The organism is Fibrella arboris, assembly GCF_041321095.1.
GTDB classification, from domain to species: domain Bacteria; phylum Bacteroidota; class Bacteroidia; order Cytophagales; family Spirosomataceae; genus Fibrella; species Fibrella arboris.
Map to the genome: position 1 here is coordinate 115,344 of NZ_JBGGWE010000014.1, position 42,867 is coordinate 158,210.

30 protein-coding genes are annotated in these 42,867 nt (G+C 53.9%); 17 read left to right on the forward strand and 13 right to left on the reverse strand.

Annotated elements, in window-relative coordinates; genetic code table 11:
- Positions 1-173: 173 nt before the first annotated feature.
- From ACAW75_RS21430 to gcvP, 5 genes are all read right to left on the reverse strand, one after another.
- A complete protein-coding gene (locus ACAW75_RS21430) occupies positions 174-740 on the reverse strand; it encodes an RNA polymerase sigma factor (protein WP_370730801.1) in 567 nt (188 codons plus the stop codon).
- 229 nt (positions 741-969) lie between these two features.
- Entirely contained in the window at positions 970-2,904 is a 1,935-nt protein-coding gene (dxs, locus tag ACAW75_RS21435) for a 1-deoxy-D-xylulose-5-phosphate synthase (protein WP_370730831.1), read from the reverse strand.
- Positions 2,905-3,177: 273 nt separating this feature from the next.
- The gene (locus ACAW75_RS21440; protein WP_370730802.1) at positions 3,178-3,651 is read right to left on the reverse strand and encodes a hypothetical protein; all 474 of its coding nucleotides are present in this window, start codon (positions 3,649-3,651) and stop codon (positions 3,178-3,180) included.
- Between the two features lie 118 nt (positions 3,652-3,769).
- Entirely contained in the window at positions 3,770-4,336 is a 567-nt protein-coding gene (locus ACAW75_RS21445; RefSeq protein WP_370730803.1) for a hypothetical protein, read from the reverse strand.
- 127 nt (positions 4,337-4,463) lie between these two features.
- A complete protein-coding gene (gcvP, locus tag ACAW75_RS21450; protein ID WP_370730804.1) occupies positions 4,464-7,361 on the reverse strand; it encodes an aminomethyl-transferring glycine dehydrogenase in 2,898 nt (965 codons plus the stop codon).
- Positions 7,362-7,834: 473 nt separating this feature from the next.
- On the opposite strand from gcvP, the gene ACAW75_RS21455 reads away from it, so the two are divergent.
- From ACAW75_RS21455 to ACAW75_RS21465, 3 genes are all read left to right on the forward strand, one after another.
- The gene (locus ACAW75_RS21455) at positions 7,835-9,184 is read left to right on the forward strand and encodes an FAD-binding protein (protein WP_370730805.1); all 1,350 of its coding nucleotides are present in this window, start codon (positions 7,835-7,837) and stop codon (positions 9,182-9,184) included.
- Between the two features lie 369 nt (positions 9,185-9,553).
- Entirely contained in the window at positions 9,554-10,546 is a 993-nt protein-coding gene (locus ACAW75_RS21460) for a class I SAM-dependent methyltransferase (RefSeq protein WP_370730806.1), read from the forward strand.
- Between the two features lie 155 nt (positions 10,547-10,701).
- The gene (locus tag ACAW75_RS21465) at positions 10,702-11,730 is read left to right on the forward strand and encodes a glycosyltransferase family 2 protein (RefSeq protein WP_370730807.1); all 1,029 of its coding nucleotides are present in this window, start codon (positions 10,702-10,704) and stop codon (positions 11,728-11,730) included.
- 209 nt (positions 11,731-11,939) lie between these two features.
- On the opposite strand, the gene ACAW75_RS21470 is transcribed toward ACAW75_RS21465, so the two are convergent.
- The 5 genes from ACAW75_RS21470 to ACAW75_RS21490 form a co-directional block, all read right to left on the reverse strand.
- Positions 11,940-13,151: a glycosyltransferase family 9 protein gene (locus ACAW75_RS21470; protein ID WP_370730808.1), complete on the reverse strand. Its 1,212-nt coding sequence runs from the start codon at positions 13,149-13,151 to the stop codon at positions 11,940-11,942.
- Positions 13,151-13,918 carry a glycosyltransferase family 2 protein gene (locus tag ACAW75_RS21475; protein ID WP_370730809.1) on the reverse strand — a complete coding sequence of 256 codons (768 nt, stop codon included), beginning with the start codon at positions 13,916-13,918 and terminating at the stop codon, positions 13,151-13,153. Before ACAW75_RS21475 ends, ACAW75_RS21470 begins: the two co-directional genes overlap by 1 nt.
- Position 13,919: 1 nt before the next feature.
- Positions 13,920-14,333, reverse strand: coding sequence for a DUF2304 domain-containing protein (locus ACAW75_RS21480; protein ID WP_370730810.1), 414 nt, complete (start codon positions 14,331-14,333; stop codon positions 13,920-13,922).
- 124 nt (positions 14,334-14,457) lie between these two features.
- Entirely contained in the window at positions 14,458-15,183 is a 726-nt protein-coding gene (locus tag ACAW75_RS21485; protein WP_370730811.1) for a glycosyltransferase family 2 protein, read from the reverse strand.
- A gap of 94 nt (positions 15,184-15,277) precedes the next feature.
- Positions 15,278-17,395: a DUF7657 domain-containing protein gene (locus ACAW75_RS21490; protein WP_370730812.1), complete on the reverse strand. Its 2,118-nt coding sequence runs from the start codon at positions 17,393-17,395 to the stop codon at positions 15,278-15,280.
- A 252-nt stretch (positions 17,396-17,647) separates the two neighbouring features.
- Here ACAW75_RS21490 and ACAW75_RS21495 point away from each other — a divergent pair, with 252 nt between their 5' ends.
- Entirely contained in the window at positions 17,648-18,670 is a 1,023-nt protein-coding gene (locus ACAW75_RS21495; RefSeq protein WP_370730813.1) for a lysylphosphatidylglycerol synthase transmembrane domain-containing protein, read from the forward strand.
- A gap of 22 nt (positions 18,671-18,692) precedes the next feature.
- Positions 18,693-19,454: a hypothetical protein gene (locus ACAW75_RS21500; RefSeq protein ID WP_370730814.1), complete on the forward strand. Its 762-nt coding sequence runs from the start codon at positions 18,693-18,695 to the stop codon at positions 19,452-19,454.
- A 19-nt stretch (positions 19,455-19,473) separates the two neighbouring features.
- Here the strand turns inward: ACAW75_RS21500 and ACAW75_RS21505 are convergent, their stop codons facing one another.
- Both ACAW75_RS21505 and ACAW75_RS21510 read right to left on the reverse strand, forming a co-directional pair.
- Positions 19,474-20,001, reverse strand: coding sequence for a hypothetical protein (locus ACAW75_RS21505; RefSeq protein WP_370730815.1), 528 nt, complete (start codon positions 19,999-20,001; stop codon positions 19,474-19,476).
- A gap of 193 nt (positions 20,002-20,194) precedes the next feature.
- Entirely contained in the window at positions 20,195-21,313 is a 1,119-nt protein-coding gene (locus ACAW75_RS21510; protein WP_370730816.1) for a glycoside hydrolase family 18 protein, read from the reverse strand.
- Between the two features lie 938 nt (positions 21,314-22,251).
- Between ACAW75_RS21510 and ACAW75_RS21515 the strand changes: the two genes are divergently transcribed.
- The 6 genes from ACAW75_RS21515 (at position 22,252) to ACAW75_RS21540 (ending at position 34,713) form a co-directional block, all read left to right on the forward strand.
- A complete protein-coding gene (locus ACAW75_RS21515) occupies positions 22,252-25,308 on the forward strand; it encodes a SusC/RagA family TonB-linked outer membrane protein (protein WP_370730817.1) in 3,057 nt (1,018 codons plus the stop codon).
- A gap of 25 nt (positions 25,309-25,333) precedes the next feature.
- A complete protein-coding gene (locus tag ACAW75_RS21520; RefSeq protein ID WP_370730818.1) occupies positions 25,334-26,917 on the forward strand; it encodes a SusD/RagB family nutrient-binding outer membrane lipoprotein in 1,584 nt (527 codons plus the stop codon).
- Between the two features lie 138 nt (positions 26,918-27,055).
- Entirely contained in the window at positions 27,056-30,370 is a 3,315-nt protein-coding gene (locus tag ACAW75_RS21525) for a CRTAC1 family protein (RefSeq protein ID WP_370730819.1), read from the forward strand.
- 96 nt (positions 30,371-30,466) lie between these two features.
- A complete protein-coding gene (locus ACAW75_RS21530) occupies positions 30,467-31,792 on the forward strand; it encodes a vanadium-dependent haloperoxidase (protein WP_370730820.1) in 1,326 nt (441 codons plus the stop codon).
- 254 nt (positions 31,793-32,046) lie between these two features.
- Complete coding sequence (locus tag ACAW75_RS21535) at positions 32,047-33,258, forward strand: ROK family transcriptional regulator (protein WP_370730821.1); 1,212 nt, start codon at positions 32,047-32,049, stop codon at positions 33,256-33,258.
- A gap of 24 nt (positions 33,259-33,282) precedes the next feature.
- The gene (locus ACAW75_RS21540; RefSeq protein WP_370730822.1) at positions 33,283-34,713 is read left to right on the forward strand and encodes an alpha-L-fucosidase; all 1,431 of its coding nucleotides are present in this window, start codon (positions 33,283-33,285) and stop codon (positions 34,711-34,713) included.
- Positions 34,714-34,811: 98 nt separating this feature from the next.
- Here the strand turns inward: ACAW75_RS21540 and ACAW75_RS21545 are convergent, their stop codons facing one another.
- On the reverse strand, positions 34,812-35,453 hold the full coding sequence (locus ACAW75_RS21545) for an AlbA family DNA-binding domain-containing protein (RefSeq protein WP_370730823.1): 642 nt from the start codon (positions 35,451-35,453) through the stop codon (positions 34,812-34,814).
- 193 nt (positions 35,454-35,646) lie between these two features.
- On the opposite strand from ACAW75_RS21545, the gene ACAW75_RS21550 reads away from it, so the two are divergent.
- The 6 genes from ACAW75_RS21550 to rnr all read left to right on the forward strand — a co-directional run bounded on the left by ACAW75_RS21550 (position 35,647) and on the right by rnr (position 42,793).
- Complete coding sequence (locus ACAW75_RS21550; protein WP_370730824.1) at positions 35,647-36,090, forward strand: sterol desaturase family protein; 444 nt, start codon at positions 35,647-35,649, stop codon at positions 36,088-36,090.
- Complete coding sequence (locus ACAW75_RS21555; protein WP_370730825.1) at positions 36,087-37,760, forward strand: glycerol-3-phosphate dehydrogenase/oxidase; 1,674 nt, start codon at positions 36,087-36,089, stop codon at positions 37,758-37,760. Before ACAW75_RS21550 ends, ACAW75_RS21555 begins: the two co-directional genes overlap by 4 nt.
- Before the next feature lie 114 nt (positions 37,761-37,874).
- Positions 37,875-38,852 carry a CPBP family glutamic-type intramembrane protease gene (locus ACAW75_RS21560; protein ID WP_370730826.1) on the forward strand — a complete coding sequence of 326 codons (978 nt, stop codon included), beginning with the start codon at positions 37,875-37,877 and terminating at the stop codon, positions 38,850-38,852.
- Between the two features lie 38 nt (positions 38,853-38,890).
- Complete coding sequence (gene lipB / locus ACAW75_RS21565) at positions 38,891-39,604, forward strand: lipoyl(octanoyl) transferase LipB (RefSeq protein WP_370730827.1); 714 nt, start codon at positions 38,891-38,893, stop codon at positions 39,602-39,604.
- 154 nt (positions 39,605-39,758) lie between these two features.
- Positions 39,759-40,163 (forward strand): hypothetical protein, encoded by a 405-nt coding sequence (locus ACAW75_RS21570; RefSeq protein WP_370730829.1) that lies wholly within the window; start codon positions 39,759-39,761, stop codon positions 40,161-40,163.
- 107 nt (positions 40,164-40,270) lie between these two features.
- A complete protein-coding gene (rnr, locus tag ACAW75_RS21575) occupies positions 40,271-42,793 on the forward strand; it encodes a ribonuclease R (protein WP_370730830.1) in 2,523 nt (840 codons plus the stop codon).
- Positions 42,794-42,867 lie beyond the last annotated feature (74 nt).

Genomic DNA, 42,867 nt, shown 5'->3' on the forward strand with positions numbered 1-42,867 from the left:
ACTAGACAAAAAATGACCCACATTGTTTAGAAGTCAAGAGGGTATGCCCCCGGATTTACGTAAAGGGTTGGTTGCCAGTAGGCTGCTGAGCAGGAAATATAGGATTGCTCAGCGAGCGCAGCCTGTACGATGTTCCTGTCTGGAACAGAAATGTAGAGAAAAAGCGACAGTGCTCAGCGATTGAACAACTGCTTCAGCTCCTGCAAGGCGGATCGAATGCGTGTTTTAACGGTGCCGAGCGGCAAATCAAGTTCTTCTGCGGCTTCTTCGTGGGTGTACCCGTTGAAGTAAACCAGGTCAATGAGCTGCTTGCGCTCAGGACGTAATTTGTCGACCACTTCTTTCAGGCCAATAAAATCAGTATTCTCCGGTGCTACTGCGTACTGACGGTCCACGGTGTAGGTGCCCTCGTCATCCGTCGAGATGGTTTGTGCCGAAGCGGGCCGGCTCATGGCCTTACCCGAACGAATGCTGTCAATAGCCGTGTTTCGGGCAATATTCAGCATCCAGGTGAACAGGCGCCCTTTTTGGGTGTCGTAACTACTTAGATTATTCCAGATCTTCACAAACACATCCTGCATTAAATCCTGCGCTTGTTCTTCTTCCTTAACGATCTTCAGTAGCACACCATACAGCGCCGCTGAATAGTGTTCATACAGCCACTGGAACGCTTTATCATCGCGTTTAAGTAGCTGGTCGACAAGGACGGTTTCGTCAGAAAGAGGCGAGCTGCGTTTCAAGTCAGGCGTTTGTTTTGAAATCAAATATACAGGCTTAGTTGAGGAAAAGTGCAACGAGTTCATCGGATGTTGAGTCGGCACAACCTCTTGTGCGTGTGGTATATGTCTTAACTCGCAATCTACCTACTATTGTTTAGCCTGTGAACGGTAAATGTATCTGTCGGTAACAAATGAAAAAAGGATAGACTGTTCTATCTATCCTTTTCAGGAAAAAGGTATACAATCTGATCTAAACACGTACCTGAGCGCTTGTGAAGCTCAATTCACGCACGGCGTCGGCAATACCATCGGGGTCGAAACCACATTCGTGGTGTAGTTCGAGCTGCTCGCCATGTTCCACAATAGCGTCGGGAATGCCCAGGCGTTTTACGCGGGCCATATAGCCGTGGTTGGCCATAAATTCGAGTACGGCTGAACCAAAACCACCCATCAAACAGCCATCTTCGACCGTCAATACCTTATCGAACCGGCGAAAGATCTGGTGTAGCATGGCTTCGTCGAGGGGTTTGGCGTAGCGCATATCGACATGAGCGGGGCGGATACCCTCTTTCGCCAGTTGCTTCATGGCCGTTATGGCGTAGTTGCCAATATGACCCAGCGTTAGGATCGCTACCTCTTCGCCGTCCTGTACCAGCCGTGCCTTGCCAATGGGTAATTCCTCCAGTGGCGTTTTCCAGTTGGGCATCACGCCTTCACCACGCGGGTAACGAATGGTATACGCCTGTTTGCCTTTTTGCACGGTGTCAGATGCAGCCGTAAACATCATGTTGCGCAGTTCCTGTTCGTTCATGGGCGCGGCCACGATCATGTTGGGAATGCAGCGCATGAAGGCAATATCATAGGCGCCGTGGTGCGTGGGGCCATCAGCACCGGCGAAACCGGCCCGGTCGAGGCAGAAGATCACGGGGAGCTCCTGAATGCAGACATCGTGGATGACCTGGTCATAGGCCCGCTGCATGAACGTGGAGTAGATGTTGCAGAACACCACCTCGCCCCGCGTAGCCATACCGGCCGAGAAGGTCACGGCATGCTGTTCGGCAATGCCCACATCGAACGCCCGTGTTGGCATGGCTTTCATCATGATGTTCATCGATGAGCCCGACGGCATGGCAGGCGTAACGCCCACGATGCGCGGATTCTGCTCGGCCAGTTCAACCAGCGTATTGCCAAACACGTCCTGGTACTTGGGGGCCTGTGGCGTGGTAAACGTCTTTTTCTTGATCTCGCCGGTCAGCTTGTCGAACAGGCCGGGCGCGTGCCATTTGGTCTGGTCTTTCTCGGCCGGCCCGTAGCCTTTGCCTTTAACCGTCAGTACATGAAGGATTTTCGGACCGGGAATGGTTTTCAGGTCGGCCAATACATCGGCCAAACGGTCAACATCGTGACCGTCGATAGGCCCGAAATAACGCAGGTTCAGCGACTCGAACAGGTTGCTCTGCGACAGCACCGACGATTTGATGGCCGTTTCTACCTTCGAGACAATCTCCTGCGCCGACTTACCAAAATTGCTGAACTTACCCAGCAGGTTCCAGACTTCGTCTTTGACCTTGTTGTAGGTGGGCGAGGTCGTAATGTCGGTCAGGTATTCGCGCAGGGCACCCACATTGGGGTCAATGCTCATGCAGTTATCGTTCAGCACAATGAGCAGGTTGGCATCGGTGGCACCGGCGTGGTTCATGCCTTCAAAAGCCAGCCCGGCGGTCATGGAACCATCGCCAATAACGGCAATATGATTGCGCGTGAGGTTACCCTGCAACTGCGAGGCGATGGCCATACCGAGCGCTGCCGAAATAGAAGTTGATGAGTGGCCAACGCCGAAGGCATCATACGCACTTTCTTTCCGTTTCGGAAAACCCGACAGACCGCCGTAGAACCGGTTTGTATGGAAATTTTCACGCCGCCCGGTCAGAATTTTATGGCCATATGCCTGATGCCCCACGTCCCAGATGAGTTGATCGTCGGGCGTATTAAACACGTAATGCAACGCTGTTGTCAGCTCAACTACACCCAGGCTTGATCCGAAATGGCCTCCGTAGATCGACACCACGTCAATGATATATTGGCGTAGTTCGTCGCAGAGTTGGGGTAAGCTTGATTTAGGTAGTTTACGCAGGTCTTCGGGAGTGCGAATGGTCGCTAACAGGTTGCCGGGGGTGATCAGCATGATATACTGCGTGAAGTGATAAATGTCGGTTGTAAACAAATCAGCAGAAGGTAATGTTTCTGCCAATCCCCGCGCTTGACAGACAACGGGTTACACAAGCCTGCAAAAATACACCAATACTAGGACAAAACGAATATGGTAACTCCTGGACTGCCGGCGTAATTGTACTAAAGGAACACGTACGTACTATCGGTTCGATTAGTTCTGGCCCAATACGCCCGAGCTACCAATTTGGCAACCGGCACTTCGAGCGTATTGGTTGAACAAAACAGGCTATTCGCCAAACAGTTGACCCCAGACAGCTTTGGCCTTTTCTTTAGCCGCTTCAACCTGATGCGCCGCTTCGGCTTTCAGTTCATCCAGTTTAGCCTGTGCCGCTTCTAACTGCACGGCGGCTTCGGCCCGAACATCATCGAATTTATCTTCGGCAATGTCAGACAGCTCGTCGGCTTTGGCGGCCGCCGTTGCGTACGCCGATTCGGCCTGCGCCTGCAGGTTGGTGAGTGTTTCGGCCGTGGTTGCTTTCACGGTCTCGACGTGTTGAGCCGCCTTTGCCTTCAGGTCATCAAAGTCTACCTGTTTTCCCAGTTCCTGCGCTTTGGCAACCAGCTGGTCTTTCAGTTCGTCCAGCTGGGTGGCAGCGGCGTTCAACTGCTCGCCAGCCTCTGTTTTGAATGCATCTAATTTTTCGGCAGCAGCGACTTTAGTAGCCTGAATCTGCTCGGTAGCGGTGGTTTTATTCTCCATTGTTTCTGGATTACAGTTTACAGTTTTCTGTTTGCAGTTTTCTGCTGCGCTGCCAAGTTACAGCCTTCAATGTCAGCAACGCAACTGCAAACAGAAAACAGCACACTGTACACTCGTTTCATCCCAGCCTTCTGGTAATCAACGTACCTACGGCTTCGATCAGGTTCATCGGTTTCAGCGTGCGCCAGTTGGGCAGGTGCAACGTGCCGCCGAAATTGATATAATAATCGAGGTGATATCGTTTCCATTCCTGCTCGACGAACTCAGGGAAGTTGATGGCCACAATCCAGCCGTCTTCTACATCCTCGAACCACTCTTCGTAGTAACTATCGTCGGAGCCGTGGAAATTGAGCACATTTTCGCCAATGAGCAGGAAGTATCTGACGCCTTCTTTCACCAGCGGGTCAATGACCTGCCGTTTCAGGTGCATGATATCATTGTGCAGCGTGTCGTTCCATTCGCCAAACAATTCAATGACTACGGCCCGACGGTCGTAGTTGGCGTACAGAATCTTACAGTATAGGGTTTCGGAGCCGATTTCGTCCCAAAACGGGTGGATGTAATAGCCGTAAATGTCGTTCTCGTACTGGGTCGTATTATAGGTCCGCTCGTAGAAAGGCGACTGCGGGTCGTCGGATGCGGCATAGTACTTCTCCCAGCCATAGAAAGGCTCAATGTCTTGCATAACGTGGGGTTAAAATAGTTTCAGGTTTCAAGTGTCATGTTTCAAGTGCGTTGCTGATTGTTCATTTAGTTGAATCAGCAACGCACTTGAAACATGACACTTGAAACCTGAAACGTCAAACTTAGTTTTACGCCGGTGAAACCACGTCGGAGGGGACCATGTGGGTTTCAGCCGTCACGTCGGCGTAGGCGTCGGTAGGTACGCATGAGCAAACCAGATTCCGGTCGCCGTAGGCCGAATCGATCCGGCTTACGCTTGGCCAGAATTTGCGGGCGCGCACGTAGGGCAACGGGAAAACGGCTTTCTCGCGGGTGTATGGCCGGTGCCAGTCGTCGGCCAGCGCAACAATGGCGGTGTGCGGCGCATATTTGAGCACGTTCTCCGCCTTGTCGGCCTGGCCGCTTTCGATCTCGCGAATCTCGTTCCGGATGGCGATCATGGCATCGCAGAACCGGTCCAGCTCCGCTTTCGACTCTGATTCCGTAGGCTCGATCATCATCGTACCCGCTACCGGAAATGACACGGTTGGCGCGTGGAACCCGTAATCCATCAGGCGTTTGGCGATGTCTTCTACTTCGATGCCGGAAGCCTGTTTCAAGGGCCGGCAGTCGATGATCATCTCGTGGGCCGCACGGCCGTTAATGCCCGCATAAAGCGTTTCGAAATGCCCGTCCAGCCGCGACTTGATATAATTGGCGTTCAGAATGGCCCGCTTGGTGGCATTGGTCAGCCCTTCGCCACCCATCATGGCAATGTAGGCATAGGAAATGGTCAGGATACTGGCCGATCCGTAAGGCGCTGCCGATACGGCACCTGAGCCTTTGCCCGGCAGGAAAGGCACCAGTTGTTTGGCTACGCCGATTGGCCCCATGCCAGGACCGCCCCCGCCATGCGGAATGCAGAAGGTCTTATGCAGGTTCAGGTGGCAAACGTCGGCACCAATCGTGGCGGGGGAGGTCAGCCCTACCTGCGCGTTCATGTTGGCCCCGTCCATGTACACCTGTCCGCCAAACTGGTGGATCGTATCGCAGATGTCGATGATGCTTTCTTCAAACACACCGTGGGTACTTGGGTACGTTACCATCAGGCACGACAGGTTGGCGGCGTACTGTTCGGCTTTGGCTTTCAGGTCAGGTACGTCGATGTTGCCGCGCTCATCGCATTTCACGATCACCACTTTCATGCCAGCCATAACGGCGCTGGCCGGGTTGGTGCCGTGCGCCGATTGCGGGATCAACGACACGTTGCGGTGCGTGTCGCCCCGGCTTTCGTGGTACGCCCGAATCACCATCAGGCCTGCATATTCACCCTGGGCACCCGAGTTGGGTTGCAGCGACATGGCCGCGAAGCCCGTAATCTCACACAGCCAGGCGTTCAGGTCGTTGAAAAGCTGCTGATACCCGGCTGTCTGCTCTTTCGGGGCAAAGGGGTGCATCTTGCCAAACTCAGGCCAGGTCACCGGAATCATCTCGGCGGTGGCGTTGAGTTTCATGGTGCAGCTGCCCAGTGAAATCATCGAATGCACCAGCGAGAGGTCTTTTTCTTCCAGCGACTTCAGGTACCGAAGCATTTCGTGCTCGGTGTGGTGCGTGTTGAAGACAGGATGCGTCAGGTAATCTGACTGACGGACCAGCCGCTCGGGCCAGGTCAGCTCCAGGCTGTCGATCATACCGGTGAGATCGTCTTCGCTCACCTGAATGCCAAACACGTCGAGCAGGATCTTCAGGTCGTCGAGCGTCTTGGCTTCGTCGAATGAGATGGTCACCAACTCATCATTGGCCTGGTACCGGAGATTGACCTGTGCTGCACGCGCCGATTTTTTCAACGACTCGATATCATCGACCCGAAGCGTGATGGTATCAAAATAAGTTTCGGAAAGCACCTCATAGCCGCTCCGGCGAGCCGCTTTGGCAAACAAACGAGCGAGGCCATGGGTACGTTCGGCAATTTCGCGGAGGCGCTGCGGACCGTGATAAACGGCGTAACTACCCGCCATGACCGCCAGCAGAACCTGCGCGGTGCAAATGTTCGACGTAGCTTTTTCGCGGCGGATGTGCTGCTCGCGGGTTTGCAGGGCCATCCGTAGCGCGGGGTTGCCCTGCGCATCAACCGACATGCCGATGATACGCCCCGGAATATGCCGTTTAAAGGCGTCTTTTGTGGCGAAGTAGGCGGCATGTGGCCCACCAAAGCCCATTGGCACGCCAAAGCGTTGCGCGGACCCAACCACCACGTCGGCTCCCATTTCGCCGGGAGGCGTCAGCATTGTCAGGGCCATCAGATCGGCGGCAGCAGCGATGTGGATGCCTAGTTCGTGGGCAGCGGAGATCAGATCTGTATAGTCGAACACCTCCCCATCGGTGGCGGGGTATTGAAGCAGCATGGCGAAGATGGCGCCCGACGTCAGGTCGGCCATCCGGTGGTCACCCACCACAACGCGAATGTTCAGCGGCGTAGCACGGGTACGTACTACCTCAATCGTTTGCGGGTGGCAACGGTCTGATACAAAGAACGTTTCGGCGTTTTTCCGGGCGGCCGGACGCAGGCTGTGCAGCATGGTCATAGCTTCGGCGGCGGCCGTGGCTTCATCGAGCAGCGAGGCGTTGGCGATGGGCATGCCGGTCAGATCGCAAACCACCGTCTGAAAATTCAACAGGGCTTCAAGACGGCCCTGCGCAATTTCGGCCTGGTAGGGCGTATAGGCGGTATACCAGGCTGGGTTCTCCAGAATGTTGCGGAGAATCACGTTCGGCGTCAGTGTATCGTAGTACCCCTGACCGATGTATGATGTGAAAACTTTGTTCTGTTGCGCCAGTTTCCTGAAATCGCTCAAAAACTCATGTTCGCCTTTCGGCGCTGGCAAATCAAGTGGGCGCGGGAGCCGGATAGTGGCCGGAACCGTCTGGTCAATGAGTTCGTCGATGGTATCAACACCCACGGCCTCGAGCATCTGGTTGAACTCCTGATCAAGTTGACCGTTATGACGGTCTTCAAAACGGTCTGTTTGGTGAAGCGTTACTTTCATAAAGTGGTTGACTCGTACGGCTTTATTTCGGAACCCAAAGTTACGCCAAATCGTGCCGAGTCACACTTTGAGAAAAAAGTCTGAAAAATTTAAATCCGAACGGTGAGGCATTGACGTACATATGTCGTCTAGGTCATATCGTAAGGAGATCATTTAATAAAGACTACGTTTGAAATGAGTCTCTAAGCCGTATCCAGCCTATCCACTTTGGTGCCGAAACACGTGAGTGGACTGTCATTACAACTTATCCAACTATGATTTGTAAAAGCGCTCTGATCGGCTGATCAGGGCGCTTTTTTTAATAGCTTGTTGTAGTAGGTACGTCTCCTGTATGTTGATCGCCTGAAGCTGGCCGTGTCGCTGAGGTCACTGCTCCATTTTCGGCCGTAATTAAGTTCTGTCATCGTCGCGCTTTCCTGGGTTAGGTGGTATCTTTCCACCTCCTTCCCTTACCGTACCTATACGTTTGACCGATGAAGCGCAACGAATTCCTGAAAACGTCATCTATGCTGATGGCTGGCAGCATGTTATCTCCTTTACTCTCCTGCGATGGGCAGGCAAAAAACGTCCGCCGGAACTGGGCGGGTAACTACCAGTATCAGGCCCCCGAATACTATGAGCCGAAGACGGTCGACGAACTCCTAACGGTAATGAAGCGGGCGGGCAAGCGAAAAGCGCTCGGTTCGTGCCATTGCTTCAACGACATCGCCGACAGCCCGTTGAGCCAGATCTCGACGAAACACTTCAACAAACTGCTGTCTATTGATGAGCAGGCCATGACGGTAACTGTCGAGGCAGGAGCCCGCTACGGCCAGTTTGCCCCCGAACTCGACAAAAAAGGGTATGCGCTGCACAATCTGGCCTCATTGCCGCACATTTCGGTGGCGGGAGCCTGCGCCACGGCTACCCACGGTTCGGGTGTGAAAAATGGAAACCTGTCGTCGGCAGTGGCGGGAATGGAACTGATTACGGCTAAGGGCGAGGTGATCAACTTAACGCGCAACAACGATGCACAACTGTTCAACGGGGCGGTGGTTGGTCTGGGCGCGTTGGGGATCATTACGAAAATGACCCTCGATATTCAGAAGACTTACCAGGTACGTCAGGATCTGTTTCAGGATTTACCCTTACAGTCGTTGCTCGATCATTTCGACGCGATTCTGGCGAGCGGCTACAGTGTAAGCCTGTTTACCGACTGGCAGGATAAGAAGATCAGCCAGGTTTGGGTAAAACGTCGGGTCGAAGCCGATACGAAGTCGATGGGGCCAGACCTTTTCGGGGCGAAAGCAGCCACAAAGAACCTGCACCCGATCACGAAACTGTCGGCCGAGAACTGTACCGAGCAGATGGGCGTGCCTGGCCCCTGGTATGAGCGGTTGCCGCATTTCAAGATGGGTTTCACACCCAGCAGCGGCGAAGAGCTCCAGTCGGAATATTTCGTACCGAAGATGCATGCCGTTGAAGCGTTTCAGGCGCTGGAGAAAATGGGGAATATCATTTATCCACAGCTGATGATCTCCGAGATCCGCACCATTGCTGCCGATAGCTTCTGGATGAGCCCCTGCCGAAATCAGGATTCAGTGGCGTTTCACTTCACCTGGAAACAGAACTGGGAGGAGGTTCAAAAGATACTGCCGCAGATTGAGGCCGAACTGGCTCCGTTCAATGCCCGGCCGCACTGGGGTAAACTGTTCAAAGTAGATCCGAAAGTACTAAAAGAGCGGTACGAGATGCTGCCTGAGTTTCTGCAACTGGCGCGTATGTATGATCCGCAAGGCAACTTCCGCAACAAATTTCTGGACCTGAACGTCTACGTCCGGTAGCCAGATAGCCTGAAAGGCGTTCAACAAGCTCCTTTCAGGCTATCTGGTGTGACCTAATGGCCACTCAGTGCAAAACCTCAGGTGGGCACTCACAAAGCATGGCAAGAAAATACACGGATGAGGAGTGGTATCTTTTTGACAGGAATCATGGGGCTTATTTAAAAGCCTGGAAGTGAGGCTTGATGGCAAGTATATGTGTGAAAGATGTATTTGGTGAGTAGGGACACATATGTGGTTAATGGCACGAAAATTGGGGAGGGCCTATCAATCGCCAGCTACAGCTTGTCGTGCTTCAGCGAGATTGTCTTAACTTGCCTGATCTAACCCATAGCGTTATCGCCATCGTGTTCATTGAACACGTTCGTTTGTATGCCCGCCACTATTTGTCCAATCTGTGAAAATTCGCAGCCCAAAGCTTCAAAACGACTCGAGGGGTATCAACAGGGCGTTTTTTTCGATGTATTATTCTGTCCGGGCTGCGATACCGCTTATGTTGCCGACCGCACCAGCCACGACAAAATTTACGATCTCATCTATGCGAACGCTGATGTAGTTGGGGGGTACTGCCGCTATCAGCAGTTTCACGATCAGATAAAAAAGCAGGCCCGGCCGTTACAGTACCTGGCTGAACAGGAAGGTATCTACTGGACAATTCTGAAGAGTATTCAGGATCAGCTTATTGTACAGACAGATCGAATTCTGGAAGTAGGCTGTGGACTGGGCTATTTAACGTACGCACTCCGTCAGGAAGGGTATCTGGCTACTGGCATCGATATTTCGCCCGAAGCCATTAGCAATGCAACAGCCTGCTATGGTCCCTATTACCGGGCCGAAAATATTATTGGTTTGAGTGGCCGCAGTCAGGAACGCTACGACGTTATCATTATGACCGAGCTTATTGAACACCTGGAAGATCCACTGCTGTTTCTAAGCGAGGTTCGGCAGTTACTGGCACCTAACGGCAAATTGCTGATAACGACCCCGAATAAGTCTTTTTTACATAAAAACCGGGAGACCTGGCAGTCAGACCTGCCGCCCGTTCATTTCTGGTGGTTTTCAGAACAGTCGGTTCAGCCCATTGCCCGGCGATTAAACATGCAGTATCAGCTACTGGATTTCTCTGATTACAATCGCAAAACCGGTAATTACGCGCTAGTGATTAATGACGCGCTTCAGCCACGGGTTCCCACCTTCGACCCAACGGGTAATGTGCTTAATCCGGTTGAAAAGCCCGGGGTGCTTATGCGCTTTATGCTACAGGCGTTGCGTGTGGTAAAGCGAGGTCTGCTACCGTTTCTGAACCGGGATACGCGTCAAAGTCAGACGCTGGCTTTCATTCTCACAAACGACGCCGTCAGGTAAGGGTTTACACTAAAGCAATCGCTCGGGAAGGTCTACACCACTGTGTTGAATGGCAATACCCGGCAACTTACGCAGGATTGTATCAGGAGGTTGCTCGCAGTGGCTACCCAACACATCGTTGGTGCAGGCAAGTGGCGAGCGTGAGTTACGAACGAATGAGTAGCGAAGAGTCCGCCTTAGTTAGCCACGTTGCACCGTCGGCACCATTGGTATGTGCCGTTGTGCTCAATTACGGTACCTGGCAGTATAGTCAGGATTGTATCGCCAGTTTGGTGGCCATGAATTATCCGGCCCTTGTCATTGCCCTGGTCGATAACTGCTCACCCAACGAATCGGTGAAACACCTGGCCGATTACCTGAACTCACACCAGGGGAACCAACCGCTCGTGTATATACTGGATACAGCTGTACGTACCTATACGTTGGGTAATGCGGAGGTAGCACTTATCGAGTCAGCGACAAACGACGGCTACGCCGCTGGTATAAACGTTGGACTACGCTGGGGTCTGGAACAAACAGAGGCTGCTTACTTCTGGGTGCTCAATAATGACACAACTTTCCATGTCGATGCTCTTGGGGCGCTGATCCGTCAGTACAGCCAGACCACAGCTACACAGCAGGGAATTATGGGCTCTGTGCTGATGCACTACGATAAACCGACGGTGGTACAGGCTATTGGTGGCCGGCATATTCCCTGGCTAGGCATTTCGGCGCCGGTGGGCGAAGGGTTACCCGCTGCTACGGCTGCGTTGAGTAAGCTATTGCCCGATGTGAATTATATAATCGGTGCCGCCTGTTTGTTAAGTCGGCAGACGCTGCTTCGGGTTGGGTTCATGCCCGACGATTATTTTCTGTACTATGAAGATACCGCCTGGTCACTGGAGGCCGAGCGGCGTGGATTTGCGAACACGTGCTGCCTTGGTAGCCTGGTTTATCACCGCGAAGGAGGGAGTACACGGGCCACTGCCGGCCGCTTATCGGTGAGGGGTGAGTATTATTTTGCGCGTAATAAAATCCGCTTCACGAGGCGCTACTTCCCACACTACGTACCATTCATGATCCTAAGTGCCATAACGGCTATAGTGATGAGAGCCTGGGCTGGTAATTTTACGGCGGTAAAAACGATTGGCTCGGCTACCTGGAATGAATTGATACACCGAAAAAAGCAGGCTGCTGTAGACTAGCAGCCTGCTTTTTGCATGTCGGTCAGTCATTGCTGCAAAGGTCTCTCCATTGCCCACAGCCAGCGGATTTGTTAACGTCTTGTCAGACTGGCTTCAGGATGGATGGCGTCACCGAGCCACCCCTGAGCGGCCTTTACAATTTTTTTGCCAGTCAGGAAGGTAGCAAGGCGGCCGTTTCAACTAGATCTAAGTCGCTCCTGCTTCATTCGTTAACCCGCCTTTTGAGCCAATAGCAGGTCTAGCTGCTCAATGACTCGTTCGGCAGAAACGTCGGTGATGGCAAAGGGTGATTCAGGGTTGAACTGGGCGGCAATGGCGGTGAGATCGGCGCGGTGCTGCTCAATATAAGGCGGATAGATGTGCCGGATTGGTGCCTTGAGCGTAGCCGGGTAAGGATGCCAGCGCACCAGCGATTTCCCCTGCGAAATAACGATGGTAGGCGTATGCAGTGCGGCGGCCAGGTGCACAGTGCCCGTTTCGTTGGAAATGAGCAGATCGGCACGGCGCAGAATGGCCAGTAACTCCAGCAGAGAGAGCTTGGCCGTCAGGTTTTGTACCCAGTCGGGTTGGGGCAACTGTTCCAGCAAGGCATCAGCATACACGTCTTCGCCAGGGGCGCCCGTGAGCAGAATTGTGTGGCCGGGATAATGCGTGTGCAGGTGCTGCACCACTGCCGCAAATCGGTTGGCAGGCCAAACCCGAAACGCCTGCCCAGCCCCCAATGACAGCACTACGCTCGGAACGGGGGTTGCCACCGCCGGTAGCCGGCGAGGGTCGATGTGAGGCGGCAGAATGGGTACGTCGATTTGCAGGAAGGCGCTGATAATCTGCTGGTTACGGATTAGTTCAAACACATAGCCAGCTTGCGTGGGCAACAGGCGCGTGTACTGCCGGTTTCCCCAGCCCACTTCCCAGCGCGTCAGGTTGATGCCGTCGCCAATGCACCCGATGCGTTCGGGTGCATTGGTGGCCCGGGCCAGGAAATCGTCGAGAACCAGCACCCGGCTATAGGTGGGGCAGAAGACGGTTTCGGCCCCTAACTGCCGTAGTTGCTGCACCACGTTGAACCGATAGGCCAGGTTGGTACTCAGTTTATAGATGTCTACCCAGATAAATTCGTCAACAATATCGGCGTCTAACTGATGTGCCAACCCGCGAAATGTCTGATTGCCCACCAGCGTCAGGCGATGGGTGCGGTAGGCCGACTGCGTTTTGAGGTAGCGGAGGTAGCCCCGGAAAGCCAGGTAATCACCCAGCACATCGAAGCGGAGAACGACCAGCGATCTGGATTGACCGGCTGTCCGTTTTGCCAGCAGCATAGCCAGCCGGTCGGTTAGCCAAAGCAGTGCATCAATGCCAGCCAGCACCGGAGCCAGCCAGGGCGACGTTTTCAGGAGCCGGATAACGGTTTTAAGATCCATTATTCTTTCATTACCCGGTATGCGCCCGTAATAAGTTGGTTGTGCAGGGTATGCAGGCTACGCACGAGTGGCGAGGTCATATGCCGACGCAGCGTCGCGTTGTCTTCCTGAAACTGAGCTACATATTGGCTACCTCCTTTTGAGGCCTGATGAATGCGGAAGGCAGAAAAGAGTTGGCCGCTAACGACCGGTGCCTGCTGCTGTGCCAGCCGGAGCCACCAGTCATAATCCATCGTGTAACGAAGGTCTTCGCGCAGGTAACCAAGTTGCGCATGAGCCGTTCGTCGCCAGAAGGTGGAGGGTTGGCAAACGGCGTTGGTGAGGCCCAGAAAAGCAGCGGGCGACAGCGACCGAAGCAGCCGTTTATATTGCCGAATCGGCTCCTGAATGACCTGACCCGTTTGATCCACAATCTGGCAATCGCCTGTAAGCCAGAGGCTATTGGCGTTGGCTGCGAAGAACGTACCCACAGCCTGCAACGTACCTGGCAGAAAATAATCGTCGGAATTAAGCCAGCAAACAATATCGCCTGTTGCCATGCGCAGCCCTTTGTTGATGGCATCTGTCTGGCCCCGGTCACGCTCGGAAATGAACGTCAGCCGGTCACGGTAGGGGGCCACTACGCCGGCGGTATCGTCGGTCGATGCCCCGTCGAGAACCAGGTATTGCAGGTTCGGATAACCTTGCCCCAACACTGAATCAATGGTTTGACGGATGAACTGTCCCTGATTGTAGGAGGGCGTAATGACGGTAATTGCAGGGAGCATCTTATACAGCTGATTCAGCCGGCTCTACTTCAGACTTCGTCGGCTTGGTGGGCGAAATAAGTTGCTGCTGCCGGTCCAGTTCAAGTTTCATATAAGCCATCTCGTGCGTCAGCATTTTTATCTGGTTTTGTAGCTTGGAGTTCACCACCGAGAGATGTACCAGAAACACGATAATGGCAAAAATGGCCGCCAGAAAGATCAGCGAGGGCGGATAGTACACGCCCAGCCAGAGCGAGATCTGCTCAAGCCCTTTCCGCCAGATCGAAAACACGATCAGAATCAGCGTGCAGAGAATCCAGACGATGGAATACTCTTCCCGCAGCCGCCCCTGAATGATGAGCCGGAAGATCATGATCATGAAGATCGACGCCCCCACGATGCTAACAAGCTGAATGATAAACGATAGGCCTTCCATTTCTAAAAAGTTTACTGTTTACTGTTTACTGTCTTCTGTTGCGCTGCCTGGGTACGTATTGCTAACGAGCAGCGCAACAGAAAACAGTAAACAGAAGGCTAAGGACGGAAGACAGAGGACTTTTTCAAACTGGTTTTAGTCCCTTTCCCCGTAGCCGCAGGTAGATGAACAGAATACCGAGCGATACTTTAGCCATGTAATAAACCGCCCGGCTACTGTTGATGCTCGATACGCCGCCCTGCCGTTCCTGCATCAGAACGGGTACTTCCATCATCCGTAGACCGTATAGGCCAAACTGTACAATGGCTTCTGGCTCAGGGTACTCGTCGGGGTAATAACGCTCAACAACGGCCAGTGTTTTGCGGTTGAACGCCCGAAAGCCCGACGTACTGTCGTGCACCGTTTGCCCGATAAGCAGCTGATTGAGCCAGCGGAAATACTTGATGCCCAGCCTCCGGGTTAGCGACGACTGAAACCCTTCTTTGGTCAGGAACCGCGACCCAATGACCACGTCGGCCTTGTCTTGCAAGAGGGGCGTCAGAATTTTCGATAGTTCATTGGCCGGGTGTTGCCCGTCGCCGTCCATCTGCACCGCCGCATCGTAGCCATGCCGGTAAGCGTACTTGTAACCGGCATGCATGGCCCCGCCGATCCCCAGGTTCACCGGCAAGTCGAGGTACAGACAGCCCAGCGACCGGATGATCTCAATCGAGCTATCCGTCGAGCAGTCGTTCACCACCAGCACATCGGCATCGAATCCCTGCTGCCGGGTTGTCCGTTGAATCGTGCGCACCACCTCAGCAATAGCGGCCTGCTCGTTGAAACACGGTATGACGATGAGGATCTTCAAAATTAGTTTACTGTTTACAGTTTGCTGTTGCTCCGCTTCTCCAGAACCGCTGATTTAAGCAGCATAACAGAAGACAGAAAACAGTAAACTATTTTTAATCGATTCGTTCGTAGATGGTCATTGATCCCAGCTCTACGGCTTTCTTCATGCAACGTACCTCATACGGAATCTGGGGCGCGTGGTCGTAAAGCATGTACTTGACATTCAGTTTTTTGAACTTCGGCGAGCAGGGGTCGCCCGCAATCACATACCCATCTTCAAACTGCTGGGCCAGAATGGTGGTATCGCCCTGTGCGCCGTTAATGTACGTCTGGAAGGTCACATGCGCGTAGCGGTTATAGGCCGAGTCGCGCTTCATGGTGGGGTCGAGCACGCTGAAGATCTGCTTCCGGTTGGGAATGTATTTCACCCCCGTAATCTGTTTCGCACCGGTGGCCGTCACCATATACGTAACGAACTGACTGCCATTGACTATCCAGCGGGCATCGGGGTCTTTGTCGACCAGCGTTTTCACGTTCTGGTACACCAGGTTCTCGGTCAGTGGGGTTAGCCCTTTCGAAAGCGGATTGGCTTTCAGGTTCGGCAGCAGGAACAGAAGGATTCCCCCGCAGAAGAGGGCTACTCGGTAGCGGACATTCAGCGAAAACAGCAACAGCCCATTCATCAGGATAAAAAACAGCACCGGCAAAAATGTCTGGTCGGACCGGAGCATCCCTTCCGAATCGTTCACGTTTACGTAGGCGGTATAGACCACAAACGCGATGATTCCAACGATGGCGACGGGCGTAAACCAGGCCGGAATGGCTTGTTTGATGTCGGCAAGGCTTAGATTACGGAGCGAAGCGAGGTACAGGAACAGTAACACAATGCCACCCACGCCCATCGGAATCTGTCCGCGACGGGTAGGAACCATGCTCATCAGCGACGCTTTGGCAATGGCTTCCGGGTAGCCTACTTCGATCCAGAGCCACATCAGGCAGACAAATACCATAGCCCCAGCCAGCATCCAGTCAATTCGGCGCGTGAAGGCGAACAGGGCAATGGCCAGCGGCATCACCACCGGGGCAAAATTCAGATAGTGCGACAGTTCACAGATATTCAGCCACCCCTTCGGGAACTGCTGATCGTTGAAAAACCAACTGTAATATTCAGAATACCAGTTGGCAATGAAGCCCGTGCCGCCTGTTTCGCTGCGTTTACCGGGATACACGGTGCTGGTAACTGCCTTAATCGTTTCATCAATATCGTTCTTGAAGATATAAGTCACAATACCCGCCAGCGCAACCGCACTCACCAGGCTAACCAGCTTAAGCGGTAAGGCTTTGAGCGGAAAAATCGCCTTGCGTTCGTTGAGAACGTACCCAATCAACAGGGAAATGAACAGGTAGGCCATAGGCACCTGATAGGGCGGATAGAGGAGCGTGGCGTAGGAAATGGCGATCCAGATGAGGGCAAAGGCAACGGGAATGTAAACGCGGGGGTTGGTGCTTCTGAGGAGATAGACCGCCGCCACAAACGCTGCCGCGCAATACCCGATCATCGACGATGGAATGAACGACCACCAGACCGTGCCTGAAGAAAGAAACAGGGTGAAGGCCCCCGTCAGTGAAAGCCAGTATTGATTTCGGGAAACCAGCAGGAAAAACAGAAACGTACCCAGCAATAGCACCAGCGGGCTACTATTGTACATCCATGAATAGCCCCGTTCCACGTCGAGAAACATGAACCCCCAGTAGCCTAATTTAAAAATTGTGATTGGGTGCTTTACCGGCAACGTGAGCAACGGTGTTTTCAGGCCGCCGACTGCTTCATTCTCTGCTTTAAAGCCTGTGTTGGCATTCGATAAAATCCAGGGCGCCCCAACGGCGTAATCATCCATCCGAATTCGTTTTGGCGTGCCAGCCACCAACCCGCGTTTGGCGGGGCCACCGTCGGGCAGAATCTCGTTCCAGGCGGGTATAGAAATATAATGCCATTTGAACAGCACGAACAGCAGAAATACGCCCACAAATACCCCCAGCGTGATTTTTACGCGTTTGTCAAACCAGATTAACGTACCTGGCGGCGCAGTAGGTATTGGTGTTGGCGGTGCCGGAGGCGGAACTGAAGCCACAGGAGCAGGCCGCACTTGAGGCGGTGCCACAGTAGACACAACAGGACGCGGACGATCAGTAGCCGGCGAATCGGCTGGTTTTTTGCCTTTTTTACTCATTAGTTCAGTATGGGTCGGGTACTAAAATGGCACGCTACTACGCTGTTAAGTGCTCATCAAGCCCCGGCTATACTAAATGCCAGCGTGGTGCGCTGATCACTTAATGAGAACAAGGCCTGTTAACAGTGTAGCCTAATCAGACAAATTTACCAATTTTGCCGGTAGGGGATTCCTGTCGACCTGTTATTTTCGACCCCTTAAGCCGGTTATAATGTCCCCATATCAAAGGCTGTGCCAACTCGATCTGTCTCCATGAAAAAGACACTTAAACAGCTTTTGCCCCTTGTGCTGGCAGTTGGTCTACTGGCATACGCGCTACGGGGAATGTCTATGGATAGCCTGCTTGATCAACTATACCAGGCGTCGCCTCTCTGGATTACCGTTACTACGCTGGTTGTAGGTATACAAACGCTGTTACGCGCGATTCGCTGGCGAATGTTGCTCCAGGGTCTTGGCTACACACCCTCGAACGGACGAGCCCTATCGGCCATGCTCGCCGGCAGCGCGTCGGGCCTGATTATTCCGGGCTCGGGCGAATTTCTGCGCTGTACGCTGCTGCAACGGAGCGACAACATACCGATCACCGAAAGTGTAGGCTCGATCATCACCGAACGGCTGGTCGATCTGCTGGCCACGGTGGTGTTCCTGACCCTAACCATCCTGCTCGAATCGGGCCGATTGCTGGCCTACGTGCGCCAGTATATGCAACCACCCGCCTGGCTAAAGACCATGACAACGGCACAGTGGATTGGGGTGGCGGCAGCTATTGGATTGGCCATTTTACTGGCCGTTTGGGGGCTGAAAAGGCTGGTCAGGCAGGCATCTATGCAACGAATAGCCGGCCGATTGAAGCTGCGTGACCGGATCGACGGTTTTCGGCGAGGTTTGTTAAGTATCCGGCTCGTGGGCAATCCATTCTTATACTGGCTCACCACATTTTTTATTCACAGCCTATCGCTGGTTACGCTGGTTGCCCTTTTCCGGGCTTTACCTGTTACCGAAGCGCTGCCTGACTCGGCGTCACTGACCATTTTTGCCCTCACGTCGCTTGGTAGCCTAACCATTCCTACCCAGGCAAGTATCGGGTCATATCATTTTCTGGCCAGTCGGGGGTTGGTTGCCTATGGCCTTCCAATTTTGGCGGGTACAGTCTGGGCTACGTTTTCGCACGCTGTTTTTACCCTGATAAACCTGCTGTTCAGTGTGTTTGGCTTCCTGGCCGCGTTGCGTTTTCTGCGCCGAAAGCAAACCTATAAGGTTTCCGAGACCTTATAGGTTTAGGGAACGACTATCAATCATGCCTAGAATCGCCTTACTCTCACTACTCCTCCTGCTAACCGCCTGTTCCGACAAGAAGGAACGTACCCAGGCACCGGCCGACGAGCCGAGCTATACACTATTTTTTATCGATAAGAGCCTGAGCAACAACAGCCTGTCAGAGGCCCGGGCTGTCTACGAGCGTGTCATCCGCGAAGCCATTACTGAGAATGTGCACCAGAAAGGCGACAAGGTGGTGGTGTATTACGTGCACGACAACACCGCCAAAGCCCGCGCACTCGCACTGACGGCACGTACCCAGCTACCCGAAACAGAGGGAGCCAGCCCTACCGACCGGGAGGCTGCCCAGTCTGATTACGAGCTGCAACTGACCCGCGAGCAGGCCACCATGCAGCGGCAGGTGCTGACCAGGCTCGATCAACCCAACACCGACTTATCGAATCAGCATACCGATCTGTGGGGAAGTCTCGACGTACTGGCCCGCGCCGATGAATCAGGTAAGCAGGTACGTGCCTACTACCTGAGCGACATGGTCGAGAGCATGAACGGCCCTGGTCGCCGCGACTTTCATAAAACACCCCCCGCCACTAACCAGCAAGCCGACGAATGGGCTAAGGCCGACGCTAAAAAGCTGTCTGCCCAGTACGTGATCGGCTCGCCAGCCATCCGGCTCGTGCTGCCCTTCGCTGCTACTGCGTCGGCCAAGGAAAACAACCCCACCGTTACCCGCTACTGGCACACCCTATTCGATACGATGGGCGCTGCCGAGGTGGCGGAATAGCAAAAGCCGCTTCAGGTTATTACTGTCCTGCCTCTGATAAGAGGCCTAAAATGACCAGCAAGAAAAAGAGTATCCCAAATAAGAGCAACACAATGGCTTTGGTACTCATCGTGCGCGACAGGGCAACGTTCTCTTCAGTTTCCCAATAATAGTTTAGCTGCTTTACGCTCGGGATCAGGAAGGCATAAAACGGAATGGCAATCGTAACGAACCAGTATGGGTCTGGCAGTCGGCTAAGTATATTGGAGATAATGGCCAGAATGACATAAGCAGTGGCATAGGCACCCGTGGCTATACCCTGATGGCCTTTTTCCCGCGCGTCGTAGTCGATCCTGTCTAAAAGGCCATGTACGAAAAAGACCGCAAAGAAGGCGCGGGCAACCGGACTCACTGATAGATTGTCTTTCTGCTTGATAAACCGCCATGCCTTGTATTGCCACCAAATAGAGTAGATGCCAAACGTGAAAAAGCACAAAAAGAAGAACGCTAAAGGCGTCGTAATCTGGGCATGTCGCTTGGCAATGTAAGTTTGTAGTTCTGGGTTCATCGCGCGAAATAAGGCGTAGTTCAGGCGTTATTAGTAGCTCCTTATGCTTTTGGGCCTAATTATAAGTAGCTAAAATGTGATTGACAACCAGTAGACGCTAAAAGACCATAACCTGTTGGGTGCGCTGCCTAGCGTCACCGGTCTACCACGTATCCCAGTCATAGTAAATGGGTTACCTCCCCGGATGGCTGATCTACTTTAAATCGCGTATCAGGGCGTTGAGTAGCTTTTTCTGATGGAGATCGTAGATATACTCCCAGAACATGACGCCGGCCAGACCTTGCTGCTTTACGTAGGCCACTTTAGGGGCAAAAGAAGCCTCATCGGCGTAGGTGATGAAGGTGCGCGTTGTGGGGTTCCACAGGTACGGTGCTTTGGCATCATTGTCCCAGTAGCGGGTGAAACCATTTTTGCCGATGTAGTTGTCGGCCAGTTCATCATAGCTAATAAACAGGTGTTTACCGGTAGCAGGCTGATACAGCCCATGATCCACAGGCGCTACATCGGTCCAGCCACGCCCATAGAACGGGATCCCCAGAACAATTTTATTCGCTGGCACACCCGCCCGGATATGGCCTTCTACGGCAGAAATAGAGCTATTCCGCGACTGATCGCCCTTTTTCGACTGGGCTAATGGGCTATGGTGACCGGTCACTTTATCATTACCGTGATACAGGTCATAGGTCATGATGTTTACGTAATCCAGGTACGTTTGCGCCTGGCCTAGTTCGGTATGACGGACAAACGCTGTGTCGCCGCCAGTGGCCGCTGTAAGCAAATAATGAGCTGATGAGGGCCGCTTGTCCAGTTTGCCCTGCTCGTCAAGCCGGTCTCGGAGGGCTTTCAGAAAGAGGGTGAAAGTCTGCTTGTCCTCCGGGCGAAAGATGTTGCCGGCACCAATCTGAGCTGGATATTCCCAGTCAATATCCAGCCCATCCAACTTATACTTCGCTAACAGCGCCACGGCATCGTCGGCAAATTTCTTCCGCGAAGCAGCAGTTAGAGCGGCATCCGAAAAATACTGGCAACCGCCCCAGCCACCAATCGAAATCAGAATTTTAAGGTCCTTATTGATCGCCCGCAGCGCCGTTAACGCTACCAGATTGACGGAATCGCGTGCGTTGAGCGGGGCTAGCTTGCCGTCTGCCGCGGGTACGGCAAAGGCGTAATTGATATGAGTCAGCTTACGGGCCTCGATCTGGTCTTTCGTCCAGCCTTTATCGGAGACATACCCGATAACAACCGGTTTCGGATTGATTGTCTGCCCAGGGGTCTCTGTGAATAAGCCAGCGATCAGTAGGCTTGTGGCCACACAAAAACGCTGGATGCAACGAAGCGTACAGGGTATAGTCATAGCGGAGCTGATGGATCAGTAACAGGAAGGAACGCTAATGGCCAACGTACCCAGCAGTTGGGTAGAGCCAAAGGTCGGCCAAAAATAAGACTGGCAGAGTCAATTGATGATACTTATTAAATTAATTTATAAATAGTTCTGACCCTTAAACAAATTGACCATCAGGATAACATTTACTTGAGTAGTAACTGTGAAAAAAATTCAGAAAAGTACTCAGTATACTCACCGCAATTATATACAGGCTGAATAGTATGCAAGTAGTCTGATGACCAGCAACACACTGAATTTACGAGCAGTTCCGCTCAAAAATACGCCGACGTCTGTCAAGTTACGGCCATAAATAATGAGTAATGTCTGTAGAATTTACCAGCACCTATTTACCCTCTCAACGATGTGTACCGATTGTATTTAATAGTTTGATAATAGGAAATTATAGCAAATTGTAAATAATATCGCTAGAAGGTCAACGGATCTTAAAATATTTTAAAAACTAAGAATATATTTGCTGCCAGGCTGATTAAGCCAAATAATATCTTGAAGCGAACGTGCATTTAGCTGTCGCGAGCCGATTGAGGGCCTACCAATGCGATGCCTTAAATAATCGAAAATGTAGTGTAACGTATACTTATTGATTGTCAGCTATGTAGGGTAGCTGTTTGATCAGGCGCCAGAAGCACAGCGTATTTCCCTATTCGTATGAGTGTATGCGGTTTGATACTTATGTAGTTAATAGCTAGGAAAAGAGCAATACAAAAAATAAGATCGACTACAGCTATAGTATAAAAGCCTAAGGGAATAAAAATCTCAGTTAAATGAGAATAAATAATTGCAATGCGTGCCAATTCTTAACTATAAACTAAAAAACGATGAAGCAATGTAGAAACAGATTTACCTTGTTGATTACTTTCATTTTATTGAGTTGTTATGCGGCAGTTGCTCAACAGGTGACTATCCAGGGGAAGGTGTCTGAAAATGCAACAGACGTCATTCCGGGTGCTAACATTTTGATAAAAGGGTCAAATAGAGGTACCGTGACCGACGCCGAGGGGCGTTTCACGATCAGCGCACCCAAAGGCAGTGTGCTGGTTATTCAGTCGTTGGGCTTCGTGGCCCAGGAGGTTACCGTTGGCGATCAGACTACGCTGAACATCACGCTGGCCGTGAGCGACAAAACGCTGGACGAAGTGGTTGTTACGGCCCTTGGTATCTCGAAAGACAAGAAAGCCCTGGGCTATGCCGTATCCGAAGTGAAGGGCAGCGACCTGACGCAGGCCCGGGAAATTAACCTGGGCAATGCCCTGTCGGGTCGGGTAGCGGGGTTGAACGCCAGCAGCACGGCAACGGGCCCCGGTGGGTCGAGCCGCGTTATCATTCGGGGTAACGGCTCGCTGAGCGGCAACAACCAGCCCTTGTACGTGATCAACGGGGTACCTATTGATAACACGAACGTCAACTCGGCGGGTATGTGGGGGGGCACCGATTCGGGCGATGGCCTGAACAGTATCAACCCGGACGATATCGAAACGATGTCTGTCCTGAAAGGGGGAACGGCCGCGGCCCTGTATGGCTCACGCGCGTCGAACGGGGTTATCCTGATCACGACGAAAACGGGCAAATCGCAGCGCGGTATCGGCGTTGAATACAATGGTACCTACACGATGGACAAGCCGTTCTCGCTGAACGACTGGCAATATGTGTACGGCCAGGGAACGCGGGGCGCCAAGCCACTGACGCAGGATGAAGCCATCCAGACGGGTACGTCGTCGTGGGGGGCCAAGCTAGATGGCACCAATGTCATCCAGTTCGATGGGGTGTCTCGTCCGTACGTTGCTCAGAAAGACAACGTCAAGAATTTCTATAATTCAGGCAGCACGTTCTCGAACACGGTTGCGGTATCGGGCGGAACCGATGCGGCCAGCTTCCGGTTTTCGGCGTCTGACATGAACTCGAACAGCGTAGTGCCTAATGCGGGTTTCAACCGTAAGTCGTTCAACCTCAGTGCCAACGCCAATCTCTCGAAGAAAATCGTGTTTGAAGGCGTTGCCCAGTACAACATCGAAACGGGTACCAACCGGACGTTCCTGTCGGATACGCCGAAGAACCCGAACTATGGTGTGCAGCTGATCGCCAACTCGGTCTACATCCGCACGCTGAATCCGGGCTACGACAGCCGCGGGTACGAAGCGCTCTGGAACAGCAACGTGTATTCGACCAACCCGTATTTCGCGGTAAACAAAGTGCCGAACAGCGACGTCCGGAACCGGTTTATCGGCCAGTTCTCGCTGCGGTACAATATCACCGACTTCCTGTATCTGCGTGGCCGGGTGGGAACAGACTACAACCAGACCAAATTTGTCAGCGTTGAACCAACTGGTCTTGCCTACTCAACGCGGGGTAGCATGAGCCGCACCAACACGCAGATTGGTGAGACAAACGCCGAACTGCTGCTGGGCTTCAACAAGGAGTTTGGCAGCATCTCGGTGAACGCCCTGGTTGGTGGTAACCAGATGCGCCGCTCTACGGAAAACCTGCGCTACAACGGCCAGTATTTCGTAGTGCCGTTCAATTACTACCTCGACAACACGGTGACGAAAACGCCGGGTTACGACTACAGCGCGCTGGGCATCAACTCGGTGTTCGGCTCGGCCGATATTGGCTACAAGAACATCCTGTTCCTGACCTTGACGGGCCGCCAGGATTGGTTCTCGACCTTATCGAAACAGAACAACAGCCTGTTCTATCCATCGGCGGGCTTGAGCTTCGTAGCGTCTGACGTGATGAACAACCGGCCAAACTGGTTCAACTACGGTAAAATCCGGGCATCGGTGGCGCAGGTAGGTGGTGGTTACCCCAACCCATACGCCCTGAACCTGACGTATAACCTTCAGACCAACAACTACATCGGCGATATCCCGCTGATGTCGGTCAACGGCGGTACCATCCCGAACGCACTGCTGCAGCCCAACACCTCGACCACGACGGAATTCGGTATAGAAAGCAAGCTGTTCAACAACAAACTGGGTGTCGACCTAACGTTCTATAACCGCACGACGACGAACGATGCCGTTACGGCCTCTACCTCATCGGCCACCAGCTACGGCAGCGTACTGTTGAACGTGGGTAAAGTGGTGAACAAAGGTATTGAGGTGTTACTGACCGGCACGCCGATCAAAAAAGCGAGCGGCTTTACCTGGAATGTGTCGTACAACTTTGCGTACAACGACAACAAAGTGGTGAAGATCACCGACGACCTGACCACCTTCCAGGTCGATCAGTCACGTACCCAGAGCGCCTATATTTATCACTACGCTGGCCAGCCCTACGGCATGATCACGGGCTATCAGGCACTGCGGAATGCCAGCGGCCAGGTCGTCTACAACTCGGCAACGGGTTTACCGCTGCAAAGCGCGCTGATGCCACTGGGTCGTGGTGTTCCGCCCGTGACCATGGGGCTGACCAACACATTCAGTGTGAGCAACTTCTCGTTCAGCTTCCTGCTCGATGGTAAGTTCGGCTCTAAAATCTACAGCGCCACGAACTACTACGCCACGGCCAATGGCCTGACGCAGGAAACGCTGAACGGTCGCGAAGGGGGCATCACCGTGACGGGCGTTACTCAGAACGGCGATGCATTCACCAAAACCCTGTCGGCACAGGATTACTACGGCAGCAGCGCCTACCGGAACATCACCGAGAACTTCGTGTATGATGGCAGCTTCGTGAAACTGCGTCAGCTGACGTTTGGCTATTCACTGCCCCGGTCATTCCTGGCCAAAACGCCGATTCAGGCCGCAAGCCTGTCGCTGGTGGCGCGTAACCTGCTGATCCTGTACAAGAACGTACCTAACGTTGATCCGGAATCGAACTACAACAACGGCAATGCCCAGGGGCTCGAGATGTTTGGTGTACCACCCGCTCGCAGCTACGGTCTAAACCTGAACGTTCGTTTCTAACTCACCGCTTTTAACGCATTTACCCATGTTACGATCTCTTAAGACATACCGATTACCGGCGTTGGCCTCTCTGCTGGCAGCAGGCCTGCTCCTGGCGTCCTGCGATAATGGCTTCGAGCAGCTGAATACCAACCCCAACGCACTGACCACTCCGGTTATTCCTAACCTGCTGTCGTATTCGCAGGTTAAAACGGCGGGTACCGGCTACGAAAACCACCGGGGCAACCTGATCTATGCCGGTGCCATGATCCAGCACTTCTCGTCGTTGACCACCTACTGGTCGGGCGATAAGTACCTGTACAATGCCCCTTATTCAGATGCCTATTTCGAAACGGCCTATGGTGAACACGTGAAGAACGTGGAGCAGATCATTGCCCTTACAAAAGGCGATGCTGCGCAGGTGAACCTGTACAACATTGCGCGGATCTGGCGGGTGTTCGTCTATCACCGCATCACCGATCTGTACGGCGACATTCCGTACTCGCAGGCGGGCCAGGGGTATCTGACGAGCGTGTTCAGTCCGAGATACGACAAGCAGGCCGACATTTATGCCAACATGCTGACCGAGCTGGACCAGGCGGCGGTTGCGCTGGATAATACCAAGACGGGCTACGGCGCGGCAGACCTGATCTACGCGGGTGACCTGACCAAGTGGAAGAAGTTTGCCTATTCGATGATGCTGCGGCTGGGTATGCGCCTGACCAAAGTGGATGCGGCGGCGGCCCAGACCTACGTGAAGAAAGCCATTGCGGGCGGTGTGATGCAGAGCAACGACGATCTGGCGAAGATCAACCACGCGGAAGGCAACGACAACACGAGGAACCTGGACGGCAATACGCTCAGAACGCAGGAATACGATGCCGCCAACCTGAAAGGAAAGGCAAACAGCAAACTGAGCAGCACGTTCATTAACTTCCTGAAGAACAATAACGACCCCCGTCTGCCCTTCATCGCTACGTTATGGCAGGGTAACGCCAACCCAGCCCTGGAAGCAACAGCTACCGACCCAGCCAGGCAGAAAGGCTTGCCAAACGGGTTTGATGCGCAAACGATCAAGTCGCTGATTCCGGGCTGGGGCGTGACCGATTCGCTACCGGCGTACTCAGAAGCAAACCTGAACAAGATTGCCAGCAACAGCGCGCCAACCGTGTTCCAGAGCTACGCCGAAGTAGAATACCTGCTGGCCGAGGCAGCTGTTCGGGGTTGGGGTGATGGGCAGGCTGCTATTCATTACAACAAAGGGGTAACGGCCGCCATGAGCATGATGTCGCTGTATGGAGGCACCGTCAGTGCGGCTGCTATCACCACGTACCTGACGGCGCACCCGTATCTGAGCACCGGCACAACGGCGCAGCAGATGGAGCAGATCGGCACCCAATACTGGGCGGTAAACTTCCTGAACTCCTACGAAGCCTACGCCAACTGGCGCCGTACGGGTTATCCGGTGCTGACGCCAACCAATTACGTAGGTAACGAAACGGCGGGTGTCATTCCCCGTCGCCTGCGGTATCCATCAACCGAGAGCAGCAAGAATGCAGCGCAGTACAACGCGGCGATCGCTGTTCAGGGGCCAGACCTGCTGACGACCCGCATCTGGTGGGATAAGTAAGATCCAGGATTTGGGATAATTGGTAGTTAGCGCGTTGCTTTCGCGCCGTAGAGAATTATCCATCCGTATCTCACGTTAAATTACGGGTTAGTAAATCACCAATCGTCAGCGTGATTTGCTAACCCGTAACCATAAAAGATGCATCACACTCGTCAACTACGTCTTTGCTGGTTACTGCTGCTTTGGGTAACAGGCATGAGCCTGCCGGTTGCCGTGAAGGGGCAATTTACCCGCCTGGGGGCCGATAAAACGGGCGTTCAGTTCACGAACCAACTGACTGAAACGGAAGAGCAGAATGTGCTGGCCTACGAATACTTCTACAATGGCGGTGGCGTGGCCGTGGGTGATCTGAACAATGACGGATTGCCCGATCTGTATTTCACCGGCAACATGACGCCGGATCGCCTGTACCTCAACAAGGGCAATTTAACCTTTACCGATATTACCAAGTCGGCTGGCGTTGGGCAGGGCACCGGCTGGAAAACCGGCGTGACCCTCGTTGACATTAACCGCGACGGCTGGCTCGATATCTATGTCTGTTATTCGGGAAACGGCGAACCTGACACCCGCCGGAACCGACTTTACATCAACAATCACCTCGCTAAAAAAGGGCAGCTAACGTTTACCGAACGCGCTGCTCAGTACGGGCTCGATTCGCCCGCCTACACCACACAGGCCGCTTTCTTCGACTATGATAAAGACGGCGATCTGGATTGCTTCCTCCTGAACCACAACATCAAGGATTTCAAACGATTCGACGCGGCGCTGACCAAAGCCATGCGCGATGAATTGGCCGGCGATAAACTGCTGCGGAACGACAACAACAGGTTTGTCGACGTGAGCGAAGCCGCCGGCATCAAAGGCAACCCCATTGGCTTTGGCCTGGGGGTGGCCGTCGCCGACATTAACCTCGACGGCTGGCCCGACCTCTACGTGTCCAATGATTACATTGAACAGGATTATCTCTACCTGAACGACGGCCACGGCCATTTTATCGACCAGCTCGACGAGGCGGTTGGGCACCTGAGCTACTTCTCGATGGGCAACGAAGTGGTCGATATGAACAACGACGGCTGGCCCGACATCTTCACGCTCGATATGCTGCCCGAAGACAACCGGCGGCAGAAACTGCTCTACGGCCCCGAGAACTACGAAAATTACCAGAACATGCTGCGCAACGGGTTCTCGCACCAGTTGATGCGCAACATGCTCCAGCTCAACAACGGCAACACTGGCCTGAAAACGGCAGGGGTGAACGTACCTACGTTCAGCGAAATTGGCCAGCTGGCGGGCATTTCCAACACCGACTGGAGCTGGACACCCCTCGTCGCCGACTTTGATAACGACGGCTGGAAAGACCTCTTCGTGACCAACGGCTACCTCCGCGACTATACCAACATGGACTTCATGAAGTTCTACGCCGATGCCCAGTTGAAGGCGTCGAAAGGTAACCCGACGGCCATGATGGATATGCTGAAGCAGATGCCGTCTTCGGCCACCAGGAACTACATTTTCCGAAATTCTGGTAAACTCACCTTCGACAACAAAGTCCGCGACTGGGGATTCGATCAGCCCGTTTTGTCGAACGGAGCGGTATATGCTGACCTGGACGGTGACGGTGACCTGGAGATCATCACCAACAACGTCAACGTACCTGCCTCCATTTACCGGAATGATACCCCCAAACAACATTACCTGACCGTCCAATTTGGCAAGAACTCGGCTACCCAGGCCGTGGGCGCCAAGGTTTGGGTGTATTCGGCGGGCATGCAGCAATACCAGGAATTCAATCCGTCGCGGGGTTTTCAGTCGGGTATGTACACGCCGTTGCACTTCGGGCTGGGCAAACAAACCGTAGTTGATAGCCTGCGGATTGTGTGGCCAACCAATAAAACGCAGCTGATCCGGCAGGTGAAGGCTGATCAACGGCTCATCGTGCAGCCCGAATCGGCCTCGGATACGTATTCATGGGCGAAACCGACCCGGCCCTTTTTTGCCGAAGCTCAACAGGATTCGTTGCCCTACCGCCACCGCGAAGACGTCTACAACGATTTCAAACGGCAGCCGCTGATGCCTACCATGCTGTCGAATCAGGGGCCGCACATGGCCAGGGCCGACGTAAACGGAGATAAGCGCACAGACTTGTACCTGCCCGGTGCCAAAGGGCAGTCCGGTACGTTGCTGCTGGGAAAAGCGGATGGCTCCTGGCAACCGACGCAGCAACCCGCCTTTGTGGCCGATAAGCTTTGCGAAGATACCGATGCCCTGTTTTTCGATGCCGATGGTGATGGCGATCAGGATTTGTATGTGGTCAGCGGCGGGTATGCCTACCTGCCCGACGACCTGCTGCTTCAGGACCGGCTTTACCTGAACGACGGAAGGGGAAACTTCACCCGGTCGGAAGGACTTCCCGGCGACCGCATCAGCGATGCCTGCGTGGTCGCGTTAGATCTGGATAAAGACGGCGATCTGGACCTGTTTGTGGGCGGTCGCGTACGGCCGGGGCGTTACCCGGAGCCGGTCAGCAGCCGGATCCTGACCAACGACGGAAAAGGCAATTTCACGGACGCCACGGCTCAACTGGCCCCGTTCCTGACCAACGTTGGCCTGGTGACCGACGCAGTAGCGATGGATTCAGACAAAGATGGCTGGGATGATCTGGTGCTGGTTGGCGAGTGGATGCCCGTACTTTGGCTGAAAAATGAACAGGGAAAGCACCTGACAACGCCCGTAACGCTGGCCCCGGCTGGCTGGTGGAACCGGGTCGAAAAAGCCGACCTCGACGGTGATGGCGATGAGGATCTGGTGCTGGGTAATTTTGGACGGAACTGCCAGATGAAACCTACCGAGCGCGAACCCGTTCAGGTCACCTACGCCGATTTCGACCAGAACGAATCGCTCGACCCCTTCCTGACCTACTACATCCAGGGGAAACCCGCCCCGCTGGCTACCCGCGACGAAGCCCTGAATCAGCTGTTCTCGCTCCGGCGGAAATTTACATCCTACCAGGCCTATGCCGAGGCGGGTCTGGGCGATATCCTGTCGGCCGAACAACTGAAGCAGGCCGACACCTTGCAGGCTACCCAGTTTGCATCTGGCATCCTGGAAAATCGCGGCGGCACATTCGACTGGCACGAGTTACCCGTTGAGGCGCAGTTTGCGCCCATCTATGCCATTGCCCTGCTCGATGCCGACAATGACGGGCAAACCGATCTGCTACTGGCCGGTAACCAGTCGAACACGCGTATCAAGATCGGGAAAATGGATGCCAACTATGGGCAGCTATTCCGCAACGAAGGAAAAAATCAGTTCAGGTACGTTCCGCAAACGCTGTCGGGCTTTACCGTGCAGGGTGACGTGCGCGACGTGCTGATACTGGGGGAAGGCAACGGGCAGCAAATTCTGTTCGGCCGCAACAACAATACAATTCAGGTGTACCGAAAGACAAAGTGATGTGATGTATGAATAGCGTTTTTACTGTATTGCTTCGCGTATCACCACACTAACCCTACTTCGATACGACAGAACAAAGCTGAATAGTCTACTACTATGAATCGATCACTCCTGCTTATGCTGCTGCTGTGCCGCCTGACCGGGTTGAGCCAGGCCACGCAACCGGCCCGCCCACCATCGGCGGTGGCCTACACGCAGTCGCTGAAGAAGCTGACCGACGTGATGGTGACCGACGTGATTGGTCCCTGCGCTGCCGCCCGCTACTACGCCTATGCTAACCTGGCCGCCTACGAGTTGATGTACCGGCAGCAGCATCCGGCCGGGTACGTTGCCCTGACCGGCAAGTTGCGCGCCTATAAACTGCCCGACGCCCCGGTTCCGAACCCGGCTATTGATGTTGACTTTGGCGCTCAGTATGCGCTGCTACGAATGGGCGAAGAAATGCTGCCTTCGGGCTATCTGCTCGAAGCCGCTCGTAACGAGCTCATCAAGGCTGGTTCGCCACTGAGCCATGAGCAGATAACGGCTACACGGGCCTACGCCGACAGCCTGGTAAAACGAATCCTGAAATATGCAGCGGCTGATGGGTACGTGAAAACAAGCGGGTATCTGCGGTTCACCCCCGACGAAAAACCGGGTGCCTGGCAACCCACACCACCAGCGTATTCCGAGAGTTACGAACCGTACTGGAGCACGCTGCGGCCCTTTCTGCTCGATAGCGCTGCTCAGTTCCGCCCGGCGCGTCCCATTCCGTACAGCGAGCAGAAAGAGTCAGCTTTTTTCCGACAGGCAAAGGAGGTGTACGATACCTGCCGGGTGCTGACGGCCGAACAGCAGCACATCGCCAACTTCTGGGACTGTAACCCATTTTTTCTGAATCAGAAAGGACACATAAGCTTCGGTACCAAGAAAATATCGCCCAGTGGCCATTGGATGGGCATTACCAGTCTGATCAGCCAGCAACAGAATCTGTCGTTGGCCGAAACGGTTCGCTGGCATGCGCTGGTCAGCCTCACCATGGCCGATGCCTTTATTTCCTGCTGGGAGGAGAAATACTACAGCAACCGCATTCGTCCCGAAACGTACATCAATCAGCACCTCGATCGTGCCTGGCGACCGCTCCTGCAAACGCCGCCGTTTCCCGAATATACCAGCGGGCACAGTGTGGCGTCGCAGGCAGTGGCTACCGTGCTGACAGCACTGGCAGGCAAGCCTATCGGGTACGTTGATACCGTAGAAGTAGAATTTGGCGTAGCCGCCCGACCCTATCTGTCTGTAAAGCACGCGGCTCGCGAAGCGGCCATCTCCCGCTTATATGGCGGCATCCACTTTCGCGATTCCATCGAAAACGGTATGCAACAGGGTGAGCAGGTTGGCCAGTTTGTGCTGAACCGATTAGGATTGCTACCAACAGGGCGATAAGAAGGCGGCGGCCCGGCAAAAGCAGCTATACAGAAATAAGAGTGGGATAAGTAACTGCTTGGCCAACAATGATTTGTATAGCGGGGAAATGCCCTGCCTGTATGCCAGAGCGATATAGTGAGGCATTGACCTATTCGTTGCTGTTCTGAAAGTTTCTGATTAACAGCCAGTTACTTGTTTTTTTGGTAACACCATTCATACTAATCAGGAATTGACTGGGAGCACCCGGTAGGTTCTGGAGCGACTACATTCTCATGCATGACCATGCTGTCATCTCCGTAATTGATACGAAGAAGAACAAATTAAAACGAGCGATTATAGCTGATCTGTATCAGGCCGAATCACGAACGATTGCCCAGTTGGCCAGCGCACTTCATAGTAGCGTGCCGTCTATTACTGCCCTTATTGATGAGCTCATTGCTACCAAATGGGTACGGGGTATTGGCACAGGTGTGGCGCAACTGGGTCGAAAACCGTCTCTTTTCGCCCTGAATCCAGCTTATTACGTAACTGTGGTTGTCGATATAAACGTCCATGACACGAAACTGCTCGTCTTCGACCTGACTAACCAGGTACGCCATCGGGTCGACTTATCGCTTAAGCTGGGAGACTCGCCCTCCTTCACGGATGAGTTGCGCGAACCGCTACGCCAGCTTGCCCAACAGCTGTACGCCAAAAAACTGACGGTAATTGGCATCGGGGCCACAATGCCAGGGCTGGTCAATCCGCAGCTGGGGCTGAATTTCACCCACACCGAGCTCAATCAGCCGGGTCATTCGCTGGGTTCGCTGCTGGAAACTCTCTTCAGTGCCCCCGTTTACCTGATCAACGATACGAAAGCCACCATTTTTGGCGAATATAAATTTGGGCTGGCTCAGGGTAAAAAGCACGTACTGTCGATCAACATCGACTGGGGGGTGGGCCTCGGTGTGGTGATCAACGGTGATATTTTGCAGGGCACCGCCGGCTTTGCGGGCGAGTTGGGCCACATTCAGATGAAAACGGATGGCGAACTGTGCACCTGCGGAAAGGTGGGCTGCCTCGATACGCTGACCTCGGCCTCGTCGCTGATCCGACGCGCCCAGCTCGGGATGGCCCAGGGCCAGGTATCGATGCTGGCGAATGAGGGCATTGAGAACGTGACCATTGAGGCAATCATTGAAAAGGCTACGTTGGGCGATGCGTTTTGCATTGATCTGCTCAGCGAAGCGGGCAGCGAACTGGGTAGAGGGCTCGCCACGGCTGTTCACCTGTTTAACCCTGAACTGATTATTGTAAATGGTGTATTGGCAAAGGCGGCCGAGGCCATCACGCTTCCCGTTGAACAGGCGCTGGCCAAATACTGCCTCCCCAGCTACCGCGACAACCTGACCACCGAATTATCAAAACTGGGCGAAATGGCAAAGCTTTACGGTACCCATGCCTACGCCCTTCAGAATCTGCTCGAGAATGAACAGATTCCATGACAACCTACTCATTGGCATCTACCCATGAAATCAACGTACCTGGCAATCGCTATGGCTACCCTGCTGTCGACAAACGCCTTGGGTCAGCAGCATTCGGAGCAGAACCATAGCAACTACATCTGGCCCAAAGACGCGGCCGTCCGGCAAAAGCTTGATCAGTGGCAGCATGTAAAGTTCGGCCTGCTGATGCACTGGGGCACGTACAGCGAACGGGGCATTGTGGAATCGTGGTCGCTTTGCCCGGAAGATGAAGGCTGGTGCGAACGCAAAGGCCCGACCGCCGGCAACTGGTACGAGTACAAAAAAGGATACGAAGCGCTTCAGACAACATTCAATCCCGTAAAGTTCAATCCCGACCGATGGGCCGATGCCGCTCAGAAAGCCGGTATGAAATACATGATCTTTACCACGAAACACCACGACGGGTTCTGCATGTTCGATACCAGGCAGACCGACTATAAGATCACCAGCTCGAAAACCCCGTTTTCGACCAATCCCCGCAGCAACGTAACGAAGGAGATCCTGCAGGCGTTTCGCGGCAAAGACTTCCTGGTGGGTACGTATTTCTCGAAGCCCGACTGGCATACCGAACACTACTGGAAACCCTACTTCCCGCCCAAAGATCGTAATGTCAACTACGATCCCAAGAAGTACCCGGCTGAATGGGCGAAGTTCAAAGACTTTACCTTCAACCAGATTCAGGAGCTGATGACCGACTATGGCAGGGTAGACATCTTATGGCTCGACGGCGGCTGGGTACGTCCCTTTAGCACTATCGACCCGACCGTTAGCTGGCAACGCACTATCCCCTTCGATCAGGATATCGAGATGGCGCGGATTGCGGGAATGGCCCGGCAGAAACAGCCCGGCCTCCTGGTCGTTGACCGCACCGTTTCGGGTGAGTTTGAAAACTACGTGACACCGGAGCAGCAGATCCCCGACCACTACATGCCTATTCCCTGGGAAACCTGCCTGACCATGGGCGACAGCTGGTCCTACATTCCGAAAGAGAACTTCAAGTCGGCCCGCAAACTAGTGCAGATACTGGTCGATGTGGTCGCTAAAAATGGCAATATGCTCCTGAACATTGCTCCCGGCCCCGATGGCGAATGGCACGAAGAAGCGTACCAGCGCCTGACGCAGATTGGCAACTGGATGCAGGTAAATGGCGAGTCGGTTTACGGTACGAAACCATTGGCTCCCTACCGGCAGGACAAATGGGCATTCACCGCAAAGGGCGACGTTCGGTACGCATCCTATCTGCCTGCTGAGACGGAAACGCAGTTGCCCGCCAGTATCATGTTACCGCTGACACCCACAAAAACGCTGACGTTGCTGGGGACTAAACAGGCCCTCAAGTGGAAAAAGGTAGACGGAGGTATTCTGGTAGACGTACCTGAGAAGATACGGCAGCAAGTAGCCAGTCAGGCCGTTTGGGTGTTTAAGCTAAGCTGATCGTTTACGGGACCGGATACGTTCGGGATAACTAACAGAGAAAAGGGTCGCCCGGCTAGCCGGGCGACCCTTTTCTCTACTCAGCAATGTACCTCCATTTACATGACCAGTTTGGTCGTGTATTTGTCCATGACGTCGCTGGGATGAATATCGAGTACGTTGGCCAGCACCAGGAGCACTAACGTGCGCGAGGCGATTTTTCGGGGAATATTGGCCAGCATGGCAAAGGCATCGACGGTAATCGACGTGTTCTGGCCGAGGTGGTTCATCAGCACCCGCTCTTTGTCGCCATACGTGAAGCGCACGTTGCGGTCGGCGCGTTCGCCTTTCATGATTTCCCGCACTTCTTTGCTCGCCTGCACCGATTTGTCGGCCACCCGCACGTAGACCTTCTTGTTCTCGGGGTCAGTCGGATCGGGGAGGACGTAATGCGGCCGGTTCGGGCTGCGTGGAATGCGGAACAAGAGCACCTCGCGCTCATCGTGGAGCGGAATGCGCTCGAGCGTGTAGTGGATAGCCGGGAAACAGAACTTCTCGATCGCCCGAACGAGCAGGTACTCGTCTTCGTCGGCGTATTTGAGGCCCGGAATGGTGCCGTCGTCGCCGACACCGATCAGGAGCGTGCCGCCGTCGGTGTTGGCGAACGCTACGATCTCCCGAACAATTTTCTCGGGATGATTGGTCTTGAGTTTGAACTCAAGCGAATGCCCCTCTCCCCGGCGAACCAGTTCTTTGAGCATTTTATAGTCTGTACTTGATCTGCCCACCATGATGCGTTTCGATCACACCTAAATGTACAACCAACAACCGAATTTGCAAGCGGTCGGCGGCTGCACCTTATTTTATGCTTACCTTAATAGCTGACTAGCTGTCAACTTTTCGGTCGTACTGGCCGTTATCTATCCCGAACGCGATTACTTTATAAACGCAAAAATGCTCATAAACGTTGCCATTGCCTTAGTCACTCTGGTTACCATGGAAGGGGTTGCCTGGCTCACGCACAAGTACATCATGCACGGTATCATGTGGAACTGGCACCACTCGCACCACAACGCGCATAAAGGGTTTTTTGAAGTGAACGACCTCTTCAGCGTCTTGTTCAGCGGGGTGGCCGTTGGCCTGTTTGTTGCCGGGCTTGGCATACCGTCGTTGTGGTTTCTGGCGCCCATTGCGGCGGGGGTAACGCTCTACGGAATCGGTTATTTCGTTTTCCATGATGTGATCGTACACCGACGAATCAAGGTTAGCGTCAAACCAACAAACCCGTATCTGCTGCGGATCATGCGGGCGCATTATGTGCACCATAAGGTACACACCCGCGAAGGGGCTGAAGCCTTTGGGTTTCTTTATGCCCCTAAGAAATACGAGAAGAAATGAACCGTTCTACCAACCTCGCCCGGCTGCAATCCGACGCATTCGACATTTGTATCATTGGTGCGGGCGCATCAGGCGCAGGTTGTGCTGTTGATGCCGCCAGTCGTGGCCTGCGCGTAGCCCTGCTCGAAGCCGATGATTTCGGCGCGGGTACGTCAGGTACGTCGACCAAACTGGTGCATGGCGGGGTACGTTACCTGGAACAGGCCGTAAAAACGTTTGATCCCAAACAGTTAGCACTGGTCAGGAAAGCACTGCACGAACGCCGGACGCTGCTGCACATTGCCCCGCACCTCTGCCATCCGCTGGCGCTGCTCACGCCTGTAAATAACCTGATCGAGGGCGCTTACTATGCCATTGGTCTGAAACTCTATGATTTGCTGGCCGGAAGCCGCCGCATGGCGCCCAGTCGCTGGCTCAATAAAGCGAGCACGTTGCGTCATTTTCCAGCCTTCGATCCAGAGAAACTGCATAGCGCGGTGATGTACTACGACGGGCAGTTCGATGATGTGCGGCTGAATCTAAGCCTGGTGCAAACGGCTGCGGCCAACGGTGCGGCGGTGGCCAACCACGTGCTGGTCGAACGAATGACCACCGATGCTACTGGGAAAATAGCTGCCGTTGAGGTGCTTGATAAACTGACCAACAATCGCTTCCCGGTAAACGCCCGTGTCTTTGTGAACGCTACCGGAACGCGGGCCGATGCCATTCGGCAGGGCGCCAACGGAAAGCAGGGCGTCAGGATGCGGGCCAGTAAAGGAGCCCACGTGGTTTTGACGGGCTCTGCCCTGCCCACGGCCGATGGGCAAACTGATCCGGCCGCGTTGCTGGTACCGAAAACAAAAGATGGCCGCGTGCTCTTTGCCATTCCGTGGCGGGGCCAGTGGCTCATCGGGACCACCGACACCGAAGCCGATCCCACCGACGTACCTGCGCTACTTCCCGATGAGGCCACCTACCTGCTCGACCACGTCAATCACTACCTGAAAGAGCCCGTTTCGCTGGAATCGCTGACGGGTGGTTTCGCCGGTCTGCGTCCGCTACTGCAGGCCGACCCCAATGCCGCCAGTCAATCGCTGGTGCGGGATCATGAAGTGGAGATCGACCAAACGTCAGGTCTGGTCAGCATCATGGGTGGTAAATGGACAACCTACCGGCTGATGGCACAGGAGACGGTTGATACCTGTTGCAAACTTCTTGGCACAGTACCGCCCTGCCAGACAGAAACGTTGTTGTTGCAGGGAGCCGAGGGGTATAACCACAAGTACCGCCAGCACCTGACCGAAAGTTACCCTGAATACCCCGCCGATGTGCTCGACCATCTGGCCGACACGTATGGTACCGATGCGCTGAATGTGCTGCGCCTTCTCCGCGAAGAACCCGACTGGCTAACCCGGCTGGCGGCTGGTCACCCCTTCATTCAGGCCGAAGTCATCTACGCCGCCCGTACCGAAATGGCCCAAACCCTGCCCGACGTACTGATGCGTCGCATCCGTCTCGGCCTCATCGACTGGAAAGCCACGCTGGAAGCCATCCCCACCACCGCCAGCCTGCTGGCCGTTGAGCGCAGCTGGCCGCCCGAACAGCAGGAGCAGGCCGAAATCAATTTCCGGTTGCATATTGAAGGGCTGATGGAGAAAGCAACGGGAAAAGTGGGATTTGGCATTATTTAACAGTTTACCGTTTGCTGTTTACCGTTTACTGTCTTCTGTTTACTGTTTGCTGTTGCTTCGCCAAGGCACGTATTGTTCGCTAGCGGAGCAACAGTAAACTGTAAACTCTTTTTTATGAAAGAGCTTCTCCGGGACATACGTGCTTACCTGCGGGCCGATTTCAAGCCCGGTTTGTATCTCGGAACTGCCTTGTGGGTAGGCCTGTTGATCGCCATCAACTACACGTTCAGCGTTGAAACGGGCTTTATCGACAGGCAACCCTACAGTCCCTGGCGGCCGGTCTGGTATTTCGGGATGTACGCCACGGCCTATTTCGGCGCATTCGGCATCTGGAGTATGTGTCACCACCGCCATGACATCTGGTACACTCGTCGGTTCTGGTTGCATACACTGGTAGCGCTCGTAGCCTATTCGTATTACGCGGGGTTCATTGCCTATTCCGACTGGGCGCAGGCGCGTTTTCCTGATTTTGGCCTGTATGTGTACGTGTTCAAAGTGCTGGGTAATGTACACTCCCTGTTCACTATTGTTTTGCCGCTGGCGCTGTATTACCTGCTCATCGATAAACCCGCCAACGGCTTTTATGGGATGCAGCCGAAACGAAAAGGCCTGCTTGTTTACCTAACCCTGTTAGGGCTGATGGTGCCCATTATCATCTACGCCTCGTTTCAGCCCGATTTCCTGCAATCGTACCCGACCTACCGGAATACCGGTGCGCATACACTGCTGAACGTACCTGAGTGGGTGACGGCCCTGGGCTATGAACTGGCCTACGGCTGGGATTTCGTACCTACCGAACTCCTTTTTCGCGGCTTTCTGGTCATCGGCCTCAGCCGGATCCTGCAACGGAACGTACCTGAATCCGGCGCATCGTGGTCGGCTCTGGGTAGTCCCGGCCCTGTTTTGCCCATGATCGTCTGGTACGCCACCATCCACTTCGGCCGACCCGTGGGCGAAACTGTCTCGTCCCTGTTCGGCGGCTACATCCTAGGTGTATTGGCCCTCTCTACCCGAAGCATCTGGGGTGGTTTGTTCATCCATATCGGCATTGCCTGGCTCATGGAAGCCGCCGCGTTCTGGCAGAAGATGTAGCTGAACCCCTTACCGCCTCAGCGTGTTGTATTTATACAATGAGTACCACTACGCTTCAGAACAAATCAGTGACCGTCCGCGACCTCGGCCTGATCGAGTATCAGACCGCCTGGGATGAGCAGGAACGCCTCTTCGCCGATACCGTCGCGGTGAAGATCGCCAACCGGCAACTCCCGCCCGACGAGCAGCAGCCGACGCCCAACTACCTGCTCTTCTGCGAACACCCCCACGTGTATACGCTCGGAAAAAGCGGGCATGAAAGTCATTTGCTGGCCAACGATGAGTTTCTGAAGCAGATTGGGGCCACGTATCACCGCATCAATCGGGGTGGCGATATCACCTACCACGGTCCCGGCCAACTGGTGGGGTATCCTATTCTGGACCTGGATAATTTTTTCACCGACATTCACCGCTACATGCGGTTACTGGAAGAGGCGATCATCCTGACGTTGAGTGCCTATGGCATCAGCGCGGGCCGCATAGCGGGGCTGACCGGCGTGTGGCTCAACGACGAAAAAGGCGAGCGCAAGATTTGTGCGATGGGTGTGAAAGCGAGCCGTTGGGTAACGATGCACGGTTTTGCCCTGAACGTGAATACCGACCTGCGTTATTTTGGTCATATTGTGCCCTGTGGCATCGCCGACAAAGCCGTGACCTCCATGCAGCAGGAGCTAGGCCATCCGGTTCCCGTAGCCGAAGTAGCCCAACACGTGCAGCGGCATCTGGTTGATTTATTTGAGATGAAAATGTGACCCCACCCCCCGGCCCCTCCCCTTAATCAAGGGGAGGGGAGCAGCACTACAAGAGCTACGCTAACTTACTATTTAGTGACCTAGCGAAGCTACTGTAATGCGGCTCCCCTCTCCCGGTTTTCAGGAGAGGGGCTGGGGGCGAGGTAAATTTCCAATGAAAAAAGACATTCCTTTTTTACCCGTTGAGGGCATACAGGTAGTTGTGGCCCGCAAATTGAATGAGCTTAACGAGTATGACTGGCAGGTGTTCCTCATCAACCAGAATGAGCAACCCATTCATACCGTGTTTGTGACCTCGCGTGGCTATGGCGAGAAAGACGGCGAAGAGCAAAAAACGGCAACCCTCCGCCATTTCTTCGTCTCCATTGAACCCAATGCCCACGAACTGATCGAAACCATTATTCCCGATGTGTTTCACCTGAACAATGAATACTGGGTCAGCTATTATGTTGGCAACCAGATTTACGACAAAAAATTCATCTTCGTGCCCGACAGCATCACCGAGCAACACCTGGTCAACGTACCCGCGCTCGGGCTGGAAGGCATATTACATGTTTAGAGTTTCAGATTTCAAGTTTCAGGTTTCAAGTGCTTCGCTTATCAGCCAAATAGTGATTAAGCGGAGCCCTTGAAACCTGAAACCTGAAACCTGAAACCATCTTCCTAATGAAACCCAAACAGAACAAATACGCCAAATCACCATCGGCGCAGGGGCAGCAGAAAAGCAGCACCCGCCGGGGTAATTATGGAAAAGAAGTCAGAGCGGCAAGTTCGGCTGGTTTCAAACAAGCCACTTCCTACATCGACGAGCTGAAAAACGACGTTGCGGCTTTTTTCGAGATCAACAACACGGGCCAGTGGAGCACGATGGATGTGGTCGAGAACTTCGACGCGGATGACCGGAAGCTGAAATTGATGATTCAGGGCCTGATTGGTGAACTCCATGACGAAGGTCGCCTCACGCGCCTGCCCGATGGCCGCTTTCAGTTCAATCAGAACCAGAATACCATTCTTGGTAAGGTCGAGCACGTGAACGTCAAGTTTGCGTTCATCGTGCCCCAGAACGGCAACGGCGACAGGGATAACGACATCTGGATTCCGGCCGAAGACCTCGGCGGGGCTATTGATGGCGACATGGTTCGCGTCATTGCTTTCAGCGATTCGCGGCAGCGCGGCACGCGGCAAACGGCTCGTCGGCTGGTTGGCCGTGTGGTGAGCCTTGTCGAGCGCGGAAAACCCGAACTTGTAGGTACGTTGGAACGGCACGGTCAGCAGCTTATGGTGGCTCCCGACAGCCGACGCATCTACCACGACATTCTGATTCCATCGGAAAAGCTAGGCGGTGCGCAGGAAAACGAGAAGGTGATTGTTCGCCTGACGAACTATCCGGAAAGCGACGACCGTGATGGTTATTTCGAAGGAGAGGTCATGAGTATCCTGGGCGTAGCCGGTGATCATAACACCGAAATGCACGCTATCCTGGCTGAGTTCGGCCTGCCCGTCGAATTTCCGGCCGAAGTAGAAAAAGAGTCGGAAGAGATCCCGGTAGACATCGATGAGGCCGAGATTGCCCGCCGTCGGGATTTCCGCACCACGACTACCTTCACCATTGACCCCGTCGATGCGAAAGATTTTGATGATGCCCTGTCGGTTAACTACCTGGATAATGGCAACTACGAAATCGGCGTACACATTGCCGACGTAACGCACTACGTCACACCCGGTACCGAACTGGACGAGGAGGCCTATAAACGGGCCACATCCGTTTACCTGGTCGATCGGGTGGTGCCGATGTTGCCCGAAAAACTGTCCAACGGGGTTTGTTCGCTGCGGCCTAACGAAGATAAACTGACGTTTTCGGCCGTGTTTGAAATGAACAACGAAGGGCGGCTGATAACCGAATGGTTTGGCCGGACAGCTATCCATTCCGATCGACGGTTTTCGTATGAAGAGGCACAGGGTATTCTGAACGAAGGCGCCGGTGATTTCGTGAAAGAACTGACGCTGCTGAATGAGCTGGCCCACAAACTGCGCGACGACCGCTTCCGGCATGGCGCTATCAACTTCGAGACACCGGAGGTTCGGTTTAAACTGGACGAGAATGGTGTGCCGTTGGCCGTGGTGCCCAAAATTCGGCAGGATACCAACAAGCTGATCGAAGAGTTCATGTTGCTGGCCAACAAACGCGTTGCCGAATTTGTGATGAGCCTCTCGAAAGGTGACGAAGCCAACACGATGGTTTACCGCGTCCACGAGGGACCCGACGAAGATCGCCTGCGCACCTTCTCTGAATTTGCCCGTCGGCTGGGCTACAAACTGAACGTCGATGACGCCCAACTGTCGCGGTCGATGAACCGGTTCATGGAGCAGATCGAAGGTAAACCCGAACAGGGGATGTTGTCGCAACTGGCCGTTCGTACCATGTCGAAAGCACGGTATAGCACTGAGGACCTGGGCCACTTTGGCCTGGCCTTCGCCCGGTACTCGCACTTCACGTCGCCCATCCGTCGCTACCCCGACATGATGGCGCACCGCTTGTTGCAGCACTACCTGAACAAAGGTCGCTCAGTTGACCGTGAAACGCTGGAGGCGCGTTGCAAGCACACCTCCGACCGGGAAAAAGTGGCTACCGAGGCCGAACGCGCCAGCATCAAGTACAAGCAGGTGGAGTTTATGAGCCGGATGCCGAAAGACATGGAGTTCGCGGGCGTCATTGCCGGCGTTACCGAGTTCGGTTTCTTCGTGGAAATCCCCGAAAATAGCTGCGAAGGCTTGGTGCGTATGCAGGACCTGACCGACGATTTTTACGAATACGACAAAGACAACTATCGGATCATCGGCCGTAAGTCGAAGAAGATGTACACCTTCGGCGATGCCGTAACGGTACGTGTGAAGGAAGCCAATCTGGCCCGCCGCAGCATCGACTTCGCCTTACTGAGCGACAACGCTAAAACCGCTGAAGCAGGTTGGGAAGGAAGCAGCTCCGATTCAGACAGCCGTTCAGGTGGAGGTCGCAGCCGCCGTTCCGATAGCCCAATCGACCAAAGCCAGCGCAACGCCGCCCGTGGTCGTAAAGCAGCTAACACATCGTCGTCTGGTAGTCGCTCAAAAGCAGTTGGCAGCGAAACAAAACGCACGAAAGGCGCAGCACCTAAAGGCCAAAACCGTCGCGGCGGCAGGGGTAAGTAACGTACCTGAAAGATTTGAGAAGGCGATTAATCCCGCAACTTTAAAAGCTAGCTTTTAAAGTTGCGGGATTAATC

Coding starts and splice junctions, on each gene's coding strand:
- ACAW75_RS21555 (WP_370730825.1), top strand. CDS start 36,087: ATGAACCGTTCTACCAACCTCGCCCGGCTGCAATCCGACGCATTCGAC.
- lipB (WP_370730827.1), top strand. CDS start 38,891: ATGAGTACCACTACGCTTCAGAACAAATCAGTGACCGTCCGCGACCTC.
- ACAW75_RS21470 (WP_370730808.1), bottom strand. CDS start 13,151: ATGGATCTTAAAACCGTTATCCGGCTCCTGAAAACGTCGCCCTGGCTG.
- ACAW75_RS21530 (WP_370730820.1), top strand. CDS start 30,467: ATGAATCGATCACTCCTGCTTATGCTGCTGCTGTGCCGCCTGACCGGG.
- ACAW75_RS21505 (WP_370730815.1), bottom strand. CDS start 20,001: ATGAACCCAGAACTACAAACTTACATTGCCAAGCGACATGCCCAGATT.
- ACAW75_RS21495 (WP_370730813.1), top strand. CDS start 17,648: ATGAAAAAGACACTTAAACAGCTTTTGCCCCTTGTGCTGGCAGTTGGT.
- ACAW75_RS21460 (WP_370730806.1), top strand. CDS start 9,554: ATGCCCGCCACTATTTGTCCAATCTGTGAAAATTCGCAGCCCAAAGCT.
- ACAW75_RS21500 (WP_370730814.1), top strand. CDS start 18,693: ATGCCTAGAATCGCCTTACTCTCACTACTCCTCCTGCTAACCGCCTGT.
- ACAW75_RS21480 (WP_370730810.1), bottom strand. CDS start 14,333: ATGGAAGGCCTATCGTTTATCATTCAGCTTGTTAGCATCGTGGGGGCG.
- ACAW75_RS21475 (WP_370730809.1), bottom strand. CDS start 13,918: ATGCTCCCTGCAATTACCGTCATTACGCCCTCCTACAATCAGGGACAG.
- ACAW75_RS21465 (WP_370730807.1), top strand. CDS start 10,702: ATGAGTAGCGAAGAGTCCGCCTTAGTTAGCCACGTTGCACCGTCGGCA.
- gcvP (WP_370730804.1), bottom strand. CDS start 7,361: ATGAAAGTAACGCTTCACCAAACAGACCGTTTTGAAGACCGTCATAAC.
- rnr (WP_370730830.1), top strand. CDS start 40,271: ATGAAACCCAAACAGAACAAATACGCCAAATCACCATCGGCGCAGGGG.
- ACAW75_RS21570 (WP_370730829.1), top strand. CDS start 39,759: ATGAAAAAAGACATTCCTTTTTTACCCGTTGAGGGCATACAGGTAGTT.
- ACAW75_RS21520 (WP_370730818.1), top strand. CDS start 25,334: ATGTTACGATCTCTTAAGACATACCGATTACCGGCGTTGGCCTCTCTG.
- ACAW75_RS21560 (WP_370730826.1), top strand. CDS start 37,875: ATGAAAGAGCTTCTCCGGGACATACGTGCTTACCTGCGGGCCGATTTC.
- ACAW75_RS21540 (WP_370730822.1), top strand. CDS start 33,283: ATGAAATCAACGTACCTGGCAATCGCTATGGCTACCCTGCTGTCGACA.
- ACAW75_RS21490 (WP_370730812.1), bottom strand. CDS start 17,395: ATGAGTAAAAAAGGCAAAAAACCAGCCGATTCGCCGGCTACTGATCGT.
- ACAW75_RS21545 (WP_370730823.1), bottom strand. CDS start 35,453: ATGCTCAAAGAACTGGTTCGCCGGGGAGAGGGGCATTCGCTTGAGTTC.
- dxs (WP_370730831.1), bottom strand. CDS start 2,904: ATGCTGATCACCCCCGGCAACCTGTTAGCGACCATTCGCACTCCCGAA.
- ACAW75_RS21445 (WP_370730803.1), bottom strand. CDS start 4,336: ATGCAAGACATTGAGCCTTTCTATGGCTGGGAGAAGTACTATGCCGCA.
- ACAW75_RS21525 (WP_370730819.1), top strand. CDS start 27,056: ATGCATCACACTCGTCAACTACGTCTTTGCTGGTTACTGCTGCTTTGG.
- ACAW75_RS21550 (WP_370730824.1), top strand. CDS start 35,647: ATGCTCATAAACGTTGCCATTGCCTTAGTCACTCTGGTTACCATGGAA.
- ACAW75_RS21535 (WP_370730821.1), top strand. CDS start 32,047: ATGCATGACCATGCTGTCATCTCCGTAATTGATACGAAGAAGAACAAA.
- ACAW75_RS21455 (WP_370730805.1), top strand. CDS start 7,835: ATGAAGCGCAACGAATTCCTGAAAACGTCATCTATGCTGATGGCTGGC.
- ACAW75_RS21440 (WP_370730802.1), bottom strand. CDS start 3,651: ATGGAGAATAAAACCACCGCTACCGAGCAGATTCAGGCTACTAAAGTC.